At 70.2% G+C, this 57,671-nt stretch carries 46 protein-coding genes (1 of these 46 cut by a window edge); 29 read left to right on the forward strand and 17 right to left on the reverse strand.

All coding sequences use genetic code 11. The annotated features are described in order from the left end of the window. Positions 1-469: 469 nt before the first annotated feature. From ybaK to ACIA8K_RS26895, 3 genes are all read right to left on the reverse strand, one after another. Positions 470-958 (reverse strand): Cys-tRNA(Pro) deacylase, encoded by a 489-nt coding sequence (gene ybaK / locus ACIA8K_RS26885; RefSeq protein WP_396063956.1) that lies wholly within the window; start codon positions 956-958, stop codon positions 470-472. A gap of 23 nt (positions 959-981) precedes the next feature. Then, entirely contained in the window at positions 982-2,058 is a 1,077-nt protein-coding gene (locus tag ACIA8K_RS26890; RefSeq protein ID WP_396063958.1) for a sugar ABC transporter substrate-binding protein, read from the reverse strand. Between the two features lie 68 nt (positions 2,059-2,126). Then, positions 2,127-3,338 (reverse strand): methyltransferase domain-containing protein, encoded by a 1,212-nt coding sequence (locus ACIA8K_RS26895; RefSeq protein WP_396063960.1) that lies wholly within the window; start codon positions 3,336-3,338, stop codon positions 2,127-2,129. A 280-nt stretch (positions 3,339-3,618) separates the two neighbouring features. Between ACIA8K_RS26895 and groES the strand changes: the two genes are divergently transcribed. Both groES and groL read left to right on the forward strand, forming a co-directional pair. After that, positions 3,619-3,933: a co-chaperone GroES gene (gene groES, locus ACIA8K_RS26900; RefSeq protein WP_396063963.1), complete on the forward strand. Its 315-nt coding sequence runs from the start codon at positions 3,619-3,621 to the stop codon at positions 3,931-3,933. Positions 3,934-4,073: 140 nt separating this feature from the next. Then, on the forward strand, positions 4,074-5,717 hold the full coding sequence (gene groL, locus ACIA8K_RS26905) for a chaperonin GroEL (protein WP_396063966.1): 1,644 nt from the start codon (positions 4,074-4,076) through the stop codon (positions 5,715-5,717). Between the two features lie 52 nt (positions 5,718-5,769). Here the strand turns inward: groL and ACIA8K_RS26910 are convergent, their stop codons facing one another. From ACIA8K_RS26910 to ACIA8K_RS26920, 3 genes are read right to left on the reverse strand one after another with little or no spacing between them, the layout of a single operon-like run. Continuing rightward, positions 5,770-7,776 (reverse strand): hypothetical protein, encoded by a 2,007-nt coding sequence (locus tag ACIA8K_RS26910; protein WP_396063968.1) that lies wholly within the window; start codon positions 7,774-7,776, stop codon positions 5,770-5,772. After that, positions 7,773-8,909: a 5'-methylthioadenosine/S-adenosylhomocysteine nucleosidase gene (locus ACIA8K_RS26915; RefSeq protein WP_396063970.1), complete on the reverse strand. Its 1,137-nt coding sequence runs from the start codon at positions 8,907-8,909 to the stop codon at positions 7,773-7,775. The genes ACIA8K_RS26910 and ACIA8K_RS26915 overlap by 4 nt, the downstream gene beginning before the upstream one ends. Beyond that, complete coding sequence (locus ACIA8K_RS26920; protein ID WP_396063973.1) at positions 8,906-9,640, reverse strand: NUDIX hydrolase; 735 nt, start codon at positions 9,638-9,640, stop codon at positions 8,906-8,908. The genes ACIA8K_RS26915 and ACIA8K_RS26920 overlap by 4 nt, the downstream gene beginning before the upstream one ends. A 170-nt stretch (positions 9,641-9,810) precedes the next feature. Between ACIA8K_RS26920 and ACIA8K_RS26925 the strand changes: the two genes are divergently transcribed. Next, positions 9,811-11,517: a molybdopterin-dependent oxidoreductase gene (locus ACIA8K_RS26925; protein ID WP_396064307.1), complete on the forward strand. Its 1,707-nt coding sequence runs from the start codon at positions 9,811-9,813 to the stop codon at positions 11,515-11,517. 90 nt (positions 11,518-11,607) lie between these two features. Here ACIA8K_RS26925 and ACIA8K_RS26930 read toward each other — a convergent pair whose 3' ends face one another. Then, entirely contained in the window at positions 11,608-11,997 is a 390-nt protein-coding gene (locus ACIA8K_RS26930; RefSeq protein WP_396063975.1) for a WhiB family transcriptional regulator, read from the reverse strand. A 272-nt stretch (positions 11,998-12,269) separates the two neighbouring features. On the opposite strand from ACIA8K_RS26930, the gene ACIA8K_RS26935 reads away from it, so the two are divergent. Beyond that, positions 12,270-13,097: a response regulator transcription factor gene (locus tag ACIA8K_RS26935; RefSeq protein WP_396063977.1), complete on the forward strand. Its 828-nt coding sequence runs from the start codon at positions 12,270-12,272 to the stop codon at positions 13,095-13,097. Between the two features lie 42 nt (positions 13,098-13,139). Here the strand turns inward: ACIA8K_RS26935 and ACIA8K_RS26940 are convergent, their stop codons facing one another. Further along, complete coding sequence (locus tag ACIA8K_RS26940) at positions 13,140-13,538, reverse strand: DUF5319 domain-containing protein (RefSeq protein ID WP_396063979.1); 399 nt, start codon at positions 13,536-13,538, stop codon at positions 13,140-13,142. A gap of 186 nt (positions 13,539-13,724) precedes the next feature. On the opposite strand from ACIA8K_RS26940, the gene guaB reads away from it, so the two are divergent. The 11 genes from guaB (at position 13,725) to ACIA8K_RS26995 (ending at position 29,208) form a co-directional block, all read left to right on the forward strand. Beyond that, entirely contained in the window at positions 13,725-15,224 is a 1,500-nt protein-coding gene (guaB, locus tag ACIA8K_RS26945; RefSeq protein WP_396063981.1) for an IMP dehydrogenase, read from the forward strand. 23 nt (positions 15,225-15,247) lie between these two features. Then, entirely contained in the window at positions 15,248-16,363 is a 1,116-nt protein-coding gene (locus ACIA8K_RS26950) for a GuaB3 family IMP dehydrogenase-related protein (RefSeq protein WP_396063983.1), read from the forward strand. A gap of 56 nt (positions 16,364-16,419) precedes the next feature. Then, the gene (locus tag ACIA8K_RS26955; RefSeq protein WP_396063985.1) at positions 16,420-17,826 is read left to right on the forward strand and encodes a M1 family metallopeptidase; all 1,407 of its coding nucleotides are present in this window, start codon (positions 16,420-16,422) and stop codon (positions 17,824-17,826) included. Between the two features lie 107 nt (positions 17,827-17,933). Beyond that, positions 17,934-19,109: a M1 family metallopeptidase gene (locus tag ACIA8K_RS26960; protein WP_396063987.1), complete on the forward strand. Its 1,176-nt coding sequence runs from the start codon at positions 17,934-17,936 to the stop codon at positions 19,107-19,109. Between the two features lie 113 nt (positions 19,110-19,222). Further along, positions 19,223-20,704 carry a PAS domain S-box protein gene (locus ACIA8K_RS26965; RefSeq protein WP_396063989.1) on the forward strand — a complete coding sequence of 494 codons (1,482 nt, stop codon included), beginning with the start codon at positions 19,223-19,225 and terminating at the stop codon, positions 20,702-20,704. A gap of 39 nt (positions 20,705-20,743) precedes the next feature. Continuing rightward, entirely contained in the window at positions 20,744-22,429 is a 1,686-nt protein-coding gene (locus ACIA8K_RS26970) for an FAD-dependent oxidoreductase (protein WP_396063991.1), read from the forward strand. A gap of 64 nt (positions 22,430-22,493) precedes the next feature. Next, entirely contained in the window at positions 22,494-24,194 is a 1,701-nt protein-coding gene (locus ACIA8K_RS26975) for a S8 family serine peptidase (RefSeq protein ID WP_396063994.1), read from the forward strand. Between the two features lie 59 nt (positions 24,195-24,253). Further along, positions 24,254-25,807 carry a glutamine-hydrolyzing GMP synthase gene (gene guaA, locus ACIA8K_RS26980; protein WP_396063996.1) on the forward strand — a complete coding sequence of 518 codons (1,554 nt, stop codon included), beginning with the start codon at positions 24,254-24,256 and terminating at the stop codon, positions 25,805-25,807. 128 nt (positions 25,808-25,935) lie between these two features. Next, a complete protein-coding gene (locus ACIA8K_RS26985; RefSeq protein WP_396063998.1) occupies positions 25,936-26,883 on the forward strand; it encodes an NUDIX domain-containing protein in 948 nt (315 codons plus the stop codon). A gap of 19 nt (positions 26,884-26,902) precedes the next feature. Continuing rightward, positions 26,903-27,862, forward strand: a complete 960-nt coding sequence (locus ACIA8K_RS26990) for an NUDIX domain-containing protein (protein ID WP_396064000.1) — start codon at positions 26,903-26,905, stop codon at positions 27,860-27,862. A 428-nt stretch (positions 27,863-28,290) separates the two neighbouring features. Next, positions 28,291-29,208: a CDP-alcohol phosphatidyltransferase family protein gene (locus tag ACIA8K_RS26995; protein WP_396064309.1), complete on the forward strand. Its 918-nt coding sequence runs from the start codon at positions 28,291-28,293 to the stop codon at positions 29,206-29,208. 68 nt (positions 29,209-29,276) lie between these two features. Here the strand turns inward: ACIA8K_RS26995 and ACIA8K_RS27000 are convergent, their stop codons facing one another. The 3 genes from ACIA8K_RS27000 to ACIA8K_RS27010 form a co-directional block, all read right to left on the reverse strand. Further along, positions 29,277-30,506 (reverse strand): phosphatidylserine decarboxylase, encoded by a 1,230-nt coding sequence (locus ACIA8K_RS27000; protein WP_396064002.1) that lies wholly within the window; start codon positions 30,504-30,506, stop codon positions 29,277-29,279. Positions 30,507-30,594: 88 nt separating this feature from the next. Next, a complete protein-coding gene (locus tag ACIA8K_RS27005) occupies positions 30,595-31,311 on the reverse strand; it encodes a hypothetical protein (RefSeq protein WP_396064004.1) in 717 nt (238 codons plus the stop codon). Further along, a complete protein-coding gene (locus tag ACIA8K_RS27010; RefSeq protein ID WP_396064006.1) occupies positions 31,308-32,633 on the reverse strand; it encodes a PspC domain-containing protein in 1,326 nt (441 codons plus the stop codon). The genes ACIA8K_RS27005 and ACIA8K_RS27010 overlap by 4 nt, the downstream gene beginning before the upstream one ends. Before the next feature lie 130 nt (positions 32,634-32,763). On the opposite strand from ACIA8K_RS27010, the gene ACIA8K_RS27015 reads away from it, so the two are divergent. From ACIA8K_RS27015 to ACIA8K_RS27045, 7 genes are all read left to right on the forward strand, one after another. Beyond that, complete coding sequence (locus ACIA8K_RS27015; protein ID WP_396064008.1) at positions 32,764-34,071, forward strand: PspC domain-containing protein; 1,308 nt, start codon at positions 32,764-32,766, stop codon at positions 34,069-34,071. A 5-nt stretch (positions 34,072-34,076) separates the two neighbouring features. Further along, positions 34,077-34,715 (forward strand): response regulator, encoded by a 639-nt coding sequence (locus ACIA8K_RS27020; protein ID WP_396064010.1) that lies wholly within the window; start codon positions 34,077-34,079, stop codon positions 34,713-34,715. A 310-nt stretch (positions 34,716-35,025) separates the two neighbouring features. Then, positions 35,026-36,657: an ABC transporter substrate-binding protein gene (locus ACIA8K_RS27025; protein ID WP_396064012.1), complete on the forward strand. Its 1,632-nt coding sequence runs from the start codon at positions 35,026-35,028 to the stop codon at positions 36,655-36,657. Between the two features lie 128 nt (positions 36,658-36,785). Then, positions 36,786-37,712 (forward strand): ABC transporter permease, encoded by a 927-nt coding sequence (locus ACIA8K_RS27030; RefSeq protein ID WP_396064014.1) that lies wholly within the window; start codon positions 36,786-36,788, stop codon positions 37,710-37,712. 50 nt (positions 37,713-37,762) lie between these two features. After that, on the forward strand, positions 37,763-38,698 hold the full coding sequence (locus ACIA8K_RS27035) for an ABC transporter permease (protein ID WP_396064016.1): 936 nt from the start codon (positions 37,763-37,765) through the stop codon (positions 38,696-38,698). Between the two features lie 9 nt (positions 38,699-38,707). Then, complete coding sequence (locus ACIA8K_RS27040) at positions 38,708-39,739, forward strand: ABC transporter ATP-binding protein (RefSeq protein ID WP_396064018.1); 1,032 nt, start codon at positions 38,708-38,710, stop codon at positions 39,737-39,739. Next, entirely contained in the window at positions 39,732-40,742 is a 1,011-nt protein-coding gene (locus tag ACIA8K_RS27045; protein ID WP_396064020.1) for an ABC transporter ATP-binding protein, read from the forward strand. Before ACIA8K_RS27040 ends, ACIA8K_RS27045 begins: the two co-directional genes overlap by 8 nt. 510 nt (positions 40,743-41,252) lie before the next feature. On the opposite strand, the gene ACIA8K_RS27050 is transcribed toward ACIA8K_RS27045, so the two are convergent. After that, positions 41,253-41,567, reverse strand: coding sequence for a chorismate mutase (locus ACIA8K_RS27050; protein WP_396064022.1), 315 nt, complete (start codon positions 41,565-41,567; stop codon positions 41,253-41,255). 249 nt (positions 41,568-41,816) lie between these two features. Further along, positions 41,817-43,655: a bifunctional metallophosphatase/5'-nucleotidase gene (locus ACIA8K_RS27055; RefSeq protein ID WP_396064025.1), complete on the reverse strand. Its 1,839-nt coding sequence runs from the start codon at positions 43,653-43,655 to the stop codon at positions 41,817-41,819. 103 nt (positions 43,656-43,758) lie between these two features. Here ACIA8K_RS27055 and pcrA point away from each other — a divergent pair, with 103 nt between their 5' ends. After that, the gene (gene pcrA, locus ACIA8K_RS27060; RefSeq protein WP_396064027.1) at positions 43,759-46,149 is read left to right on the forward strand and encodes a DNA helicase PcrA; all 2,391 of its coding nucleotides are present in this window, start codon (positions 43,759-43,761) and stop codon (positions 46,147-46,149) included. Positions 46,150-46,668: 519 nt separating this feature from the next. Here pcrA and ACIA8K_RS27065 read toward each other — a convergent pair. Next, positions 46,669-47,415, reverse strand: coding sequence for a M23 family metallopeptidase (locus ACIA8K_RS27065; RefSeq protein WP_396064029.1), 747 nt, complete (start codon positions 47,413-47,415; stop codon positions 46,669-46,671). A gap of 411 nt (positions 47,416-47,826) precedes the next feature. Between ACIA8K_RS27065 and ACIA8K_RS27070 the strand changes: the two genes are divergently transcribed. The 6 genes from ACIA8K_RS27070 (at position 47,827) to purH (ending at position 54,622) form a co-directional block, all read left to right on the forward strand. Further along, positions 47,827-48,252 (forward strand): cobalamin B12-binding domain-containing protein, encoded by a 426-nt coding sequence (locus ACIA8K_RS27070; RefSeq protein WP_396064031.1) that lies wholly within the window; start codon positions 47,827-47,829, stop codon positions 48,250-48,252. A 440-nt stretch (positions 48,253-48,692) separates the two neighbouring features. Further along, positions 48,693-49,871, forward strand: a complete 1,179-nt coding sequence (gene sucC / locus ACIA8K_RS27075; protein ID WP_396064033.1) for an ADP-forming succinate--CoA ligase subunit beta — start codon at positions 48,693-48,695, stop codon at positions 49,869-49,871. A gap of 2 nt (positions 49,872-49,873) precedes the next feature. Further along, a complete protein-coding gene (gene sucD / locus ACIA8K_RS27080) occupies positions 49,874-50,755 on the forward strand; it encodes a succinate--CoA ligase subunit alpha (protein WP_396064035.1) in 882 nt (293 codons plus the stop codon). Between the two features lie 91 nt (positions 50,756-50,846). Then, complete coding sequence (locus tag ACIA8K_RS27085; protein WP_396064037.1) at positions 50,847-52,241, forward strand: DUF6350 family protein; 1,395 nt, start codon at positions 50,847-50,849, stop codon at positions 52,239-52,241. A gap of 90 nt (positions 52,242-52,331) precedes the next feature. Next, positions 52,332-52,943 carry a phosphoribosylglycinamide formyltransferase gene (gene purN / locus ACIA8K_RS27090; protein ID WP_396064039.1) on the forward strand — a complete coding sequence of 204 codons (612 nt, stop codon included), beginning with the start codon at positions 52,332-52,334 and terminating at the stop codon, positions 52,941-52,943. After that, positions 52,940-54,622, forward strand: a complete 1,683-nt coding sequence (gene purH, locus ACIA8K_RS27095; protein ID WP_396064041.1) for a bifunctional phosphoribosylaminoimidazolecarboxamide formyltransferase/IMP cyclohydrolase — start codon at positions 52,940-52,942, stop codon at positions 54,620-54,622. The genes purN and purH overlap by 4 nt, the downstream gene beginning before the upstream one ends. 2 nt (positions 54,623-54,624) lie before the next feature. On the opposite strand, the gene ACIA8K_RS27100 is transcribed toward purH, so the two are convergent. From ACIA8K_RS27100 to ACIA8K_RS27110, 3 genes are all read right to left on the reverse strand, one after another. Beyond that, the gene (locus tag ACIA8K_RS27100; protein ID WP_396064044.1) at positions 54,625-55,416 is read right to left on the reverse strand and encodes a DUF559 domain-containing protein; all 792 of its coding nucleotides are present in this window, start codon (positions 55,414-55,416) and stop codon (positions 54,625-54,627) included. 1,100 nt (positions 55,417-56,516) lie between these two features. Next, positions 56,517-57,437, reverse strand: a complete 921-nt coding sequence (locus tag ACIA8K_RS27105; protein ID WP_396064046.1) for a GNAT family N-acetyltransferase — start codon at positions 57,435-57,437, stop codon at positions 56,517-56,519. 18 nt (positions 57,438-57,455) lie between these two features. Next, positions 57,456-57,671, reverse strand: partial view of an ABC transporter ATP-binding protein gene (locus ACIA8K_RS27110; protein ID WP_396064312.1) — the 3' portion only. Its footprint extends 777 nt past the window's final position; 216 of the gene's 993 nt are visible here — the last part of the coding sequence; its start codon lies beyond the right edge, outside the window; it ends in the stop codon at positions 57,456-57,458.

Below are 57,671 nucleotides of genomic sequence, written 5' to 3' on the forward strand. Positions count from 1 at the left end.
AGGGCTGGCGTCGGCCCCCCCCCCGTGGCCTAGGCCGGCAATGCCACACCCTCGGCGATCCCAATCCGACGGACGTCAAGATCGTTGTTGCGCTGACGGTCCTTTTCGCGCGCCCGAAAGAACCGTCAGCGCAACAACGATCTTCAATGCATTCCAAGGACGACTATCGACGCCGGAATTAAGATGAGATATCGGATTCGGCCGTGAGATGGACCGGGCCCGCGGATGGTGGCGCGCAACACCGAACCGAGTGTCGCGCGGTTCGGCAGGTCGGTGACGTGCGACCTCGCCGCGCCTGCGTAAAGATTAACTCAGGCTCGTGCGGGGGAGTGGTTTGCCTTTCCCGGCCGCCCGCGGATCCCGCAGGGAGGAGCCTTGGCGACGACCGGTGCCCGCGGGAGCATGCGGGCGTAACCGCCCACAGAGTGGGAAAATGGGTTGGATCTTGGTTCGGCAGTGCCGCCGCGGTTCAGGAGGTGGCGATGGGGGCGAAGATCGCGTCGGCGGCCTCGGTGAATGCGGCCGGCGCGACCTCGACCTGCATGCCGCGGCGGCCGCCGGACACGAAGACGGTCTCCTGCCCTTCGGCGGACGCGTCGACCACGATTGGGAGGCGGGAGCGCTGGCCGAAGGGGGAGATGCCGCCGGTGACGTAGCCGGTGGCGCGTTCGGCGGCGGCGGGATCGGCCATCGCGGCACGCTTACCGCCGAGCGCGGCGGCGAGCGCCTTCAGGTCGAGTGAGGCGGAGACCGGCACCACGCCCACGGCCAGCTGCCCGTCCACGGTGGCGACAAGCGTCTTGAAGAGCCGGGTCGGTGCCACGCCGAGCGCGGCGGCGGCCGCCTCGCCGTAGGACGTGGCTTTCGGGTCGACCTCGTACGTGTGCGCGGTGAACGCGATCTTCTGCCGGGTGAGCAGCGTCGTCGCGGGTGTGCCGCCGCCAGCCTTCTTCGCCACGGGAGCGAGACTAGCGCCAGGGCTCACTCGATGCCGAACTGTTTGCACGCGTCCGCGTAGACCTCGGTGCACAGCTCGTCGCGGGTGACGAAGCCGTCGTCCACCACGGTCTTCACGTCTGCCTGAAAGATCGCCTGCGGGGGCAGCAGTACGGACGGCACCTTGCGCTGGGTCTGCGGGTCGACGACCGAGCCGGTGACGTCCTTGCGTTCGCCCTTGGCCAGCGAGATCGCCAGCTCGGCGGCCGCGCTCGCCTCCGTCTTGATCGCCTTGTAGACGGTCATGCACTGGTCGCCGGCGAGGATGTTCTGCAGGCCTGTCACGTCCGCGTCCTGGCCGGTGACCGGCACCTTGCCGTTGAGCTTGTTCTTCTTCAGGACCGTGATCACCGCGTTGCCGATGCCGTCGTTCGCCGCGAGCACGCCGCCGATCTTGGGGCTCTGGGTGAGCATCTGCTCGAAGAGCGTTCCCGCCTGCACGCTGTCCCAGTCCGGCACGGCCTGGTCCGGGCCCTTGACGTAGGTGCCGTTCGCGTAGAGCGGGTTCAGCACCGATTCGTAGCCCTCTTTGAACAGCGTGGCGTTGTTGTCGGTGGGGGAGCCGTGCAGCTCCGCGACGATCGGCTTCTGCGCCTTCAGCTTGGTCAGGCAGGTCGCCAGTCCGTCGCCCTGCAGCTTGCCGACCTGGGTGTTGTCGAAGCTGACGTAGTACTCCGCGCTCCCGCCGAGCGTCAGCCGGTCGTAGTCGATCGTGGCCACGCCCTCCGCTTTCGCCTTGTCCAGGACGGCCTTGCCGGTGCCGGAGTCCAGGTTGGCGATCATGAGAACCGTGGCGCCGTTTGTGATCTGCTGATCGGCGATGGCCTGGAACGCGGACTTGTCGCCCTGCGCGTTCTGGATGTCGAACTGGATGCCCGCCTTCTGGAACGCGCTCTCCAGGAACTTCCGGTCCGCGGTCTCCCAGCGGTCGGAGGTGGCGCTGTCCGGCAGGATCACGCCGATCTTCGGCACGGGGGCATCGCCTGCGTCGTCACCTCCGCAGGCCGTGAGCGAACCGGCCGTGAGCACGGCGGCGGTGAGCGTGGCGAGACCGCGGCGCATACGGGGGCCCTTTCCTCTGCGGTGGAACACATCCACTATGCCCGGCCCGAGACCCCTATCGGGGCAGATCAGGACAAGTTCCCCGGGGGTACGGGTCGGCAGAGCAATGTCACGGGCGCGCCGGCCACCCGGGTGAGCACCAGCGACAGGCCCTCCGGCCCGCTCAACCGCAGATCCTTGCGGAGTTGCTGGACGTCGAGCGCGGAGCCCCGCTTGAGGATCTCCACCCGGCCCACCGCACGGCGGCGCATCTCCGCGCGCAGCCGCTTCAGCGAGAACGGCATGGTGTCGAGCACCTCCAGGCACCTGCCGAAACCGGTAGGCGCCGGGGCGTCGGCGTAGACGTAGGCGATCTCGGGGTCGGCGAGCACACCGCCGACCCGGTCCGCGAACGCGGCCACCAGGTGCGCGCGCACCACCGCGCCGTCCGGGTCGTAGACGTACCGCCGGACGCCGCCGACCCGCGCGGGGACGTCCGCGTCGCCGGTCAGTGCGGTGGTGCCCGGCAGCGCGGTGGTTCCGGGGGTGCCCGGCAGCACAGTGGCCCGGCGCGGCACTCCGGCCAGCGGCCCGCACCAGAACGCGGCCTCCACCACGTCGCCGCCCACGCTCACCCACTCCGCCTCCGCGCCGGCCGGGATCAGCGCGTGGTCGATTCCGGGCGCGAGCTTGAGCACGGTACGCGGCACCCGCGTGGCCAGCCCGGCCACGAAGTCCCACGGCGGCGAGAACGACGCCGGGTCGAAGACGCGCCTGCCGGTCTTCGAGGCGCGCCGGGCCGGGTCGCAGAAGACCGCGTCCACGTCGCTCAGGTCCGCCTCGGTGGCGTCCCCGGTGGTCACGGTGATCAGATGGTCGAGCTTCAGTGCCGCCACGTTCGCCCTGGTCAGTGCGGCGGTGTGCGGGTCGGCCTCCACGGCGTGCACCCGGATGCCCTTCCTCGCCGCCGCGATCGCGTCCGCGCCGAGCCCGCAGCCGAGGTCGGCCAGCACGCGCACGCCCGCGTCGTGCAGCCGTGCCGCCCGGCGCGCGGCCACTGTCGCGCGGGTGGCCTGCTCCAGCCCGGCCCGGGTGAAGAACATGACCTCCGCGTCCGCGCCGAACTTCAGGACCGCCTTCCGGCGCAGCTCGACCTGGGTGAGTGCGGCCGAGGCCAGGTCCGGTGGGAATCCGGCGCGGCGCAGCCCGGCGGCCGCGGCCAGCAGGTCACCGCCGTCCGCCGCCGCGGCCGCGGTCAGCGCGGCCTCTCCCTCGGGGGTGCGCAACAGGTCCGGCTCCACGCCCCCATCCTCCGGCCGCCGGAAGGGGCCGCGGCGCGCGGGGTGTTGGCACTCTCCTTGACGGAGTGCTAGCCGCCGGAATAACCTTCCGTTAGCACTCGCCATGGGCGGGTGCCAGCTTCCGGACCTGGTCCGGGGGCAACCCGCCTCTTCTGGAGGCAACGCCTGGCGGTCCGGCACCCGCGACGACGGCCCGCAAGGTGGCATGAGGCAGATTGACTCCGGCCGGTGCGCGCCCGCGTGCGCGCGGCCGGTAACGACACAAGTACCCCAGGAGGGTATGCCCGTGACTACCGCGACCAAGGTTGCGATCAAGCCGCTCGAGGACCGCATCCTCGTCCAGGCCAACGAGGCCGAGACCACCACTGCGTCCGGCATCGTGATCCCCGACACCGCCAAGGAGAAGCCGCAGGAGGGGACCGTCGTCGCCGTCGGCCCCGGCCGCGTCGACGACAGTGGCAACCGCATCCCGGTTGACGTGAGCGTCGGTGACACCGTCATCTACTCGAAGTACGGCGGCACCGAGGTCAAGTACGCCGGCGCCGAGTACCTCGTGCTCTCCGCGCGCGACGTGCTCGCCGTCATCGAGAAGTGATCTAGAAGTACCAGGTTTTTTCGCGGCCAGCCCCGGGTCCCGTTCGCGGGCGCCGGGGCTGACTGCGGTTATAGACGGTTCCACAGCGGCTTCGCGCCCGTCGGCGTGACCGCAGTTTCCACGTCCGTGAAGGGACAACAATGGCGAAGATCCTGAGCTTCTCGGATGACGCCCGCCACCTGCTCGAACACGGTGTCAACGCGCTCGCGGACACCGTGAAGGTCACGCTCGGGCCGCGCGGACGCAACGTCGTGCTGGACAAGAAGTTCGGCGCTCCGACGATCACCAACGACGGCGTCACCATCGCCAAGGAGATCGAGCTCACCAACCCGTACGAGAACCTCGGCGCGCAGCTCGTCAAGGAGGTGGCGACCAAGACCAACGACGTCGCCGGTGACGGGACCACCACCGCGACAGTGCTGGCTCAGGCGCTGGTCCGCGAGGGCATCCGCAACCTGACGGCCGGCGCCAACCCGGCCGGCATCAAGCGCGGTCTGGACGCGGGCGTCAAGGCCGTCTCCGACGCGCTGATCGCGAAGGCCGTCGAGGTCGCGGACCACAAGGCGATCGCGCACGTCGCGACCGTGTCCGCGCAGGACGCCACGATCGGCGAGCTGATCGCCGAGGCGATGGACCGGGTCGGCCGCGACGGTGTCATCACCATCGAGGAAGGCTCCACGCTCGCCACCGAGCTGGACATCACCGAGGGCCTGCAGTTCGACAAGGGCTTCGTCTCGCCGAACTTCGTGACCGACGCCGAGTCGCAGGAAGTGGTGCTCGAGGACCCGTACATCCTCATCACCACCTCGAAGATCTCCACCGTCGAGGAGATCCTGCCGGTCCTGGAGAAGGTCCTGCAGGACAGCAAGCCGCTGCTGATCATCGCGGAGGACGTCGAGGGCCAGGCGCTCGCGACGCTCGTCGTCAACGCGCTCCGGAAGACCTTCAAGGTCGCCGCGGTGAAGGCGCCTGGCTTCGGCGACCGCCGTAAGGCCATGCTGCAGGACATCGCGGTCTCCACAGGTGCGGAGCTGATCGCCCCCGAGCTCGGCTACAAGCTCGACCAGACCACGATCTCCCAGCTCGGCACCGCGCGCCGCGTGGTCGTCGACAAGGAGAACACCACGATCGTCGACGGCGGCGGCAACTCCGCCGAGGTCGCCGACCGGGTCTCCCAGATCAAGAAGGAGATCGAGGCCACCGACTCCGACTGGGACCGCGAGAAGCTCGCCGAGCGCCTCGCGAAGCTGTCCGGCGGCATCGCGGTGATCAAGGCCGGCGGCGCGACCGAGGTCGAGATGAAGGAGCGCAAGCACCGCATCGAGGACGCGATCGCTGCCACCAAGGCCGCGGTCGAGGAGGGCACCGTCCCCGGCGGCGGCGCCGCGCTGGCCCAGATCGCCACCGTGCTCGACGGCGACCTCGGCTTCACCGGCGACGAGGCCACCGGCATCAAGATCCTCCGCAAGGCGCTCGACGAGCCGCTGCGCTGGATCGCGCAGAACGCCGGCCACGACGGCTACGTGGTGGTCAACAAGGTCCGCGCCTCCGAGTGGGGCACCGGCCTGAACGCGGCCACCGACGAGTACGTCGACCTGGCCGCGGCCGGCATCATCGACCCGGTCAAGGTGACCCGCAGCGCGGTCGCCAACGCCGTCTCGATCGCCGGCCTCCTCCTCACGACCGAGACCCTGGTCGTCGAGAAGCCGGTCGAGGCCGAGCCCGCCGCCGCCGGCGGTGGACACGGCCACGGCCACGGCCACCAGCACGGCCCGGGCTTCTGACCCGTCGTTACGAAACGCCCCGGAGTCTCCACGGCTCCGGGGCTTTTTCGTATCACCGCATCAAGGTGTCGATCGTCTTCTTCAATACGGAGATCCGGTTGCCGCGACGCCGCCGGTCGAGATGGACCCACTGCTTGCCCTCCGCGGCGATTCCCTCCAGGACGTGCAGGGTGTTCGTCAGCCCGGTCGAGTCCAGCGACACCATGTCCGCGACGCGCGAGTCGGGGCGGATCTCCGGCGAGAGCAGGTCGGCCTCGGTCACCTCCACGTCGATGGGCTCGCCGTTCAGCAGTGTTAGCCGGAAGGTGGGCCGGGCGCGGTTCGCCTCCGTGACATGTACCGAGGCGACCGCTTCGTAGCGGTAGTTCGTGCGGTTCCGGCTCTCGATGTCGGCCGTGATGAAGTCAAGATCTGCGGCCATCTGCCGAACCCCGTCCTCGGTTAGCAGGAACACCAGGATCCGGTAGCGCGAGTACCGCCATGGGCCGTTCCGGAGCCTCGCGCGCTGGGCGGGCTTGCCTGCGCCGGCGATGAACGCGCTGGCGATGACGTGCCGCGGCGCCAGGTTGTAGTGCTGCATCGCCCGGTTCATAAGGATGCGGCGGTCGCAGTCCAGCCACGTCGCCATCTCCCGGTCGGTGGGCCGTCGCGCGAGTTTGGCGGCCCATCGGGCAAAAGCCTCTTCATCTGTACGAAGGCGTGCCGCGGCCTCGTCCAAGTCTGCCGCGTACCGGCGCTGCTCGATCTTGATCTTCAGCCAGCCGCCGCCGGCGATCCGAGCGGTGATCAGCATGATCAAGACGACGGCGGAGGTCTCTATCGGAGCGTGGCCGAAGGCGGCCGGAACGACCCACACGGTGCTACCGGCGAGGACGGCCGCGCTCACTATCACCAGCGCACGCTTGGCCAGCGGCATCCTGAGCTGCTCGCGATAAGCCAGCAACGTGCCGTGGTGCCACCGGGCACGTGCGTCGGAGATGCGATGACGGATCAGCCAGGCGATCTCCTCCGCCCGCACCGGTGAGTCCCGGAACGACGTGACGATCTGGTCGCGGATGGTGCGGTGCACACCCGACATCTGCGTGATCCACTCGTCCTTGTCGACGTCCCGGGGCCGGTACCGGTGCACGTAACGCCAGAAGAGCCGGTCGACGGCATCGGCAAAACCGCTTTCCGGCGTCGCCTGCGTGGGCTGCATGTATACCTGATGCTCAACATCCTTGGCCCGCAGCCGTTCGGAGCGAAAGCGCCACTCCACGCCGTCGCGGGCCATCAGAACGATGCTCGCCGCGCCCATGAGCGCGGCGAGCATCGCCGTGACGCTGCCGGACAGCACCACGAGCAAGCCGAGACAAGCGGTGGCGGCGAGGAACGCGACGCTAGCGGCCCATGCGATGGCCCAGTCCTGAGCCGTGGTGGATTCGGGCACTGGAGTCGCTGCCCGAGGGCGCCGAGGACGGGGCTGAAAATAGATCCACACGCGGTTGCTGCGGTCGCCTGCGGTCTGATCCTCCCGCGCCTGGGCCAGCGCCCGTTGCCACATCGCGTCCTGGATGTTGTCCTTGAGGAACAGTTCGAGGTGACGCAGGATCGCTTTGCGCTGGGTGTCCGGCAGTTCGTCGAACGCCTTCACGGCGGTCTGCGGATCATCCTTCGGCGTGTCCATCGCGGTAAGGAAACGCTCGATGACCCGGAGTCCCTCGACCCACTCGTCGTCGGCGTGCAGCCGTGGCCAGTCCAGTGCGCGTTGCAGCCGCGTCTCATCCTCGTCCGTGAGCTGGCTCAGGGTCCGGCCGCTCAGCATCGCGAGCACCCAGTAGAACCGGACTCGGCTGGTGCGGTGACCGGCGGCCATCGCCTCCTCGATCACCTCCTGGGCCTTCGACGGCACACCACCCGCGAGATAGCTCAAGCCGATCTCGAATCGTTCCGCGGGCGATGCGCCTGGCGGAACGTTGTAGGTGTTGTTCTCCGTGTGCACGATGTCGCCCAGCACCACGCCGGCCTGCACATCGACGGGCCCGTCAGCGCTGTTGCTGTTGGCGCCGAGGAAGCTCATGACAGCGCCTGCACGAGCGCTATGACCGCTGCCACGCCGGCGGCGAGGTCGGCCAGATCGATGACCAGGCCGCGCAACCGCTTCAGTGCGACCAGCGCAGTGCCACGGTTCTCGGCGGCGATGGTGAGCTCCGCCTCCGCGGCCTTGTAGGTCTCCTCGTCCAGCCGGTCGTCCGCCCGTGCCCGCTGCAACTGGACGCGAAGCGCATCGAGCCGGTCGGGCAGGCTGTCCGGCCCGCTGGCGCCGAACGACTGGTGGACATCGCCGTGGATGATGCCGGCCTGCACGCCGACGTGCGCGTTCCCCCTGGCGATGTTCTGGTTCGATCCCAGCATCGGCGTGCTCCTCGGGCTGTCGGTGCGTGGTTTCCGGCTGTTGCCTCCGGTCAGGCCGAGGCCGAGGCCGTCGGCGAGCGCGATCGCGAACGCCGCAGCGTTCGCCGCCGCGCGTGGCTGCCAGCGCTGCCCGTCCGTGTTCTGCTTGGTACCGTCCGCCCGGTCGCTGATGCCGCGCACCACGATGCCGGGCAGCGCGCTGTTGAGTGCCGCGGCGTGTACGACCCCGGCACCCTCCATCTCGATCGCCAGCGCGTCGTTGTAGTGGTCGCGGACCCAGCGGGCGTGTGCCGAGGTCGCCGAGTCCTGCACGACCTCGCCGGCAGCGATCGGCGCGAAGCGCACGGTGGGCACGTCCGCGCCGCGTGGGAGGTTGCGCGTCCACTCGCCGGTCCGCTCCAGGCGTTGAGCGACCTGCTCGGCCGCGTGCGGGATGTCCCAGGCGCGCGGGCGGGCCTTCATGCCGTCGTCCTCGCTGGTACCGCCGTGGTAGGCGTACACCCGGGTGGCCACCACCACGTCACCGAGTTTGACGCTGGGATAGAGCCCGCCCGCCACGCCGACGAACAGAACGGCGGACGGCGCGAACAGGGAGATCGCCCGCTCGGTGAGTACGGCGGCGGACTGGTTGCCCTTGCCGACGAGACAGAGCACGGCCCGGCCGCCGCTGGGGAGCCGGCCGATCTCGAACAGCGTGCCTGCATCGTGTGCTTGCGTCTCGATGTCGGTCAGGTGATGGCGAACCGCCTGGTACTCGAGGTTCAACGCGGTGAGGATCACGATCGGGGTGGCGCTCATTCGTCATTTCCCTTCGTGAGGGCGGGGTCGGGGGTGCGGACCATCGGTGGGTGGAGAACCTTGCGGGGGCCCGCGCGGAAGAGGCGGGCGGGGCGGCCGGTGTCGGTCTTGCGGGTGGGGCCGTCGGCGATGATGAAGCCGTCGGTGCGCTGGACCTTGCGGTAGAAGTTCCGAGGGTCGAGGCGGGTGCCCCAGACGGCCTCGTAGACCTCCTGCAGCTCGGAGATCGTGAAGGTGTCGGCACAGAAGGCGGTGGCGAGCGCGGAGTGCTCGAGCTTGGTGCGGGCGCGCTCGACGCCGTCCGTGACGATGCGGTGATGGTCGAACGCGAGCGGGAGATCGCCGGTGAGCACCGCGTTTGCGTCGCGCCAGCCGGCGTCGGCGGCGTCGGTGCCGGCGATCGGATCGGGCAGGCGCGGGGCGATCGCCAGATAGGCCACCGAGACCACCCGGCCGCGGGGGTCGCGCCCGGGTTCGCCGTAGACGCCGAGCTGCTCCAGGTGGAGTGCCTCGTCGTCGAGGCCGGCCTCCTCGGACAGCTCGCGGCGGGCGGCGGCCTCGATGTCCTCGCCGAGGTATCGAAGGAAGCCGCCGGGCAGGGCGAGTGCGCCACGGTACGGCTCGACGCCGCGCTCGATCAGCAAGATCTGCAGGCCGGTCCCGCGCAGCGTGAGGATCACCAGGTCGACGGTCAGCATGACCGCCGGTGGCTCCCAATCATCCGTCGTCATGGATGCAGGCTAGCTTATTGTCACTCTGACAGTAAGTTGTTTTCGCAGGATGGGGCCCAACTCTCGACTTTGAGCGCAACAAGGCTGGACGGGCGCCGTTCCGTTCTTGAGCCGTAATGGTTTGCGCCGTGGCCGCCGCCGGGGCGCGAGGGAGACTTGGGGGCGTGGCGATGACGACTGAGGTGCCAGTGCCGGTGACGCGCGCTGCCGGGACCGCACGGTGGGGTGCGCTGGCCGGGGTGGCGGCGGCCGCGGCCGGGCTTGGTGTGGCGGAGTTGGCGGCCGTGTTGATCGGGCCGCGGTCCGCGCCTGTGGTGGCGGTCGGCGGGGTGGTTGTCGACCACGTGCCGGCCGGCGTGAAGGACGCGGCGATCGCGGTGTTCGGCGTGCACGACAAGACCGCGCTGATCGTGGGGACCGTGGTGCTGCTGGCGCTGGCGGCCGCCGGGATCGGGGCGCTTGCGGTGCGGTCGCTCGCCTATGCCGTGGGTGGGGTGGCGCTGTTCGGGGTGATCGGGGTGGCGGCCGCGCTGACCCGCGAGGGGGCAGACGCGTCGTGGGCGCTTCCGTCGCTGGTGGCGGTGGTGGCCGCACTGGCGGCGGGCTGGTTCCTGCTGCGCCTGGTCCCCGGCCCCACGCCGACCGGTTCCGCCCCGGCCCGCTCCCCACGGACCGGTTCCGCGACGACCGACTCCACGCCGCATGACTCCACGCCGACCGACTCCACGCCGACTGACTCCACGCCGACCGCCTCCGCCACGACCGGCGCGGCCACGGCTCGCCGCCCGCGCGTGGAGACCGACCCGGACGCCCGGCGGCGCTTCCTCAAGAACGCGGGTCTGGTCGTGGCCGGGGCCGCCGTGGTCGGCTACGCCGGGCGCTGGATGTCGACGCGTCGGAGTGTGTCAGCGGTCCGGGCCGCCGTGACGCTGCCGCGACCGGCCTCACCGGCTCCCGCGCTGCCCACCGGTATCGACCCGCCGGGCGCGCCGGGTCTGTCCGCCTACACGACCTCCAACACGAACTTCTACCGGATCGACACCGCGCTGAGCGTGCCGCAGGTCGACCCGGAGACGTGGAGTCTGCGGATCCACGGACGGGTGGCGAAGCCGATCACCATCACCTGGGCCGAGTTGCTGCAGCGGCCGATGGTCGAGCGGTACGTCACGCTCGCCTGCGTCTCGAACGAGGTGGGTGCGGACCTGATCGGGAACGCGCGCTGGCTCGGCGTACCCGTGAAGGATCTGCTTGATGAGGCGCAGCCGCTGGACGGCGCGGACCAGGTGGTCAGCCGCTCGGTCGACGGCTGGACCTGTGGGACGCCGACCGGGCTCCTGCGCGACGGCCGGGACGCGCTGCTGGCGGTGGGGATGAACGGCGAGCCGCTGCCGATCGAGCACGGTTTCCCGGTGCGGATGGTGGTGCCGGGGCTGTACGGCTACGTCAGCGCCTGCAAGTGGATCACCGAGATCGAGCTGACAAGCTTCGCCGACTTCGACGCCTACTGGGTGCCGCGCGGCTGGTCGGCGCGGGGACCGATCAAGACGCAGTCCCGGATCGACACGCCGCGCCGGAACAGGGATGTCGCACCCGGCCCGGTCACGGTGGCCGGCGTCGCGTGGGCGCAGCACACAGGCGTGACGAGGGTGGAGGTCAGCGTGGACGACGGCGCCTGGTCGGACGCGACGCTTGCCGCGGGGGTCTCGGCGGACACCTGGCGGCAGTGGACGTTCCCGTGGCAGGCGACGCCGGGCGATCACACGCTGCGGGTGCGGGCCACTGATGCGACGGGCGCGGTGCAGACGGAGGAGGAGACCTCGGTGGCGCCGGACGGCGCGACGGGTTGGCACACCGTGAAGGTGCAGGTCACGGACTGACGGAAACGTGAAGGCGGCGCCCGCTGAACCATTGGGCGCCGCCGCGACGTATCCGGGGGTGTGAAGATTCACTGGGAAGTGACGGGGGGCTCAGGCCGCGGTGGGCCTCCGCTGCGCCGGAACCGTGCTGAGGTGGGGTGTGCCGAGGCGGGCCTCCAGGCGCGCCACGTCGACAGCGCCCTTCCGGCGGTCCGCGAGGTCCTCCCAGCCGACGGCGAGCAGGCGCAGCCGCTCGGACTCGCTGAAGCCGCCCCACACGCCGTAGGGCTCACGGACGGCGAGAGCGTGGGCGGCGCATTCGGCCCGGACCGGGCAGGCCCCGCAGACCTGCTTGGCCTTGGTCTCCCGGCGGTTGCGGGACGAGCCACGCTCACCGTCCGGGTGGAAGAACTGTGCGCTGTCCCGGCCGCGACAGCTGCCGAGGCGCTGCCACTCCCAGAGGTCGGATATGGGGCCGGGCAGTCTGCGTACGTTGGACATCATCAGCACCCTCCCTCGCGGCGCCGCGCGACGGCTCACATGGCTCATCTCGTTGAGCCGGATGATGGCGGCGACCACATCAGGCGCATCCGATCCGACCTGTGGCCGTTCTACCCAGGGGGAGGTGTGCTCACACGTGACAGATCGAATCGTTATTCGCACGCAGCTCCCCGGCGTGGCGAGCTGTCCGGAAGTTTCCTCTTCTATCCGTCGAAAGCGCGTAATACTGCCCCAGGTTCGTGGTCTCCTCCTATGAGGAGAGGAGGATCACTGTGCGTACCGTCCTCGTTTGCGTCCGGACGCCGCTGGCGGCTCAAGCCGTAGCTACCACGGCGGCCCGGCTGGGAGTGGCCGGAGCCGTCCGAACTGCGGTGACCGAGCCGGAGGCGATGCTGCGGCTGGCCGAGAGGCCTGCCGACGTGGTCCTGGCGGACACCGCCGTCACCCGGCCCGACAGTGTCGGATTTACACGGAGAGTATTGGCCAGATCCCCCGGAGCCGTCATTGTGCTCTTCGGCGCCGAAGACCCCCGTGCGGCGGCGGCCACCGTGGCCGCAGGTGCCCGAGGCGTCATCCGCGGCGCCGAGCAGGACATGGTCAGCGTGGTGGCCAAGGCGGTGCTCCTGCTCTGCCTGCCCACCAGACCACCCGCCGGAGCGCGTCCGGCCGGCGCGGGAGCGGCTCAGGCCGCCGTCGCCGGTCAGGTGCGCGCCACCGCCGGAGCGGTAGCCGAACAGGGCGCCGCGTCCGCGCTCGGCATGATGCCGGGCCGGGTACCGACCCAGGTGGTGCCGTCACAACGCGGCGACTTCGGCGACCCGGGCGACGGCCTGGGAGACCTCGGTCGCGGCTGGCGCCCGAACGAGCCCGATCTCGGGCGTGAACCGGAACCTGCCGTGCGGCGGATCGCGCTCACCGAGCGTGAGCTGCAGGTGTTGCGCGGGATGTCGGACGGGAAGAGCAACGCGGAGATCGGCCGCGAGCTGTTCGTCTCGGAGGACACCGTCAAGACCCACGCGCGGCGGCTGTTCCGCAAGTTGGGCGCGCGCGACCGCGCCCACGCGGTGGCCGCCGGCTTCCGTGCGGGTCTTGTCGACTGACATGTGACGAGTGAAGGGGGCCGGCGCGGAAGCCGGCCCCCTTCACTCGTTGTCGTCCGTGCCCTCGGTCAGCGTGTCGTGGACCCCGTCCGCGTAACCACGCGCGTACTCCCACGTGACGTAGTGGTCGGGGTCCGGGTCGTAGGCCGGCTCGTGCACCCGCGGGCGCCCGGAGCTCAGCAGATGGCGCAGATTTCCGCGCAGCAGGTCCCAGTCGAAGTAGTGCGGCTCGTGACAGTCCTCGCACTCGATCACGAGTCCGCGCACCCCGATCGGGCCCAGAAGCGCCTGGTAGATCTCGAGATCAGCCAGATCTTCCAGCACGTCCTGGCGCTCTGCCTCGGTCAGCGGATCCTGGTTGTCCCCGTCGGTGAGGTCGTCCAGGCCCGCAGACGGGTCGACAGGGTCGCCGTTGAAGGGGTCGATCGGCTCGTCGTGCACGCCTCCACCGTAGCGGCAGACACCCCTCCTTCGTCGGCCCGCCGCCCCCTGAAGGTGATCCGGGCGCCATCGACAGGGCTCAGGTGGGTGACCTGCGTCGTTCTCGGCGGCGACCGCAGGGCTCCGATCAGGGGTCTGGGTACGATGAACCATCGCGCCGCCGTCCAAGCTCAGGGGATTTCAATCGTGGACTTTTCGTCGTCCGTAGAGCAGACCGTGCCGTTGGGCCTCACCTTCGACGACGTGCTCTTGCAGCCCGGTGAGTCGGACCTGCTTCCGAGCCAGCTGCGCACCGTCACCCAGCTCACCAGGAACGTGACGCTCAACATCCCGCTGGTCTCCGCCGGGATGGACACCGTCACCGAGGCGCGCATGGCGATCGCCCTGGCCCGGCAGGGCGGCATCGGCGTGCTGCACCGCAACCTCTCCGCCGAGGAGCAGGCCAGCCAGGTCGATCTGGTCAAGCGCTCCGAGTCCGGCATGGTGACCAACCCGGTGACCTGCAGCCCGGAGGACACCTTCGCCGACGTGGACCGGCTCTGCGGCCGGTTCCGCATCTCCGGCCTCCCGGTCGCGGACGCGGACGGCAAGCTGGTCGGCATCGTGACCAACCGTGACATGCGCTTCGTCACCGACCCGGCCACGCCGGTCCGGGACATGATGACCAAGCTGCCGCTTGTCACCGCGCCGGTCGGCGTCACCAAGGAGCAGGCGCTGGAGCTGCTCAGCCGGCACAAGGTGGAGAAGCTGCCGATCGTCGACGACGCCGGCGTGCTGCGCGGCCTGATCACGGTCAAGGACTTCACCAAGTCCGAGAAGTTCCCGCACGCCACGAAGGACGACGCGGGCCGGCTGCGTGTCGCGGCCGCGATCGGCGTCGGCGAGGACGCCTACAAGCGGGCCCGCCTGCTTGTCGACGCGGGCGTCGACGTGCTGATGGTGGACACCGCCCACGGCCACAACCGCGCGGTGGCGGACATGGTCCGGCAGCTCAAGAAGGACACCACGATCGACATCGTGGGCGGTAACATCGCCACCTACGCCGGCGCGAAGTCGCTTGTCGACGCGGGGGCGGACGCGGTGAAGGTCGGCGTCGGGCCGGGCGCCATCTGCACCACCCGGATCGTGGCGGGCGTCGGCGTGCCGCAGATCACCGCCATCATGGAGGCCGCCCGCGCCTGCCGCCCGGCCGGCGTGCCGGTGATCGGCGACGGTGGCATCCAGTACTCGGGTGACATCGCGAAGGCGCTCGTCGCCGGTGCGGACACGGTGATGCTCGGCAGCCTGCTGGCCGGCTGCGAGGAGAGCCCGGGCGACCTGCTCTTCATCAACGGCAAGCAGTTCAAGACGTACCGGGGGATGGGATCGCTCGGCGCTATGAAGGGCCGCGGCCCGGAGGCCAAGTCATACTCCAAGGACCGCTACTTCCAGGCCGACGTGACAAGCGACGACAAGCTGATCCCGGAGGGCGTGGAGGGCCAGGTTCCCTACAAGGGCACTGTGGCCCAGGTGTCGCACCAGCTGGTCGGCGGTCTCCGGCAGGCGATGTTCTACGTCGGTGCGGAGAACGTGGCCGAGCTGCACCGGCGTGGCCAGCTCGTCCGGATCACCTCCGCGGGTCTCAAGGAGAGCCACCCGCACGACATCCAGATGACCGTCGAGGCCCCGAACTACCACAGTCGCTGAAAAATCTGAGCTGGAGCTGACCCGTGCGTGACGTCGTCGAGATCGGGCTGGGCAAGACCGCGCAGCGCGGTTACCACCTGTCCGACATAGCGATCGTGCCGAGCCGCCGCACCCGGGACGTCGATGACGTCTCGACGGTGTGGCAGCTCGACGCGTACCCCTTCAAGATCCCCTGTGTGGCGCACCCGTCGGACGCCACCATGAGCCCCGCCACCGCGATCGAGCTGGGTCGCCTCGGCGGCCTCGGCGTGCTCAACGTGGAGGGACTGTGGACGCGGTACGAGGACCCGACCAAGGTGCTCGCCGAGCTCGCCTCGCTGGCCGAGGACGAGTCCGCCACCCCGCGTCTCCAGGAGATCTACTCCGAGCCGATAAAGCCCGAGCTGATCGGTGAGCGCGTCCGGCAGATGCGCGAGGGCGGCGTGACAGTCGCCGTGCGCGTGTCGCCGCAGCACACGCTGCAGCTGGCGCCGGTGATCCTGGACGCGGGCGTGGACCTGCTCGTCATCCAGGGCACGCTGGTCTCCGCGGAGCACGTGTCCACCACTGACGAGCCGCTGAACCTCAAGGAGTTCATCGCCGACCTGGACCTGCCGGTCATCGTCGGCGGCTGCACTGACTACAAGACCGCGCTGCACCTGATGCGCACCGGCGCGGCCGGCGTGATCGTGGGCATCGGCGCGGACGAGTGGGCCACCACCGACACCGTGCTCGGCATCCGGGTGCCGATGGCCACCGCGATCGCCGACGCGGCCGCGGCCCGCCGCGACTACCTGGACGAGACCGGCGGCCGGTACGTCCACCTGATCGCGGACGGCGGCATCTCCACCTCCGGCGACATCGCCAAGGCGCTCGGCTGCGGTGCGGACGCGGTGATGCTCGGCGAGCCGCTCTCCCTGGCCGAGGGGGCGCCCGCCGAGGGCGCCTGGTGGCACTCCTCCGCCAGCCACCCGAACCTGCCGCGCGGCTCGTTCGGCCCGGCCAACGCGCCGCTCGGCACGCTTGAGACGCTGCTCTACGGCCCCGCCGCGGACCCGAGCGGCCAGCTGAACCTGTTCGGCGGCCTGCGCCGGGCGATGGCGAAGACCGGATACCGGGACCTCAAGGAGTTCCAGAAGGTCTCGCTGGTCCTGGACTGAGCCTCCCGGGGCCGCTTCCGATCGGGAGCGGCCCCCGGTCGGCTACCGTTTCGGCCGTGGGTGTGCGGAAGAGCATTGCGGCGCTGACGGCCGCCGGTCTACTGGTCTCGGCGTGCACGTCGCCGCTGAACCTGCCGGTCCCGGTGGTGCCAGACAGCGCGAAGTACGGCGCGGACGGCATCGGCGACCCCTACTTCCCCCGGTACGGCAACGGCGGGTATGACGTCGCGCACTACGACATCACGATTCGCTACGCGCCGGACACCGACCAGCTCACCGGCCAGGTCGTGATCACCGCGGCGGCCACCACCCCGCTGCGCCGCTTCAACCTCGACTTCACCGGCCTGCCGATCAGCCGCGCGGTCGTCGACGGCAGCCCCGCCGAGACCCGGCAGGACGGTGCGGAGCTGGTCATCACGCCCGCGCGCGAGCTCACCGGCGACTTCACTGTCGAGCTCGACTACGCCGGAGTGCCGAAGCCGATCAGCTCGATCCTCGGCGAGGGCGGCTTCCTGCACACCGACGACGGCGCCATCGCGCTCGGCCAGCCCGAGTCCGCCAGCTCCTGGTTCCCGGTCAACGACCACCCGCTGGACAAGGCCACCTACGACCTGGCGATCACCGTCCCGGAGGGCAAGGCCGCGCTCAGCAACGGCGTACCGGAGGGCTCCACCACGTCCGGCGGCTGGACGACCTGGTCCTGGGCTGAGCGCGCGCCGATGGCGGCCTACCTGACGACGGTGGTCATCGGCGACTACCGGGTCGTGTCCGGCAGCCACAACGACCGCCCGATGCTGACCGCGGTGGCCGCGAGCCTGCCCGAGGGCGGCACCGCCGACACCGCAATGGCCAGCACCGGCGAGGTCGCGGACTTCCTGGAGACGCAGTTCGGCCCGTACCCGTTCGAGTCCTACGGCGGCATCGCGGTCGCGGACAACCGGATCAACTACGCGCTCGAGACCCAGTCGCGCCCGGTCTACGGCCCGTCGTTCTTCCGCGGCGCCGACGCGTCCTGGGTGATCGCGCACGAGCTGGCCCACCAGTGGTTCGGGGACAGCGTCTCGATCGGCGGCTGGCAGCACATCTGGCTCAACGAGGGCTTCGCCACCTACGCCGAGTGGCTCTGGGAGGAGCACACCCGCCGCACGCCGGTCCAGTCCCAGTTCGACGACGTCTACCGCACCATGGACTGGACGATCCCGACCGGCGACCCCGGCCCGGCCAACATCTTCAGCGGCGCGGTCTACCGCCGTGGCTCGCTTGCGGTCCACGCGCTCCGCATGGAGGTCGGCGACGACGCGTTCTTCACGATCCTCAAGACCTGGACCGCGGAGCGCCGCAGCAACACGGCAGTCACCGCGGACTTCATCGCCCTGTCCGAGCGCGTCTCCGGAAAGTCGCTGCGCCAGTTCTTCGACGCCTGGCTCTTCGGCACCAGCCAACCCCCGGTGCCCACACCCTAGAAACCTTTCTTCCCGCTCCCGCGGTGGTCCGGCCCGCACGCTCCCGCGGGCTCCGGTCGTCGCCCGGGGGCTCCTCCCTTCCGGTCTCGTCGTGGTGAAAAGCGCCTGTGGTCCACGGGCGGCAACCGATCACGCCGTCCGGCCGTCTCTGTGTCGGGCGCTCCGCGTCCCCGACCGGCCTTCTGACAGTCGACGCCCGCCTGGCCCGGACCCGCCAGGACGGTGCCGAGCTGATGATCGCCCCGGAGAGCGAGGTAAGCGGCGCGTTCACCGTGGAGATCGACTATGCCGGCGTGCCGGAGATGGTGGCGCGCTCGCTCCTGGACCGCGGCGGCTTCCGCCACACCCGGGACGGCGCTGTGGTGATCGGCCAGCCCGAGTCCGCCGCCTCCTGGTTCCCGGTCAACGACCATCCGCTGGACAAGGCCACGTACCACCTGGAGATCTCGGTTCCGGAAGGGCTAACCGCGCTGAGCAACGGCGTTCCGGACGGCTTCACCACCGCGGGCGGCTGGACCACATGGCGGTGGGACGAGCGGGTGCCGATGGCGAGCTACCTCGCCACCATGGTCGTCGGGGAGTTCCGCGTCACCTCCGGCACCCACCGCGACCTGCCGATCGTCACCGCGGTGTCCGCGTCGATCCCGGAGGGCGGCGTCGCGGACCGTGCGCTGGCCCGCACCGGCGAGATCGCGGACTTCCTTGAGGAGCGCTTCGGGCCGTACCCGATGGCGGCCTACGGGGGTGTGGTGGTCGCGGACGCACGCATCACGTTCGCCGTGGAGAACCAGTCACGCCCGGTCTACGGACCCGACTACTTCAACCGGGGCGACGACGGCACCTGGCTGGTCGCGCACGAGCTGGCCCACCAGTGGTTCGGGAACAGCGTCTCGATCGGCGGCTGGCAGCACATCTGGCTCAACGAGGGCTTCGCCACCTACGCCCAGTGGATGTGGGACGAGCACAACCGGGGCACGCCGGTGCAGGCCGTGTTCGACTCCACCTACCAGGCCACCGACTGGACCGTTGCCACCGGCGACCCCGGCCCGGCGAACCTCTTCCAGAACGCGGTCTACCACCGGGGCGCGCTGACGCTTCATGCGCTGCGCCAGACCCTCGGTGATGAGGTCTTCTTCACAATCCTCCAGACGTGGACCGCCGAGCGCCGCAACAACACGGTCGTCACCGCCGACTTCATCGCGCTCGCCGAGCGTGTCTCCGCCAGGCCGCTCCGCCGGTTCTTCGACGCCTGGCTCTTCGGCACGACAGCCCCCAACTCCTGATCACCCACGCGCGCGTTGCATCGATGTAACGCTGCAATTCGGGATTTCTAGGATTCACGTCACTCCTGCCGATGATGTGGGCGGAAACCCAATCCCGGCGAAGGGGGCAGACGGTGGTCAGACCGTTCGACCGCGCCTGGCTGTTCCTGTCGGTGCTGCTGGCGCTGGTCGTGCTGGCCTCGTTCGACGTGGTGTGGCTGCTCACGGACGGGCCGATGTCACCGCCGGAGTTGATTTTCGCGGGGATCGTGGCCGTCGGCGGCACCTGCATCGGGCTGCTCGCGCTGCACTACTGGCGGCAACGGCGGACCGTCTCGGCGTCCACCCGGCTGGCGGCGATCGTGGAGTGGTGCGACGACGCGGTGATCGGCCTGAGCCTGGACGGCGTGATCGACAGCTGGAACCCGTCCGCCGAGCGCATCTTCGGGTACCGCGCGGAGGAGATCATCGGCCGGCACGGCAGTCTGCTGCTGCCGGAGGACGATCCCGAGCGGTCGATGGGGCTGCTGCCGCGGATCGCGGAGGGCGAGGTCTTCCAGAACCACGAGGCCACCCACGTGCGCAAGGACGGCCGGCTGGTCGAGCTGTCGCTGTCCATCTCGCCGCTGAAGGACCGGATCGGGGAGATCGTCGGCATCGCCGTGGTCGGCCGGGACATCACCGCGCAGGCCGCCGAGCAGCGCATGCTGCTGGAGCAGCGACAGCGGCTGGCCCGGATCATGGAGACCGCCGGTGACGCGCTGGTCAGCATGGACGAGGACGGCGCGATCACCGAGTGGAACGCGGCGGCGGAGCGGACCTTCGGCTGGCCGGCCGCGCAGGTGATCGGCCGCCCGCTGCGCGACGTGCTGATCCAGCCGCAGGACCGGGCCGCGCACGACACCGGGTTCGCGCGGCTGCTGCGCACCCGGGTGCCGACGCTTGCGACGGGGGAGCCGATCCGGGTGGTGGCCCGGCACCGGGACGGGCGGGACGTACCCGTGGAGATGAAGCTCTGGCTGACCGAGCACAACGGGCGGATGGAGGCGAACGCGTTCCTCCGCGACATCACCGCCCAGCAGCAGATGGAGGCGGAGCGCAGCCGGTACGAGGCCCGCCTCGCCCACATGGCCACCCACGACACGCTCACCGACCTGCCGAACCGCGCGCTGCTGATGGACCGGCTGACCATGGCGCTGAACCGCACCCGGCGCACCGGCAAGACCGTCACGCTGCTCTACCTGGACGTGGACCGGTTCAAGGAGGTCAACGACACGTTCGGGCACACGATCGGCGACCAGTTGCTGACCACCGTCGCGAGCCGGCTGCGGCAGAGCGTGCGCCCCTCGGACACGGTCGCGCGGATCGGCGGCGACGAGTTCGTGATCCTCTGTGACGACCAGGCCAAACCGGAGGACGTGTCAGTGATCGTGGCCCGGCTGACAAGCACGGTCAGCCGGCCGATCGTGCTCCCCACGTGCGTGCTGAACCCGGAGATCAGCATCGGGCATGCCAACAGCGGCGACCAGCCGACCGCGGACGAACTCGTCCAGGCCGCAGATGAGGCGATGTATCAGCACAAACGTGGCCGTCGTGCTGCCGTGCCGACGGGCTGATGGGTGACATATCTGTTACCGATCGGTAAAGATGAATGCATGCGGTATGACGTGGTGGTGATCGGCTCCGGTTTCGGCGGCAGCGTCGCGGCGTTGCGCCTGGTCGAGAAGGGTTACCGGGTCGCCGTCCTGGAGGCGGGCCGCCGGTTCGCCGACGACGAGCTCCCGGAGACCTCCTGGCGGCTGCGGCGCTTCCTCTGGGCGCCCGCGCTCGGCTGTTTCGGCCTGCAGCGCATCACGCTGCTGCGCGGCGCGCGCGGCTCCAAGGCCGGCGTGCTGGTGATGTCCGGCGCCGGTGTCGGCGGCGGCAGCCTCGTCTATGCGAACACGCTCTACGAGCCGCTGCCCGCGTTCTACGACGATCCGGCGTGGCGTGCCGTCACCGACTGGCGCGCCGAGCTGGCCCCCCACTACGACCAGGCGAAACGAATGCTCGGCGTGACCGTCTACCCCCGGGTGACCGCGGCGGACGAGGCGATGCACGCGGTCGCGGCGCGGATGGGGGTGGCGCACACAGTGCACGCCACCCCGGTCGGCGTCTTCCTCGGCGAGCCCGGCCGGACCGTGCCCGACCCGTTCTTCGGCGGCGCCGGCCCGGAACGTACCGGCTGCACCCACTGCGGCAGCTGCATGACCGGCTGCCGGGTGGGCGCGAAGAACACGCTTGTCAAGAACTATCTGCACCTGGCCGAGCGGGCGGGCGTGGAGGTGTTCCCGATGACCACGGTGGCGACTCTGCGGCAGAACCACAACCATTTCGAGATCGCCACGGTACGGACCGGAGGACGCGCCCGCCGCACGTTCGAGGCGGACCAGGTGGTGCTCGCGGCCGGCGCGCTCGGCACGCAGCGCCTGCTGCACCGCGCCCGCGCCACCGGCGCGCTCCCACACCTGTCGGCCCGGGTGGGCGCGCTGACCCGCACCAACTCCGAGTCGATCCTCGGCGCGTCAGTGCTTGGCGCGAAGCCGGACCTCGACTACACCGACGGCGTCGCGATCACCAGCTCGTTCCACCCGGACGAGCGCACCCACGTCGAGGGCGTGCGGTACGGCCGTGGCGCCAACCTGATGGGCCTGCTGCAGTCCGCGCTCACCGACGGCGGCCCCCGCCGCCCGTTGCGCTGGCTCGGCACGATGGCCCGGCATCCGCTCACCTACCTGCGCATGCTCTCGGTCCGGCGCTGGTCGCAGCGGACCATCATCACGCTTGTCATGCAGGCGGAGGACAACTCGATCACTACGACGTACCGGCGGCGGCTCGGGCGGTGGACCATGCGCGGGCGGCCGGGACACGGCGCGCCGAACCCGACCTGGCTGCCCGCGGGGAACGAGGCGGCCCGCGCGCTTGCCGACGAGATCGGCGGTGTGCCGGGCGGGGCGGTGACCGAGGCGTTCAACATCCCGATGACCGCGCACATCCTGGGCGGGGCCACGATCGGCGCGACAGCGGAGGAGGGCGTGATCGACGCGTACCACCGGGTCTTCGGGCATCCGGGCCTGCACGTCCTGGACGGCGCCGCGGTCACCGCGAACCTGGGCGTGAACCCGTCGCTGACCATCGCGGCCCAGGCGGAGCGCGCCTGCGCGTTCTGGCCGAACCGGGGCGAGCCCGACCCGCGGCCGGCGCCGGGGATGCCGTACCGCCGGATCGGTGTGGTTGTCCCGGCGCGGCCGGTGGTGCCGGTGGGCGCGTTTGCAGCCCTCCTGCACCCGAAACAGACCTGAACCTCATTGTCCGGATTTCTACCGTTCCCGGAGTCGTGTGTACCCGAGCTGGACGGTGGAATCAGTGCGCAAGCTTTCCAATCAGCGGCGGATGACCGTCGCGCTGGTGATGGCAGTCGCCTCTGGCGTCGGCATATCCGCGCCGGCGTCCGCAGCGTTCGCCGCGTCCGCTGACACCGGCAGCCCGGTCGAGCTGGTGGTCGGCCTCAACCCGGGCGTCTCCGCTGATGACGCGCTGGCCGGGACGAGTGGCGTGCGGGTCGTGGACGCGGACGCGGCCGACGAGGCCGGCGCGGTCGTGGTGGACGTGGCCGCCCGGCGTGCCGGGGCCGCTGCCGAGCTGCTGCGGCGCAACCCGGACGTGGCGTTCGTCGAGGAGAACCACGTCGCCGCGAAGGCGGACGTGACCCCGAACGACCCGTTCTACGCCGAGCAGTGGGGCCTGCGGAAGGTCAACCTGCCGGCCGCCTGGTCGATGACGACCGGCGCGGGAGTGACAGTCGCGGTGCTTGACACCGGCGTCAACGAGGTCAGCGATCTGGCCGGCCGGGTGCTGCCCGGGTACGACTTCATCAACGACGACGCCGACCCGGCCGACGACGAGGGCCACGGCACCGGCGTCGCAAGCGTGATCGCGGGCCGCGGCGACGACGGCAGCGGCATGGCAGGCGTCTGCTGGAACTGCCGGATCCTGCCGGTCAAGGTGCTGGACGCGGAGGGCTCCGGCGACTACCTCTCGATCGCCAAGGGCATCCGGTACGCGGCCGACCAGGGCGCGAAGCTGATCAACATGTCGCTTGCCGGCAGTGAGTCGTCCCCGCTGCTCAACAGCGCCGTGCAGTACGCCACGGACCGGGGTGCGCTGATCCTGGCCGCGGCCGGCAACGAGAACACCTCGGTCCGGCAGTACCCGGCCGCGATCCCGCAGGTCCTCTCGGTCGGCGGCGCGGACGACGCGGACGGCCGCTACGCGTGGTCCAACTACGGCACCAGCTGGGTCGACGTCGCGGCGCCGGGTTGCAACGTGGCGCAGGACTACCGCGGCCGCGGCTACGTCGACTTCTGCGGCACCTCGTCCGCGACCCCGCTGGTCGCCGGTGTGGCCGCGCTGATGCTGTCCCGGGCGCCGGCCGCAAGCGGCGCGTTCATCGGCTCGGTGCTGTCGCTGAGCTCCACCAAGCTCGGCTGGACCACGCACGGCCGGGTCAACGCGGGCCGTGCGGTCTGGGCGGTCGCCGACGCCGCGGCGCCGACTGTGGCGCTCACCGGGCCGCGTGCGGGCACGCTGCTGCACGGCACCGTGACAGTGGGCGCGAACGCATCTGACAACACCGGCGTGAGCCGCGTCGAGCTGGTCGTCAACGGCGCGGTCGTGGGCGTGGACCGGGCGGCGCCGTTCTCGTTCCGGTGGAACTCCGCCGCGTACCACGGCGTGGTGAAGGTGGCGGTTCGCGCGGTGGACTGGTCCGGGCGGGCCCAGACCGCGACCCGCGCCTACGAGGCGGACAACCGCGGGCCGGCACTGCGGGTGACCGCGCCGAAGAGCGGCTCGACTGTGAAGAAGGCGTTCACAGTCAAGGTCGCGGCGACGGACAAGCGCGGTGTGACCTCGGTGCAGTGGCTGGTCAACGGCAAGGTGGCCGGATCCGGCCCGAGCCTCACCATCAAGCCGGCGGCGTACGGGAAGAAGTTCACGGTCCGCGTCCGGGCCTACGACAAGCTCGGCAACGTCTCGCACTCGCCGACGTACACCTACAAGCGGTAGCCGTTCGATCCAGGGCCTCGGGCGCATCGGCGTCCGGGGCCCTCGGTATCTTTGCGGGCATGAGCACTCCGCGCCCGGTCCTTGTCGTCGACTTCGGGGCCCAGTACGCCCAGCTGATCGCCCGCCGGGTGCGCGAGGCGAACGTCTACTCCGAGATCGTCCCGCACTCGATGCCGGTCGCGGAGATGCTTGCGAAGAACCCGGCCGCGATCATCCTCTCCGGCGGCCCGGCCAGCGTCTACGAGCCCGGTGCGCCGCAGCTCGACGCGGGCGTGCTCGCCACTGACCTGCCGGTCTTCGGCATCTGCTACGGCTTCCAGGCGATGGCCCAGTCGCTCGGCGGCACGGTGGCCCACACCGGCTCCCGGGAGTACGGCCGTACCGCTCTGACCCCGGCCGCCGACCCGGGCGTGCTGCTCCGTGAGCTCCCGGCGGACCTCCCGGTCTGGATGAGCCACGGTGACTCGGTCGTCGAGGCCCCGGCCGGTTTCTCGGTCATCGCCTCGTCGCCGGGAGCGCCGGTCGCCGCGTTCGAGAACGTGGCGGCGCGCCGCGCGGGCGTGCAGTTCCACCCCGAGGTGCTGCACACCGAGCAGGGCCAGACCATGCTGACCCGGTTCCTCTACGACATCGCGGGCATCGAGCCGACCTGGACCTCGTCGAACATCATCGAGGAGCAGGTCGCGCTGATCAGGGCGCAGGTCGGCGACAAGCAGGTGATCTGCGGCCTCTCCGGCGGTGTGGACTCCGCGGTTGCGGCCGCGCTCGTGCACAAGGCCGTCGGCGACCAGCTGACCTGCATTTTCGTTGATCACGGGCTGCTGCGCTCCGGCGAGGCCGAGCAGGTGGAGAAGGACTACGTCGCCGCCACCGGCATCCGGCTGAAGGTGGTGGACGCGTCCGAGCGCTTCCTCGGCGCGCTTGACGGGGTCATCGACCCGGAGCAGAAGCGCAAGATCATCGGCCGCGAGTTCATCCGCGTCTTCGAGGCGGCCGCGCGCGAGGTCGACGCGGAGCGGGACGTGGAGTTCCTGGTGCAGGGCACGCTCTACCCGGACGTGGTCGAGTCCGGCGGCGGCAGCGGCACCGCGAACATCAAGTCCCACCACAACGTCGGCGGCCTGCCGGACGATCTGCAGTTCTCGCTGATCGAGCCGCTGCGCACGCTGTTCAAGGACGAGGTGCGTGCGCTCGGCTCGCAGCTCGGCCTGCCGGACGAGATGGTCCAGCGGCACCCGTTCCCGGGCCCGGGCCTGGCGATCCGGATCATCGGCGCCGTCTCCAAGGACCGGCTGGACCTGCTGCGCCAGGCCGATCTGATCGCCCGCGAGGAGCTGACCGCGGCCGGCCTGGACCGCGGCGTGTGGCAGTTCCCGGTGGTCCTGCTGGCGGACGTGCGAAGCGTGGGCGTGCAGGGCGACGGCCGCACCTACGGGCACCCGGTGGTGCTGCGGCCGGTCTCAAGCGAGGACGCGATGACCGCGGACTGGTCCCGCCTGCCGTACGACCTGATCGCCACGATCTCGAATCGGATCACGAACGAGGTCGCTGAGATCAACCGCGTTGTCCTGGACGTGACGAGCAAGCCGCCGGGCACCATCGAGTGGGAATAATTCATCCGCTGTCATTCGCCGGGCAAAATGGGCAATGTCCTCCGTGCGTGTGCTTTTGACCGATTCAACTGTCACCCATCCGACAGTGTTCACGGGCGGGTTACAAAGCGCGAGAACAATGTGACGGCGTGACACCCGCGCTCGAGCCGCTTCGCAGGATCGCGGCATACGCATTTTGCACAGATTCCGACGGCCGCGTGCTGCTGGTCCGGGCTAGCCCCCGGTCCGGCACGCCCGGCGCCTGGTCCCTACCCGGCGGCGCCGTCGACCACGGTGAGAACCCGAACGACACGGTGGTCCGCGAGACCGCCGCCGAGACCGGGCTCTCCGTCGCCGTCTCCGGACTGCACGACGTGGTCGCCGACATGCGCGCGCTGCCGCACAAGGGCATCACGCTCCACACGGACCGGCTGATCTACACCGTCACCATCCGGGGCGGCTCGCTTATCGACCGGGTCGGCCAGCCCACCGACCTGGCCCGCTGGTTCACCCGCGAGGAGGCGGCGGCGCTGCCACTTCGGCCGTTCGCCGCGACCGCGCTCGGGCTGACGTCCGCCTCCGTGGACCTGCGGCCGGACGAGGCGCCGGACTTCCCGTCGTTCTACGCCTACCCCGGGCCGGACGGGCTGCACCGCGCGCAGCGTTTCGCGGCGTACGCGGTCGCCACCGACCCGTCCGGCCGGGTCCTGCTCACCCGGATCTCGGCCAACTACCCCGGCGGTGGCTGCTGGCACCTGCCCGGCGGCGGCACCGACTACGGCGAGCAACCCGGCGCCGCGCTGCTCCGCGAGCTGGTCGAGGAGACCGGCCAGCCCGGCGAGATCGTCGAGCTGCTCGGCGTGGGCAGCCACCGGGACGCGGCCTCGCTGGGCCCGGAGGGCTACCCGATCGACTGGCACGGCGTGCGCGCGTTCTACCGCGTGCTTGTGGACCGGCCGAGCATGCCGACAATCCACGACGTCGGCGGCTCCACGGACGAGGTTCGCTGGTTCACGCTGTCCGAGATCGCGGCGCTCCCGGACTCGGAGCTGACCGAGGTCACCATCGAGGCCATGCGGGCAGCCAAACTCGGCTGATCCACATAACCTAGGTGGGGTGGAACAGCAGAGGCGGATCGCCGCATACGGCATATGTCGCGACGGGGACGGCCGGGTGCTGCTGGTCCGGTCGTCCGCCTTCTCCGACATGCCCGGCGTCTGGCAGCTACCGGGCGGCGGTCTCAAGCACGGTGAGCACCCGGAGTGGGCGGTGGTCCGCGAGTTCGCGGAGGCGACCGGGCTGTCCGTGCGTGTCACGGGCGTGGCCGCGATCCTCGCGGACATCGGCCCGCTTCCCTTCCGCGACGTCGAGCTGCACCACGATCGGGTGATCTTCGACGTGGTGATGGAGGGCGGCGATCTCCGGCACGAGGCCGGCGGTTCGACGGACCTGGTCCGCTGGGTCGATTCGGCCGAGCTGGCCACGTTGCCGCTGATGCCGTTCACCGCGCGGCTGCTTGGCGTGCCGCCGCGTCCTGAGCTGATCGAGGAGACGTTGCTGACCGTGCCGCGGGTGACGCTTCCGGAAACGGTCGCGGCGCCCCCCACCGGGCCCAGGGGGCAGCGGTTCGCGGCCTACGGTCTGGTGACGGATCCGGCCGGGCGGGTGCTGCTGACCCAGATCGCCGGGGCGTACCCGGGGGCCGGCCGCTGGCATCTGCCCGGCGGCGGCACCGACTTCGGTGAGCAGCCGGACGTCGGCTTCCTCCGCGAGCTGGTCGAAGAGGCAGGCCAGGAGGGCCGGATCACCGGTCTGTTGCGCGTCTCCCACCGGCGCAACCCGGCCGCGCGCGGCCCGGAGGGCGTTCCGATCGACTGGCACTCGGTGCGGGTCACCTATCTCGCCACCGTGGACCACCCGACGCCCGCGGTGGTGACCGAGGCGGCCGGCGGGTCAACGGCCGAGGCGCGCTGGTTCGATCTCGCGGAGGCGCGCATGCTGGCGCTCACCGACGTCGCGCTGGCCGCGCTGGACTGGCTCGCAGGTCAGAGCCGCACTCCACTCCCACGCTCTTAACGGCCGCGGGCCGTCCGGTAAACTGCGGGTCAGCGGGAGCGAGCTGGAAAACGGCAGATATACCCAAATTGGACATCGCTTCAATTCGGCTATTTCAGGCGTTAAGGGTCTCAAAGTTTAACTCCCGGCTATCGCCAGACGGCCGTGTCGTGTGCAATGGTGTAGGCCGCGTAACGGTCGATCCCCGCGGGATCACGGCCGTGCCTGCTTTACCGGCCACGACCCGAGGCCGGCGACCCCTTTTCGCTGGCCGCAGACGGCGTCCGGCGACAACACACGTCGGCCCGGGTGCACCTGGGCTGACCCTATCGACAAGCCGGCACGAACTGCACGAAGTGCCGGCGATGGAGGGACTTGTGCCGAGAGCCCCCTGGCGTCGGCGTCGTACTGCAGACAGCCCCCGCCCGGCCGGGCGCCGGTGGGCCGGGCTGCGCCGTAGCGGAACGTTCGCGCGGCAGGTGCTGCAGGTGCGTGCGGGCCTACGACGACCGAACCAGCGAGGAACCAGCCCGTTGGTCGTCTCCGACAGCCACCCGGTCTACCCGCTCCCCGAGGCGCTTCCCGCCTCGTCGGACGTACCGACCCTCGCCGAGCTCCGCTCGATCGCCGAGGCCACCCCGATCGCCGAGCCGGCCCCCGCCGACTCGTCCCTGCTCCCCGGCGCGCACACGCTGCGCCGCCGGATCTCCTTCGCGCTCGTCAACGCCTGCACGCTGAGCAGCATCTTCCTCGGCCTCAGCGCGATCTTCCTGGCCATGCGCGACGACGTGCGGGTCGCGGCGATCTGCCTGATCGCCTGCGTGATCTTCGACGGTCTCGACGGCGCGCTGGCCCGGAAGCTCGGCGTCTCCAGCCCGTTCGGCGCGCAGATGGACTCGCTTGCGGACATGTGCTCGTTCGGCCTGGCCGCGCCGATCGTGGTCTACGCCAGCCTGGCCGGCAGCGTCTCCACGCCGGCCGCGGGCGTCGCCTGTGCGCTCGTCGCGGGCTGCGCCGCCATCCGCCTGGCCCGCTTCAACGTCTCACCCAAGGACGGCCGCTTCTTCTGCGGCGTCCCGACCACCATGGCCGCGGCCGTCCTCGCCATCGCCGTGCTGATCGGCCTGCCGATCCCCGGCGAGTTCCAGGTGGCCGGGGTGGCGCTTCTCGCGATCGCGATGGTCTCCAGCTTCCCCTACGCCAAGCTCGCCCGACTGATCAAGCTCCCGCCGTGGCTTGTCGTGCTCCCGGTCCTCGGCCTGGTGGTCAACGCGCGCCTGACGTTCACCCTGATCGTGGTCGCCTACCTGCTCAGCGGCCCACTGCTCTGGCTCCGCCAGCGTCGCGCCCCCCAGCGCGCCGCCTGACCCACACCCGCGGACAACAAACCGGGCGCCCCCGTGAGGGAGCGCCCGGTTTCTGTTTTCGGCCGGGATCAGAGCCAGCGGGCGATGACGCTGGCGCCGCCGGAGACGCGGTCACCGACGCCGACCTGCGGCTCGACCTCGGAGGCCGGCAGGTAGACATCGGTGCGGGAGCCGAAGCGGATCAGGCCGAAACGCTCGCCGCGGGCCAGCACGGCGCCCACCGGCGCGCGCTGCACGATGCGGCGGGCGATGAGACCGGTGCGCTGGGCGACCACGACCGTGCCGCGCTCGGTGTCGAGCACCGTGTAGGCCGCGACGTTGTGCTCCGCCTCCGGCTTCATGGCGGCGGCGAAACCACCGTCCGTGACGAAGTAGTCGGCGACGCGCCCGGCAACAGGCGTGCGGTTGATGTGCACGTCAAGGATCGACAGGAAGACCGCGATGCGCAGGAACTCGGTGTCGCCGAACCGGTCGTCGCGGATCCGCTCGACGGAGAGAACCTTGCCGTCGGCCGCGGCGACGATCGCGGACGCGTCCTCCGGGACGTCCCGCTCGGGGTCACGGAAGAACGCGGCGGCCGGGGCGGCGGCCAGCGCGGGCAGCCACCACAGCTTCGACTTCGGCCGGGTGACGCGGGCGAGCGCGGCCAGCCCGAGCGCGATGCCGCCGGCCGCGACGCCGTTCGAGTCGAGGTGCATGGTCCGGGTCACCGGCACGCTTGACGGGCGGTAGGCCGGTGCCAGCCGGGCCGCGAGCGCCGGGGACGCGGGCGTGAACCGGAGCCGGTGCACGCGCAGCGGCGGGCGGTTGCGCAGCACCAGGTCGGTGCCGGCACCGAAGAGCGCGGACTGGCGGTCCAGCTCCGCACCCGCCTCGCCGGCCAGGCCGGGGAGCGCGACGGCCGCGACGCTGAGCACGCCGCCGTCCGCGAGCAGCTTGGTGAGCCCGTCGATGACCGCACGGGTCGCGACCGCGCCGCCGGTGAGCGGCTCAGCGACGATCACGATGTCGGCCGGGTCGGCCTCCTCGGGCGAGCCGGCGATCGTCACGCGGTCGGCGATCCAGGCGCCCTGCGCCTCGACGTGGTCGCGCAGATCAAGAACGGAAGAGCTCTCCGCGGGTACGAGCGTGAGCCGATCGCCCGGGAGGAGCGCGTCGAACGCGGCGGGCAGCACGGCCGAGCCGGCGTCCGCTCCGACCACCAACGCGGTCTTCGGCCCGGAGTGACGGGCCAGTTCGGCGGTGAGGGTGCGGGCGGCACGCTCTCCGACCTCGACGGACGCTGGGGACTGGGTCATGCGCGTGTGCTCCTAGCAGTGGACGACGCCGGCGGCCGGAGGGAAACCCTCCGGCCGCCAAGCATATTGCGCGGGTACGCCGTACGCGCTATCGCCGTTCGCCGTCACCCTCGGTGCGGATCTCCTTCGTCTGCGTCCCGTCGATGACCTCGGTCCGGTCCGGATCCGGGCGCCGATCGTCGCCGTCCGCCGGGGTGAGGTTCTTGGTGGCGTCCGCCTGGTCGAGGTGCCCGGTCGCGTCCGCCGGGGTGAGGTTCTCGGTGGCGTCCGCCTGGTCGAGGTGCCTGGTGGGGTCCGCCGGGGCCGGATGCTCCGCGTCGTCCGCGGGATGCGGGTGATCCGCGGCGTCCGCCGGGTCCGGGTCCGATACGGTCAGGTAGTCGGTCGCGTAGGGCGAGGCCGGCTCCGCCGACCGGATCGGCGTGAATGCCGCGGTCGGCGCCGGCGGCTCCTCCAGCCGGGTCTGGTCGATCCCCACCGGCGTCCCGGCCCGGGCCGAGCTCTCGGTCCCGCCCGAGGTGCGCTGGTTCTCCATCAGCTCCCGCACGATGTCCGCGTGCAGCCCGGCCGGCACTCCGCCGGCCGCGATCGGTGCGCCGCTGGTCGGGGCCGGCACCGCGCCCCGGCCGGAGCGGAACGCGCCGATCAGGCCGAATACGCCGAAGACGATCAGCGCGATCGCGACCATCCAGCCGACCGCGGGCAGCGCGAGCGTGACGAACTGGGCGAGCACCCACCAGACCACGATGAACAGGAAGACGGTGCCGAAGCTGAGCGAGACGCCGTCCGTGCGGTGTGTCTTCATCGGGTGACCTCCACGTCGCCGGCGCCGTTCGTGATCGTCAGCGCGAGTTTCCCGCCGCCCGGGCCGTCGGTGCCGAAGTCCTCGACCCGGTTGGTCCGGCCGACGCCGTCCGTCTCGTTGCCGAGCAGGTCGGCGGAGCCGGCGCCCAGTTCGAGGTCGATGACGACGTCCACGGTCGGGGGCAGCACGATCGAGAGCTCGCCGGCGCCCTGCTCGATGTGCAGCGCCCGGTCCTGGCCGGTGAAGTCGAGCGTGCTCAGGTCGAACGTGGTGTCGCCGAACCCGGCGCTGTAGCGCGTGGGCAGCTCACCGAGCGTTCTCGGCGCCACGACGGACGGCAGCGGGTGGTTGTCGTCGAAGCCGTCGGACGTGGCGGCCACGGAGACGCCGAGCCCGAGCGCCACGGCCAGGCCGGGCGCGATCAGGCCGCGGCCGCGGCCCCACCGGGTGCCGATCAGCATCGCGAGGCCGATGATTGTCAGCGCGACCGCGAAGTACATGGATGCGGCCGGGTTGGCGATGTTGCTCAGGTCGATGATCGCCAGCACGCCGATCGCCATCAGGATCACCGAGAACGTGGCGCCGAACAGTGGCGAGCGCTCCTTCGGCGGCTTCGGCGGCCGCTGGCGGGCCGGCGGCGGGGGCGGCGGGTTCATCGCGGTGTAAGGGCTCCGGTACGGCCCGTGCGGCGCGAACGGCGGCCGGTACCCACCGGTGGGCGGAGCCTGCCAGGGCGGCGGCGCAGCGGGCGCGTAGCCGGGCTGCTGGGGCGGGTGCTGATCGTTCGGTGGCACGGGTGGCACTCCTGGAGCTGGTTCGGGTGCGGCGGGCGGCGGCGTGGGTTGCGGAGGCGGCGGGGCCGCGGAGCCCGGCGTGGGGATCCGGCCCCGGTTGACGATCAGCGCGCCCACCACCGCGGCGCAGGAGACCAGCAGCATCGCCCGCCACGTGTCGGACATGATGTAGGCGAACGTCACGAGCGCGAGGATCGTCAGGCCGGCGACAGTGATCGGTGAGGTGCTCGACTGGCCCTTGCCGAGCACGTTCTCAAGCGGGGAGCCGGTCTCGCCCTCGGCCGGGATGATCAGCCAGGCGGCCAGGTAGATGAGCAGGCCGGTGCCGCCAAAGACCGCGAGGACGGCGAGCAGCACCCGCCAGAGCACGGGGTCGGTGTTGGTGGCCCGGCCGATGCCGGCGCAGACCCCGGCGACGTACCGGCCGGTCTGGGGCCGGACGAGCCCGAACAGTCGCGGCCCGGCGCCGGCGGTGAAGCCCTCGGAGCCCGGCGGCGGGGCGGCGGCCGGGTCGTGCTGCGTGTTCATGCTTTCGATACTCGCCCCTGGGGCGGCCCGGCTGCCTCAGGCACGAACCCTGACGGCACCCTGAGTTTGGCGCACCCTGTTTGTCCGGGTGGTAACCCGTGGCCGGCGCGCCGCACGCATGTGACGATCGATGCGGAGAGAAGCACGCGCGTACGAAGCCTGGGAGCCGACGATCGATACCGCCAGAGAGTACCGCCGCCTGTACCGGGCACGCGATCACCGCGTGGTCGCCGGTGTGGCGTCCGGCCTGGCCCGGCACCTGCGGGTGTCGCCGCTTGCCGTGCGGGCGACCTTCGTGATCCTGCTCGGCTTCAACGGCCTGGGCCTGATGCTCTACGCCGGCTTCTGGGCGGTGCTGCCCTACGAGCCGAACGGTGAGCCGAAGCGGCGGGACGTGTCGCAGCTGGTCCCGTTCATCGCGATCGGGCTCGGCCTGATCCTGCTGCAGGTGCTTGTGCTCGGCCGGAACGCGAGCGTGACAAGCACGGCCGGCTGGCTGGTCGCGATCGTGGCGGTCGGCGCCGGCATCATCTGGCACGAGTCGACGCCGGAGCGGCGCCGTCAGTGGACCGAGGCGCTGCCGAGTTTCCCCTGGCTGGGCACGTTCCTTGAGGAGAGCGACAGGCGGCTGTTCCTGTTCCGGTTCATCGGCGGCGGCCTGCTGGTCGCGGTCGGCGTGATCGGCATGGTCGCGGTCTACGCCCCGGCGGAGAACAGCGAAGCGGTGATCAACGGCGTGATGTTCGCCGGGCTCGGTCTGGCCGGCGTCGCGGTGGTCGCGGCGCCGGTGCTGTGGCGGACCGTAAGTCAGCTGCGCGCGGAGCGGGAGGGCCGGATCCGGGAGACGGAGCGGGCCGAGCTGGCCGCCATGGTGCACGACCAGGTGCTTCACACGCTGGCGCTGATCCAGCGCAACGCGGACGACGTGAAGGCGGTGCAGCGGCTGGCCCGGGGCCAGGAGCGCAGCCTGCGGAACTGGCTCTACAAGCCGACGGCGTCGCCGACCGAGCGTTTCGCGGCCGCGCTTGAGGAGGCGGCGGCCGAGGTCGAGGACACGTACGCGATAGCGGTCGAGGTCGTGGTTGTCGGCGACCGGGAGACGGACGAGCGCGTCGGCGCGCTGGTGATGGCCACCCGCGAGGCGCTTGTGAACGCGGCCCGGCACGCCGGGGTGGCGAGCGTGTCGCTCTACGCGGAGGTCGAGCCGGAGCAGCTGAGCGTCTTCGTCCGGGACCGGGGCGCGGGCTTCGACATCGACACGGTCGAGGACCTGCGGCACGGCGTGCGCGGCTCGATCCTGGGCCGGATGAGCAGGCACGGCGGCCGCGCGGAGATCCGCAGCGAGATCGGTGACGGCACCGAGGTCAGACTGTTCCTGCCGATGGAGCGGGACGCGGTGACCTCCGGTAAGGCAGCGCCAGCGGGTAAGGAAAGGTGACAGGCATGAGTCTCAGAGTCTTCCTCGTCGACGACCACGCGATGTTCCGGGCCGGTGTCCGTGCCGAGTTGGGCGCCCACGTGGACGTGGTGGGCGAGGCAAGCACAGTGGCGGAGGCGGTGAGCCGGATCGCGGCGACCGACCCGGACGTGGTGCTGCTCGACGTGCACATGCCGGACGGCGGCGGCCGCGCGGTGCTTGAGGCGATGCGCAAGTCGCATCCGCAGGTCCGGTTCCTGGCACTCTCCGTGTCGGATGCGGCGGAGGACGTGATCGGCCTGATCCGGGCCGGCGCGCGCGGCTACGTCACGAAGACGATCTCGCCGGACGAGTTGGCCGCCGCGATCAAGCGGGTGGCCGAGGGTGACGCGGTGTTCAGCCCGCGGCTGGCCGGCTTCGTGCTCGACGCGTTCGCGGCCCGCCCGGACGCGCCGGTGGCCGATCCGGAGCTCGACCAGCTCACCAACCGTGAGCGCGAGGTGCTGCGGCTGCTGGCCCGGGGGTACGCGTACAAGGAGATCGCCAAGGAGCTGTTCATCTCGATCAAGACAGTCGAGACCCATGTGTCGAACGTGCTGCGCAAGCTCCAGATGAGCAACAGGTACGAGCTGTCCCGCTGGGCTGCCGACCGACGCCTCGTCTAGCGCTCCGAATCCGGTTCGTCCGGAAAAATCCCTTGCATGTCTACATTGGATTTTGTTAATCAGGGAGTTACACCGGGCGCGGGGAACATCACAGCCGCAACCTGCGGAAACGGCGACGGTGTGCAGGCGATGCGATGAAAGACCTGATCAGATGGGACGGCTTACGGCACGAAACATGCAGGTAACAGGCCATTCCGTCCCACCTGGCAAGTATCGGCTTGATAACAGCATCTTCATTGCGCAGCCATGCGGTGTCACAGTGTTCCTCACCTCACATACCCCTCGTGAGTGCCCTGAGGAGGCTCTTCCCATGCGCGGGAAAACCGCAATAAAGATCTCGGCCGGCTTGGCCGCGACCGCCCTGCTCGTCACCGCTTGTGGTGGCGGCGGCGACGATGAGCCGACGAGCTCCAGCGCTGTTGTTTCGGTCGAGGTCGCGGAGCCGCAGTACCTGCTCCCCTCCAACACGAACGAGACCAGTGGCTCGCAGGTGCTCGCCGCCCTGTTCTCCCCGCTCGTGGACTACGACGCCGACAACAAGCCGGTCGAGGTGGCCGCGGAGTCCATCTCGACGACGGACAACATCACCTGGACCATCAAGCTGAAGAACGGCTACACCTTCCACAACGGTGAGAAGGTCACGTCGGACAGCTACATCAACGCGTGGAACTACGGCTCGTACGGCCCGAACGCGCAGAACAACTCCTACTTCTGGGAGAAGGTCGAGGGCTGGTCCGACCTGCAGTCTGAGGACCCGGACGGCAAGGACGGCCCGCAGAAGGCCCCCGACCCCAAGGCCAAGACGCTGACCGGCCTGGCGAAGGTGGACGACCTGACCTTCACGGTCAAGCTGTCCGCGGCGTTCTCCGAGTTCAAGACGATGCTCGGCTACACCGCGTTCTACCCGCTGCCGGCCGCCGCGTTCGCCTCCGAGGGTGTCATCAAGGAGGGCTTCGAAGACGCGATCATCGGCAACGGCCCCTTCAAGATGAAGGGCACGTGGCAGCACGACGCGCAGATCGAGGTCGAGGCCTACCCGGACTTCCCGGGCACCAAGCCCAAGGTCGGCGGCGTTCTCTTCCGCGTGTACCAGGCGCTGCCGGCGGCCTACGCCGACCTGCAGTCCGACAACCTGGACGTGCTCAAGACCATCCCGACGGAGAGCATCACCTCCGCCGAGTCGGACCTGGGCGACCGGTTCAAGAAGAGCCCGGCCTCCACGTTCCAGTTCGTCGCGTTCCCGACGTACCAGGCCGAGTTCAGCAAGCCTGAGGTCCGGCGCGCCATCTCGCAGGCGATCAACCGCGACGAGATCATCACCAGCGTCTTCAAGGGTTCGCAGTCCGCTGCCCGCTCGTTCGTCTCCCCGGTCGTGGCCGGCTTCCGTGACGACACCTGCGGTGAGTACTGCACGTTCGACGCCGCCAAGGCGAAGACCGAGTACGCCGCGGCCGGTGGCCCGGCGAAGATCACCATCACCTACAACGGTGACGGTGGCCACAAGGACTGGGTCGACGCGACCTGCAACCAGCTCAAGACGAACCTGGGCATCGAGTGCACCGGCGTCGCCGAGCCGAAGTTCGCCGACCTGCTGACCAAGCTGGACCAGAAGCAGCCGATCGGCATGTTCCGCATGGGCTGGGTCATGGACTACCCGTCCATGGAGAACTACCTGGGCCCGATCTACACGACTGACGGCTCGTCGAACTACTACGGCTACTCGAACCCGCAGTTCGACCAGCTGGTGAAGGACGGCGTCTCGGCCGCCACGCCGGAGGCCGCGATCGCGAAGTACCAGGCCGCCGAGGACCTGCTGGTGAAGGACATGCCGGTTGTTCCGCTCCGGTTCGGCCAGAACGTCTTCGGTCACTCCACCAAGGTGAAGAACGTCGAGATGGACCTCTTCAACCGCGTGGACCTCACCAAGATCGAAGCTGCCTGAGTCAACACCGCGTCATGACGGGGGTGGCGTCATGGGTCCAATCGGATCCGTGGCGCCACCGCCGTGTCACGCAGTCGCTGCTCACGAGGCAGTTTGCACCGCGATGAATCGCGGAGAAGGCCTGAGACATGCTTCGTTATATTCTCCGGCGCCTACTTCAGGGCGTGCTCACGTTCTTCGGAGCCACGTTCGTCGTCTACGCGCTCATGTTCGCCAACCAAGACAACCCGTTGCAGGCGCTCGCGGGTGAGCGGCCCATCTCGGAGAACGTCCGACAGGCCCTGACCGAGCGGTACCACCTCGACGAGCCGTTCATCGTGCAGTACGGCTACTACATGCGTGGCCTGTTCCAGGGCGACTTCGGCACCTCGCTGACCGGCCGCCCGATCTCCGAGATGCTTGAGCGCGCCTGGCCCGTCACGGCGCAGCTCGCGCTCATGGCCGTCGTGTTCGCCGCCCTGATCGGCGTCGTCGCCGGCGTCGTGGCCGGCATCCGCCGTGGCAGCATCTTCGACAGCACCACGCTTGTGATCACGCTGGTGCTGATCTCGATTCCGATCGTGGTCCTCGCGCCGGTCCTGCAGCTGTTCCTCGGCGTGGAGTTCAGCCTGTTCCCGCCGACCGCGGGCGCTGATCCGTCGTTCTACGCGCTGATGCTGCCCGCGATCGTGCTTGGTGCCGGCTCGCTTGCCACCTACTCCCGGCTGACGCGGACGTCGGTGGTGGAGAACCTTCGGGCGGACTACGTGCGTACCGCGAAGGCCAAGGGTTTGACCCGGAACCGGGTGATCGGTGTGCACGTGCTGCGCAACTCGCTGATCCCGGTGGTTACCTACATCGGTGTCGACCTGGGTGGCCTGATGGCCGGCGCGATCGTGACCGAGGGCGTCTTCAACGTCCCGGGCGTGGGTTCGTCCCTGTTCCGGGGGATCACCACCGAGGACGGGCCGCTTGTCGTCGGCTTCGTGAGCGTGCTGGTGATCATCTTCATCCTGGCCAACCTGATCGTCGACCTGCTCTACGCGGTCCTCGACCCGAGGATCCGGTATGAGTAGGCAGACCGCAGGACACGGACGGGGAGAAGACCGGAGCGAGGCGAAGTGTCATGAGTGATCTGCAGTCGATTGCCGCGACGGAGGTGCCGAGCGGCACTCCCGTCAAGGGCGCCGGAGGCGAGAAGGCCCGCAGCCTGGGCCAGGACGCCTGGCGGGATCTGCGGCGCAACTGGGTGTTCTGGTTCGCGTCCGCGATCGCGCTGATCGTCATCCTGATGGCGGCGTTCCCGTCGCTGTTCACCCCGAATGATCCTGCGGACTGTTCGCTGTCGCGTCAGCACGCCGGTGGCACCGGCTGGGCGCTGTTCGGGTTCGACTTCCAGGGCTGTGACATCTACGCCCGGACGGTCTACGGTGCGCGTGCCTCGATCTGGGTGGGTGTGCTGTCCACGGCGCTGGCGTCCTCGATCGGGTTGATCTTCGGCCTGACGTCGGGGTTCTTCGGCGGCTGGCTGGACGCGGTCCTGTCCCGGATCACCGACATCGTGCTCGGCATCCCGCTGCTGCTCGCCGCGATCGTGCTCGGCAAGCGTCTGGCCTCGGGGAACACCGGCGGCTCGTCCGGCCTGATGGCCGTGGTCGTGGTGCTCGGCATTCTGGGCTGGACGACCGCGGCGCGCGTGATGCGCTCGTCGGTCATCTCGGCGAAGAGTCAGGACTACGTGGCCGCCGCGCGGATGCTGGGCGCGAACAACGTGCGGATCATGTTCCGGCACATTCTGCCGAACGCGATCGCGCCGTTCATCGTCGTGTTGACGATCGCGCTTGGGCAGTTCATCGCGACCGAGGCGACGCTGTCGTTCCTGGGCATCGGCCTGAAGGGGAACGCGGTCTCGTGGGGCATCGACATCTCCACCGCGTCGAAGCATTATCGCGAGTCCGCTCCGCCGCTGGTCGCGCCGTCGATGTTTTTGGCGATGACCGTGCTGGCGTTCATCATGCTCGGCGACGCCATCCGCGACGCCTTCGACCCGAAGCTGCGGTGAGCGACGACAATGACTGACATCAAGGTTAAGAACGAGTTCCTGCCGATCGACCCCGCGGCCCCGCTCCTCGAGGTGAAAGACCTCAAGGTCGAGTTCCGTACCGCGAACGGCGTCGCCAAGGCGGTCAACGGCGCGAACTTCCGGCTGGCCGAGGGCGAGACGCTCGCCATCCTTGGCGAGTCCGGCTGCGGCAAGTCCGTCACCGCGCAGGCGATCATGGGCATCCTTGACACGCCGCCCGGGTACGTCACCGGCGGCGAGGTCCGCTACCGCGGCGTCGACCTGCTCACGCTCAAGGAGGAGCAGCGCCGCCAGGTCCGGGCCAACCGGATCGCGATGGTCTTCCAGGACGCGCTTTCCGCGCTGAACCCGGTCTTCACAGTCGGTTTCCAGCTCAGCGAGCTGTTCCGCAAGCACCGGGGCATGTCCCGCGCGGACTCGAAGAAGCGCGCGATCGAGCTGCTGGACCAGGTGAAGATCCCGGCGGCGCGGCAGCGCGTCAACGAGTACCCGCACCAGTTCTCCGGCGGCATGCGGCAGCGCGTCATGATCGCCATGGCGCTGGCGCTCGACCCCGAGGTCCTGATCGCGGACGAGCCCACCACCGCGCTCGACGTGACGGTGCAGGCGCAGATCATGAACCTGCTCGCCGAGGTCCAGCGCGAGCGGAACATGGGCCTGATCCTGATCACGCACGACATGGGCGTGGTCGCGGACGTGGCGGACCGGATCTCGGTCATGTACGCGGGCCGGGTCGTCGAGGAGGCGCCGGTCTACGACATCTACGCCCGGCCGGCGCACCCGTACACGAAGGCGCTGCTCGAATCGATCCCCCGGGTCGACCTCAAGGGCCAGCAGCTCAGCGTGATCAAGGGCCTTCCGCCCACGCTGACGAACATCCCGCCGGGCTGCCCGTTCGCCCCCCGCTGCAGGTACGCGCGGGACGTCTGCCGGCAGGACCCGGTGCCCCCGGCGTACCAGGTCACCCACAACCGCACCGCCCGGTGCCACTTCTGGAAGGAGGTCGTCGGCGTTGAGTGACATCGTGCTGCAGACGCAGGGCCTGAAGAAGCACTTCCCGATCACCCGGGGCATCGTCTTCCAGTCGAAGGTCGGCGCGGTGCAGGCGGTCGACGGCGTCGACCTGGAGCTCAAGCGCGGCGAGACGCTCGGCATCGTTGGCGAGTCAGGTTGTGGCAAGTCCACGCTTGCCCGCCTGCTGGTCGGGCTGGAGACGCCGACGGCCGGCTCGATCAACGTGCGCGGTCAGGACATGACCAAGCTCAAGGGCGGCGAGCTGCGCCGGGCCCGCCGCAACATCCAGATGGTGCTGCAGGACCCGTACACGTCGCTGAACCCGCGCATGACCGTCGGCGACATCATCGGCGAGCCGTTCGAGATCCACACGGACGTGGTGCCGAAGGGCGACCGCAAGGCCCGGGTGCGTGACCTGCTCGACCTGGTCGGCCTCAACCCCGACCACATCAACAGGTACCCGCACCAATTCTCCGGCGGCCAGCGTCAGCGCATCGGCATCGCCCGCGCGCTCGCGCTCAAGCCGGAGATCATCGTCTGCGACGAGCCGGTGTCGGCGCTCGACGTGTCCATCCAGGCCCAGGTGATCAACCTGCTGGAAGGGCTGCAGTCGGAGCTCGGACTGTCCTACATCTTCATCGCGCACGACCTGTCAGTGGTCCGGCACATCGCCGACCGCGTCTCGGTCATGTACCTCGGCCGGGTCGTCGAGACCGGCCGTGACCTGGAGATCTACGAGCAGCCGACGCACCCGTACACCCAGGCGCTGCTCTCGGCAGTGCCGGTGCCGGACCCGACGCTGCGCGGTCACCGCGACCAGATCGTGCTCGAGGGCGACGTCCCCTCACCGGCCAACCCGCCGTCGGGCTGCCGCTTCCGCACCCGCTGCTGGAAGGCACAGCAGAAGTGCGCGGATGAGGACCCGATGCTGACGCTCCGCCCGAAGTCGGGCCACCCGAGCGCCTGCCACTTCGCCGAGGTCCGCGACGTGGTCCACGCGGTGGATTGAGTTTTTGGTTGTCGCTTCCGCTCCTAAGGGCTCGACGCCACAGCCGAGGAAAGCCGGCGTCAGGCAGACGAAAGCGTGTCTGTCTGACGCCGGCTTTTCGGTCGTCCGCGCCTCACGACGTGGTCAAGTGTCGCCGGGCTCGGGGAGACTGCCACGAGCATCAGGCCTTCGGGATGTAGAGACAGATCACTTCCGCTGCGCGGTTTTTAGAAGCAGATCTTTTCCCGCTCACGGGGTGGTCCGGCCCGCACGCTCCCGCGGGCACCGGGCGGCCGCGGGCGGCCTTCCTTCCGGTTGCGCCGTGGCCGGGAGAAGGACCAGCCGTAGTTTTCGTCCTTGCCACGGCGGAACCGGCTCCGAGCGACGTGCGGAGCGCCAGCGGAGCCCGACGCGAGGTTGGCCCGCGGGAGCATGCGGGCCGCACCACGGCGTGAGCGGGAAAAGGAAGACCCGGGACTCTCCGCAGCCCTCTGCGGGATCCGGAACCGACGGGTGGGCCTGCGGAGGGACTTACAGCGGGCCGCGGCCGGCTCGGAGGATGAGCAGGGCGAGCTGGTTGCCGTCCGGGCCGAGCGCGTCGCGGAACTTCTCCATGATCTCGCGTTCGCGGCTGAGGACCAGGCGGGTGCCGCCGGAGGCCATCCGGGTCACGCCGACCTGCTGGGAGAGCGCCGCCCGCTCCTTCCAGAGCGCGATGAACGCTTCGTCGATCTCGTTGATCCGCGTTCGGATCGCCAGGATCTCGGCCGATGCCGTCGCCTCCGCGGTGCCGGTGTCCTGCGCGGGACCGCTCGCGTCCTGAGGCTGCTCCACTACCGTGGCCATCTCTCTGTCTCCTGATCGTGCGTGGTCGGTCCCCGGGACACGAAAAAGCCCCGGGCTGCCGAGCCCGGGGCTTCTCGTAGGTCTGCGTTCAGGCGTGACCCACGGCTGCCGGACTGGCGGAGCCGTAGCCATAAAATCGCGCCTGTGGGAACACGTCGTCGAGTATGCCCACGCACGGCGAGCCCGCGCAAGCATTTGCCCATCTACCGGACATGACCCGACAGTGTGTCCCGCTCAGACCGGTCATGATCAGCCCAGCCGGGTGATCCGGCCGGCGGTCCCGGGCGCCACCGGGCTGTTCGCCCCGAGGTACGTCACAAGCGCGTCGACGTCGAAGCCGGGCGCGGTGGTGCGGTCCGCGCCGAGCGTCAGGTTGGTGAAGCCGTCGCCGCCGTTGGCCAGGAAGTCGTTCGTCGTCACCCGGTAGGTGGCGGCCGGGTCGATCGGCACGCCGTTGAGCGCGAGCGCGCTCACCCGGCTGCCGGCCGCGGCCGTCGAGGTGAAGCTGTAGGTCAGGCCGGCCGACACCTGCAGCACGCGCTGCGAGGTCTGCCCGCCGAACCCGACGAACTGCTGCTCCAGCACGTCCTTCAGCTGCGCGCCGGTGAACGTCTGGGTCACCACCAGGTTGTTGAACGGCTGCACGGTGAACGCCTCGCCGTAGGTGATCTGGCCGGGCGCCTCACCACCGGTCTGCGAGTCGTAGGGGAGTGCGGCGCGGATACCACCCGGGTTCATCAGCGCGATCTGCGCCCCGTTGGCCTGGGTGTACGCCAACTGCGCGTCAGCGATCACGTCGCCGAGCGGGCTCTCCTGGTTCGCACCCACGTCACGGCTGATCGTGGCGGTGATCGAGCCGACCACCCGGTTCGCGATCGGGGCGACCGCGGCGCGGTACTTGTCCGCGATCCGCTTGGCGGCCGGGTCGACAAGCGCGGGGTTGCGCACCGGCGCGCCGGCCGGGTCGGTCTGCCAGGTGCCGTCCGCGTTCTTGATGCCGTTCTCCACGATCACGTTGCGCGCGACGATCTCGGCGAACCGGCCGGTCCGCTTGTCCAGCGAGTAGTCGATGTCCGTGATCAGCGTGCCGTTGCTGCCGGCGCTTGTCACCACGGTCTGGGCGCCGCCCGAGTTCGGCAGCGCGCAGGTGTAGTAGCGGTGGGTGTGACCGGAGACGACGAGACCGAACTCCGGGCGCAGGCCCTTGACGATGTCGACGACCGGGCCGGAGAAGTTCGCACAGTCGGAGAGCACGGGCGTGGCCGGCGGCGAGTTCTGCTGACCACCCTCGTGCAGCAGCAGGACCAGCGACTTCACGCCGAACGCGCGGAGCAGGCCACCCCACTTGTTAGCCGTCTCGACCTCGTCGAGGAAGGAGACGTCCTTGATGCCGGCCGGGTTGACGATGCCGGGCGTGCCCTCAAGCGTCATGCCGACGAAGCCGACCGGTACGCCGTCGACCAGCCGCACCTCGACCGGCGGCAGGATCGGCAGGCCGGACTTCTTGTAGACAGTGTTCGCGGCCAGGTATGTGAAGCGCGCGCCGGCGAACCCGTCGCCGTCCTGGCAGCCGTCGACCGGGTGGCAGCCACCGCGGTTGAGGCGGATCAGCTCACTGACCCCCTCGTCGAACTCGTGGTTGCCGACCGAGCTGATGTCAAGCCCGACCTCATCCATCAGCTCGATCGTCGGCTCGTCGTGGAACGCGGCGCTGACCAGCGGCGACGCACCGATTAGGTCACCCGCGCCGACAGTGATGCTGCGGCCGCGACCCTCCGCCTTCGCCTCGGCGCGGAGCTTCTTGAGCGAGGTCGCCAGGTATTCGACGCCGCCGGCCGGGACGCCGGTGATCAGCCCGCTGCTGCCGGTCGGCGGGTCGATGGCGCCGTGGAAGTCGTTGTAGCTGAGGAAGCTGCCCTTGACGGTCTTACCGCCGCCGTTGTTGTAGGTCACACTCACCGGGGTCAGCGCGCCGGGACTGCCGGCGGGTGCGCTCGAGGGAACCAGAGCTATGGCAACGGCCAGCGCCGCAGCCGGCGTGGCCAGCGTGCGCAGCACCGGCCAGAGGCGCTTGCGAGATCCATCCATGCAGACATGCTTGAGCATCTACATTCACCCCGCCAGTGGTTCAACGTGTCGTCTTGGCATCGGCGAGGTTGCCTGTCATACACAGGGCCTAGACTTGCCCGCGATGCAATCGCTCTTTGACATCCCACCGGTCCAGCCCACGCCGCCGACCCGGCCCGCGCCGCCACGGCGTGACCCGGAGGCGCTGCTCAACGGGCTCAACGGCCCCCAGCGCGATGCGGTCACGCACGCCGGCGGGCCGCTCCTCATCGTGGCCGGCGCCGGGTCGGGCAAGACCCGGGTGCTGACCAACCGCATCGCATATCTGCTGGGCATGCGCGACGTGCATCCCGGCGAGATCATGGCGATCACGTTCACCAACAAGGCCGCCGGCGAGATGAAGGAACGCGTCGCCGCGCTTGTCGGCAACCGCGCGCGGATGATGTGGGTCTCGACGTTCCACTCCGCGTGCGTGCGCATCCTGCGCGCCGAGCACGAGCACGCGGGGCTGAAGTCGACGTTCTCCATCTACGACGCTGACGACTCGCGCCGCCTGATGGCAATGGTCGCCCGCGAGCTCGATCTCGATCCGAAGCGCTACCCGCCGCGCGGCCTCGCCACCCAGGTGTCGAACCTGAAGAACGAGCTGACCGACCCGGAGGACTTCGCCGCCAAGGCCTCCGGGCCGAACGAGCGGGCGCTCGCCGAGGCGTACCAGCTGTATCAGCGCCGGCTGAAGGAGGCGCACGCGCTCGACTTCGACGACCTGATCATGGCGACCGTGCACCTGTTCCAGTCGCATCCGCTTGTCGCGGAGTCGTACCGGCGTCGCTTCCGGCATGTGCTCGTCGACGAGTACCAGGACACCAACCACGCGCAGTACACGCTGATCCGGGAGCTGGTCGGCAACGGCGTGCCCGAGGCCGGGCTGCCGCCGGCCGAGTTGTGCGTGGTCGGCGACGCGGACCAGTCGATCTACGCGTTCCGTGGCGCGACCATCCGCAACATCCTGGAGTTCGAGCGCGACTATCCGGACGCGCGGACCATCCTGCTCGAGCAGAACTACAGGTCCACCCAGACCATCCTCAACGCGGCGAACGCGGTGATCGACCGCAACACGTCCCGCAAGCCCAAGCGCCTCTGGAGCGACCAGGGCGACGGCGAGCAGATCGTCGGCTACGTCGCTGACACCGAGCACGCCGAGGCCGACTTCGTGGCCCGGGAGATAGACCGGCTCGGCGACAACGGCCTCGCCAGGCCGGGCGAGGTGGCGGTCTTCTACCGCACCAACGCGCAGTCCCGGGTGTTCGAGGAGGTGTTCATCCGCGTCGGCCTGCCCTACAAGGTCGTCGGCGGGGTGCGCTTCTACGAGCGCAAGGAGGTGCGCGACGCGCTGGGCTACCTGCGCGCCGTGGCCAACGACGACGACACCGTAAGCATCCGCCGCGTGCTTAACACGCCGAAACGCGGCATCGGCGAGCGTGCCGAGGCGTGCGTGGAGGCGCTTGCCAACCGCGAGCGCATCTCATTCGGCGCCGCGCTGCGCCGCGCGTCCGAGGCGCCGGGCATCTCCGCCCGCGCGGTGAACAGCATCAACGAGTTCGTGACGCTCCTCGCTGACGCACGCGAGCTGGCCGCCACCGCACCCCCGGAAGACGTACTGGAACTGCTGATCTCCCGCAGCGGCTACCTGCACGGCCTGGAGGAAAGCATCGACCCGCAGGACGCGGGCCGGGTGGAGAACCTTCAAGAACTGGTAAGCGTCGCCCGGGAGTACACCGAGAAGGCCGAGGTGCTGGCCGAGGACGGCGGGCCGGGCGCGTCAGTGGCCGGCTTCCTGGAGCAGGTCGCGCTGGTCGCCGACGCGGACCAGATCCCCGAGGGCGCTGACGAGGACCACCAGGGCGTGGTCACGCTGATGACACTTCACACGGCGAAGGGGCTGGAGTTCCCGGTCGTCTTCCTCACCGGCATGGAGGAGGGTGTGTTCCCGCACATGCGGGCCATGTCCGACACCAAGGAGCTGGAAGAAGAGCGCCGGCTCGCCTACGTCGGCATCACCCGGGCCCGCCAGCGGCTCTACCTGTCCCGCGCGGTCACCCGCTCGGCTTGGGGCTCGCCGCAGTACAACCCGGCCTCGCGGTTCACCGACGAGCTGCCGCCCGAGCTGGTCCGCTGGGAACGCACCGAAGGCTCCTACACGACGTGGTCCGGCTCGGCCGGCGGCGTCGGCGGACGAGCCGCCTCCAGGAACTCAAACTTCGTCGGGGGTACGACGAAGGCGCAGCAGATCGCCGGCCGGCTCGGCATCGACGCCAGCAAGCTCGCGACCGCCAGCGACCTGCGCGCTCAGGCGCCGTCCGTGTCGGCAGGCGACCGGGTCAACCACCAGCGCTACGGGCTGGGCCGGGTGCTGGCCGTGGAGGGGCAGGGCGCGGGGGCACGGGCACAGATCGACTTCGGCGACCAGAAGGTGTGGCTGGTACTCCGCCACGCCCCCCTGGAAAAGATGTAGTTGTGCTTCTGGGTTGTGCTTCTGGTCGTCGCTTCGCTCCTCCGGGCTCGACGCCACGGCCTGCGGACGGCGGTGTCAGGCAGACGAAGAGCGTGTCTGACTGACACCGACGTTCCTCGGTCGTCCGCGCTCTGCTTCTGGTCGTCGCTTCGCTCCTCCGGGCTCGACGCCACGGCCTGCGGACGGCGGTGTCAGGCAGACGAAGAGCGTGTCTGACTGACACCGACGTTCCTCGGTCGTCCGCGCCTCACGTGGGCGGTACAGAAACGCGACGGTCCGGAGAAACTGCAGACTAAAAGCAGGCGGGTCGAGTAAGCGGGTGTGTCTGACTGACACCGATGTTCCGCGGGCGTCCGCACCTCACACGACGTGCTGGCGTAGCGGGGGGCGAGGAGCTGCCAGAAGCGCGCTCGGGGTGGGGCCGCCGGTGTGTGCCTGAGGGTGTTGTTTGAGGCGGGAATATCAGGGGTGCGGAAAACGCCCTCCCCGAGGTGGTGGGGGAGGGCGTTTTTGGGTGGGTCAGTTGGTGACGGCGCCGTAGACGGCCTGCTGCTCTATCTCGAGCTGGATGTCGACGCCGCGGTCACGCAGGAAGGTGATCGGGTCGAGCGGCTCGCCGTCGATGTGGATCTCCAGGTGCAGGTGCGAGCCGTACGAGTGGCCGGTGTCGCCGACCAGCCCGAGCGTCTGGCCGGCCTCGATCTGCTGGCCGACCTTCACCATGAGCTGCGAGGAGTGGCCGTATATCGTCTCGGTGCCGTCGCCGTGGTCGACGATGACCGCGTAGCCGTAGCCGCCGTACCACCCGGCGAGCGTGACAGTGCCGCCGTGCACCGCCTTGTACTCGGTGCCCTCCTTGGCGGCGAGGTCGATGCCCGCATGGACCTTGCCCCAGCGGACGCCGTACGGCGCGCTGAACTCGTATCCGTGCAGCGGGAGCCGCCAGGCGTCCGGGGACGAGCTGAGCGAGGTGGCCAGGCCCTCCTCGGCGGACTCGGTGCGCTCGCTGTCACGCGTGGAGCGCTCGGCGCTCTCTTCGCGCTCGGCGAGGTCCTCCGCGGCGGCGGACGCGGTGTCGAGCGAGTTCTTCAGGGCGGAGGGGTCGACGCCTTTGGCGTCATCCATCGCGGCACCCGCGCCCAGGGCCACGACACCGGCGCCGACGAGCGCGGTGGTGATGACCGCTGCATAGCGGCTGCCCGGAACCGTGGGTACGCGGCGTCGACCGCGATAACGGTCAGGCTCGGATGAAAGCCGTTGACGCACGTACACCCTCCGATATCTGTTCCCCCGCGGCCGGTTCGCGCTACTGAATGTGGCGTGATGACCATCGGTGAACACTGGCTGGTTTAGGTGGCCGGTCCGGGGTATCCCGGTTGACAACCGTTGGACACGGTAGCCAAGCACCGGGCCGGTCACAAGTTCTGCGGCCGATTTGCTGACAGGGTGTGCGATGTCATGGCGAGAAATGCCGGATTTCGTCACCATTTGCACCCCCATTCGTTAGTAGCGCAGCGTAATTTTAGGTAATACTTTGCGTGATGTGAGCGACGCTACTCAGGTCGTCCTTGCGGTTGTTCTCAGACCGGCTATTGTTCCTCACCCCTTTGGGGCTGCACGATCGTTAAGGTAGCTCTGAGAGCATGTCCCGTCGCTGAAGATAGAGGTGCGGCAGCTGTGGAACCGCGAATTCGGGTCGTCGTCGCCAAGCCCGGCCTGGACGGGCATGACCGCGGGGCGAAGGTGGTGGCCAGGGCGCTGCGCGACGCGGGCATGGAGGTCGTCTACACCGGCCTGCACCAGACCCCGGAGCAGATCGTCGAGACCGCCATTCAGGAGGACGCTGACGCGGTCGGCCTGTCAGTGCTTTCCGGCGCCCACATGACGCTCTTCAAGCGCGTGGTCGAGCTGCTGGCCGAGCGCGGCGTGGACGATCTCGTGGTGTTCGGCGGCGGCATCATCCCGGAGGCTGACATTCCGGAGCTGAGCCGACTCGGGGTGGCGAAGATTTTCGGCCCCGGCGCCACCATGCAGTCCATCGTCGAGTGGGTACGGGAGAACGTCGGCGCCACTGCTACGGGATTCCCGGCGGGCAATAAATAAAAGAAATAGGGAGAGGCCGGACGCACCCCTCACACGTCCGGCCCCTCTATGCGCGATGCCCCGCCGCCACCCCTCGACCGACAGGGCATCGGCCGCTTTCTCGTCCCGCGCGCCGCGTGGTGCGCTGACATCTGACTCAACGACACCTCTGAACAGGGGTTACGGAAGCTGTCATGCGATTTTCGACGGCTTTGTCCGACCAGCACCTTTACTGCTTTCTTTTCCCGGCGGTCACGGTGTCACCGCCCGCCCCAGGAACATCCGCCGCGTCCCCCGGGACCGGAATGTGCAGTACCGCACACCATGTACCCGCATGGCGGCACGGAGTGTCCAGGTCGCTAGGGTGACGGGAAAGGCACCATTTCTCATCACCGGATGAGCGGTGCACATCCACGCTGGCAGCGGCGCCGGGGTGCCGCGGAGTGAATCGGGACGCGCAAGTGGACCTGTACGAGTACCAGGGGCGCGAGCTATTCGAGCGGCACGGTCTGCCCGTGCTGAGCGGTGGCGTCGCCACAACCCCCGAGGAGGCCCGCGCGATCGCCGACCGTCTCGGCGGCCGGGTCGTCGTCAAGGCGCAGGTGAAGGTCGGTGGCCGCGGTAAGGCCGGTGGCGTCAAGCTGGCCGAGGGCACCGAAGAGGCCGTCGCGCGCGCCACGGACATCCTCGGGATGGACATCAAGGGTCACACGGTGCACAAGGTCATGCTGACCGTCACCGCTGACATCGCCGACGAGTACTACCTCTCCTACCTGCTCGACCGGGCGAACCGCACGTTCCTGTGCATCGCCAGCGTCGCCGGCGGCGTGGAGATCGAGACGGTCGCCGACACCGACCCGGACAAGGTCGCCAAGATCGCGATCGACGCGATCCAGGGCGTGGACGAGGCGAAGGCGCGCGAGATCGCCGCCGCCGCCAAGTTCCCGGCCGAGGTCGCCGAGCAGATCGTCGACATCGCGCAGAAGCTGTGGGTGGCCTTCATCAAGGAGGACGCCACGCTTGTCGAGGTCAACCCGCTGGCCAAGACGCCGGAGGGCAAGGTCCTCTGCCTCGACGCCAAGGTGACGCTCGACGAGAACGCGCACTTCCGCCACCAGGACCAGGAGGGTTTCGTCGACGCCGCGTCGATCGACCCGCTTGAGCAGGCGGCGAAGGAGAAGAACCTCAACTACGTCAAGCTCGACGGTTCCGTCGGCATCATCGGCAACGGCGCGGGCCTGGTCATGTCCACGCTCGACGTCGTCGCGTACGCCGGTGAGAACCACGGCGGCGTGAAGCCTGCCAACTTCCTCGACATCGGCGGCGGCGCGAGCGCCCAGGTGATGGCGAACGGTCTGGAGATCGTCCTCTCCGACCCGGCCGTCAAGTCGGTGTTCGTGAACGTCTTCGGCGGCATCACCGCCTGCGACGCGGTCGCCAACGGCATCCTCCAGGCGCTGCAGCTGCTCGCCGACAAGGGTGAGCAGGTCACCAAGCCGCTCGTCGTCCGCCTGGACGGCAACAACGCGGAGGCCGGCCGCGAGATCCTCGACTCGGCCGCGAACCCGCTCGTCGAGCGGGTCGACACCATGGACGGTGCGGCCGCGCGCGCCGCCGAGCTCGCTGCTGTGGGGAACTGACAATGGCTATCTGGCTGACCAAGGACTCCAAGGTCATCGTTCAGGGCATCACCGGCTCTGAGGGCACCAAGCACACCAAGCGCATGCTTGCCGCGGGTACGAACGTGGTCGGCGGCACCAACCCGAAGAAGGCCGGCCAGAAGCTGGACTTCAACGGGACCGAGCTGCCCGTGTTCGGCACGGTCAAGGACGCGATCGCGGAGACCGGCGCGGACGTCACGGTCATCTTCGTGCCGCCGGCGTTCTCCAAGGCCGCTGTCGTCGAGGCCATCGACGCCGCCATCGGCCTGGCCATCGTGATCACCGAGGGCATCCCAGTGCACGACAGCGCCGCGTTCTGGGCGCACAACCTGGCGTCCGGCAACAAGACCCGGATCGTCGGGCCGAACTGCCCCGGCATCGCGTCGCCCGGCCAGTCGAACGCCGGCATCATCCCCGGCGACATCACCGGCGCCGGCCGGATCGGCCTGGTCTCCAAGAGCGGCACGCTTACCTACCAGCTCATGTACGAGCTGCGGGACATCGGCTTCTCGACCGCTGTCGGCATCGGCGGTGACCCGATCATCGGCACCACGCACATCGACGCGCTCGCCGCGTTCCAGGACGACCCGGACACCGACGCGATCGTCATGATCGGTGAGATCGGTGGCGACGCCGAGGAGCGTGCCGCCGACTTCATCAAGGCGAACGTGACCAAGCCGGTCGTCGGCTACATCGCGGGCTTCACCGCCCCGGTCGGCAAGACCATGGGTCACGCCGGCGCGATCATCTCCGGCTCGGCCGGCACCGCGGACGCGAAGAAGGTCGCGCTCGAAGCGGCCGGCGTCAAGGTCGGCAAGACGCCGAGCGAGACCGCGCGCCTGATGCGCGAGATCATGAGCTGACAGCGTTCTGATCACATCCCCCGTCGAGTGAGGACACTCGGCGGGGGTTTTCCTTAGCCAGACCGTGGCTGACGTGGAAAAGTAGGCACCGATGCCGAGCACCCCGGACCGTCCGGCCGCAGGCGCCCGGTCAGACGACGCGCTGACCGACGCCGAGGCCGCCTATCTGGCTGCCCGCGACACGGTCCAGATCGACGCGTCCGAGGGGCGGGACCTGCGCACCCGCGACACCGTCCGGCTCCCGCTGCAACGCGCCCGCGCCCAGGCCAGGGCCGGCCGGGCGCCGCTCGCGGTCGCGGCCACGGTCGCGGTCGGCTGGGCGTTCCTGGTGTCCTACCTGCCGGTCACGCTGGTCATGTGGCTCGCGCAGGTCGTCGAGGGCTCCGGCTCGATCGGCGGCGCCGCGATCATCGGGCTCGGCGCCTGGCTGCTCGGGCACGGCGTACACCTGGAGACCTCGATCGGCCCGGTCGGCCTCGCGCCGCTCGGCCTCGCGGTGCTTGTCGCCTGGCGGCTGGCCCGGGCCGGTGTGCACGTCTCCCGTGCGATCGGCGCCCGCGACGACGGCACGCTCACGCAGGCGTTCTCCGTCGCCGGCGGAATCGGGCTCGGCTGGGGCGGGCTCGGTCTGCTCGCCGCGCTGCTTGTCGGCGCGGGCGGCGGACCCGAGGTCAATGCGCTGGGCGCGCTCGGCACGCTCTTCGCCTTCGGCACTGTCACGTCGCTGACCGGCGCGCTGCGCACCACAGGGGCCCTCGGTGAGCTGGCGTCCCGCATGCCCCGGTTCCTGCGCGACGGGATCCGTACCGGCGTGGTCGGTGGCCTGTTGATCCTGGCCGCCGGCGCGGGGAGCACCGGGCTCGCGGTAGCACTCAACGGCGGCGACGCCAGCGAGCTGATCGGCGCCTACCGCACCGGCGTGGGCGGCCAGGCCGGGATCACGCTTGTCAGCCTCGCCTACGCGCCGAACGCGGCGATCTGGGCGGTCGGCTACCTGCTCGGGCCCGGGTTCTCGCTCGGCACCCACACCACAGTGCAGATAACGCAGGTGAGCGTGGGGGCGCTCCCGGCCGTACCGCTGCTGGCCGCTCTTCCGTCCGGGCCCCTCGGTGGCGTCGGCGCGCTGCTCCCGTCGGTCCCGCTGGTGGCCGCGATGCTTGCCGGCTGGCTACTGCACAGGCGTCTGCGCCGGGCCGGCCGTGACCCGTCCCGGCCCCCGCGCGTCGTGCCGTGGCGCCGTCTCACCGCGGCCGCCGCCACCTCTGGCCCGGTCGCCGGCCTGGTGCTGTTCGCGGCCGCGTTCGCCTCCGGCGGCTCGCTCGGCGGCGGGCGCCTCTCCGAACTCGGCACGTCAGCGTGGCAGGTCGGCCTGATCGGCGCCGGCGTGGTCAGCGTGGGCGCGCTTGCCGGAGCGGCCGCAGCCCGCATGTTCGTCGCCGGAACAAAAACCCACAAACCCCGCGTGGGTACGCCGCCGGCGAGCTGATTCTCTCGTTGTCCCGCCCATGAGACTGTTTGGTCTCACCTGTGAGACCCGACGTCCGGGCCGCTCCGGCGCCCTCGGTAGGGTGCTGGGGTGAATCTCCCCGCGCGACTGGTGGTGTTGATCTCCGGTTCGGGCAGCAACCTCAAGGCGCTGCTCGACGCGACCGCCGACCCCGCCTACGGCGCGACAGTGGTGGCCGTCGGCGCGGACCGGGACGGCATCGCCGGCCTGGACATCGCGGCCGACGCCGGCGTGCCCACGTTCGTCGACCGGGTGAAGGACTTCGGCACCCGCGCCGAGTGGGACGCGTCGCTTACCGCGCACGTCGCCGAGCACAAGCCCGACCTGATCATCTCCGCCGGTTTCCTCAAACTTGTCAACACGGAGTTCCTGACCGCGTTCGGCGATCGCTACCTCAACACCCACAACGCGCTGCTGCCCGCGTTCCCCGGCATCCACGGGCCGCGCGACGCGCTGGAATACGGCGTGAAGGTCTCCGGCGCCACGCTGTTCTTCGTGGACGCGGGCGTGGACACCGGGCCGATCGTGGCGCAGACAGTCGTACCGGTGCTCGACGGCGACACCGAGGACGACCTCACCGAGCGCATCAAGGAAGCCGAACGCCGCCAGCTCGTCGAGCAGGTCGGGCGCCTGGTCCGCGAAGGCTGGACCATCACGGGAAGAAAGGTCACCATCCCATGACACTCACCCCTGGCGAGGCCGCCGTCGTGACGGCCGCGGTGTCCGCCACCGGTGCCGAAGGCGCCGTCACCTCGGGCGATGCCGTGGTCGCGGGCGACGCGCTGGCCACCGCGGACGCGGACCACCGCCGGCCGCTGCGCCGCGCGCTGGTAAGCGTCTACGACAAGACCGGCCTGGCCGAGCTGGCCGCCGCACTTCACGCGGCCGGCGTCGAGATCGTCTCCACCGGTTCGACCGCGTCGACGATCGCCGCCACCGGCGTGCCGGTCACCCGGGTCGAAGAGCTGACCGGCTTCCCCGAGTGCCTGGACGGGCGGGTCAAGACGCTGCACCCCAAGGTGCACGCGGGCCTGCTCGCCGACACCCGGCTCGAGTCGCACCGCACGCAGCTGGCCGACCTCGGCATCGCCGGGTTCGACCTGCTCGTCTCCAACCTGTACCCGTTCCAGGAGACTGTCGCGTCCGGGGCCGGGGTCGAGGAGACCATCGAGCAGATCGACATCGGCGGGCCGGCAATGGTCCGCGCTGCGGCGAAGAACCACGCGTCGCTGGCCGTGGTGACCGACCCCCGGGCGTACCCCCTGGTGGAGACGGCCCTGACCGAGGGCGGCTTCACGCTTCAGCAGCGCCGGGCGCTCGCGGCCCGCGCGTTCGCGGACATCGCCGAGTACGACACGGCCGTCGCCGAGTGGGTCGCGCAGGAGCTGAACCCGTCCGAGGCGTGGTGGCCGGAGTTCGCCGGGCTCGCGCTGCGCCGCACCGCAGTGCTCCGCTACGGCGAGAACCCGCACCAGCGCGCCGCGCTGTTCGCGGACCCGGCCGCACCCGCAGGCCTCGCGCAGGCCGAGCAGCTGCACGGCAAGGAGATGTCCTACAACAACTACGTCGACGCGGACGCGGCCTGGCGCTCCGCAAACGACATGGCCGACGCCGCCGTCTCGATCATCAAGCACGCGAACCCGTGCGGCATCGCGGTCTCGTTCGCGGGCGACGTCGCGGAGGCGCACCGCAAGGCGCACGCCTGCGACCCGGTCTCCGCCTACGGCGGCGTCATCGCGGTCAACCGGCCGGTCACGGTCGAGCTGGCCCGGCAGGTGGCGGAGATCTTCACCGAGGTGATCGTCGCCCCCGGCTACGAGGACGGCGCCGTCGAGGTGCTGCAGGCCAAGAAGAACCTGCGCATCCTGGTCGCACCGGCCTGGGCGCCGGCAACTGTCGAGTTCCGCCAGGTCAGCGGCGGCATCCTGGCCCAGACCCGGGACGGCATCGACGCGGCCGGCGACGCCCCGTCCGCGTGGCGCCTGGTCGCCGGCGAGGCCGCGTCCGCTGAGCTGCTTGAAGAGCTCGCGTTCGCCTGGCGCGCGGTCCGCGCCGTCAAGAGCAACGCGATCCTGCTCGCCGCGGACGGTGCCACCGTCGGCGTCGGCATGGGCCAGGTCAACCGCGTCGACTCGGCCCGCCTCGCGGTGTCCCGCGCGGGCGACGCCCGGGCCCGGGGCGCGGTTGCCGCGTCCGACGCGTTCTTCCCGTTCGCGGACGGCCTGGAGGTGCTTACCGAGGCGGGCATCCGCGCGGTGGTCCAGCCCGGCGGCTCGGTCCGCGACGAAGAGGTCATCGCGGCCGCGCAGAAGGCCGGCATCACGATGTACTTCACCGGCGCCCGGCACTTCTTCCACTGATCTCACCCGCTCGGTGACAGGCGTTGCCGCCGTTCCAGAGGCGGTGTCGCGTGCGCCCGGTCGTTACGGGCCGTGGCTTCGGCCACGGCCCGTCTCACATCGTCGACGATCTTCCGCGGCCGTATGAACACGTCATCCGCCGTGAACCGCAACGCGGCCCATCCCGCCGCTTGCAGCCGGTTGAACCGCACCACGTCCTTCCGGAACGTGGCCCGCTCCCGGTGGTGATCCCCCTCGTACTCCAGTGCGACCCTGGACTCCGGATACGCCAGATCAACCCAGCCGACGAACGTCCCGTCGGCGGCTCTGACCTCGTACTGCGCGATCGGCCGAGGCAGCCCGCCCGCCACGATCACCAGCCGCAGCCTCGTCTCCATCGGCGACGCCGCCCCCGGCTCCGCGCCACGCAGCACCTCCCCCAACCGGGCCACCCCCGGCCAGCCCGGCCGGCCGTTCGCCACACCGGCGATCTCCGCGACCGTCACCAGACGCCGGTTCAACATCGCATCGACCGCGATGCTCGCCTCGATGCGGTCCGCCCCACGCCCCAGGTCGAAGGCGGTGCGTGCCGGCGTCGTCAGCCGCAACTCCGCGAACCGCTCCACGTCGTGCCGGTTCAGGTCCGCCCGAACCACGGTCAGCCGGGTTTGAGCGCGGACGCGATGTCCGGCCGGCACGACGACTGTCACCGGGCTGTCCGGCGCCAGGAGGTCGACGCCCCAGAGGTACGCCGCGCTGAGCCCGCCGATCGCGGAGCCCGGCGGGGCCGCGAGCAACGCCGCGCGACACCACATGCGGTGATCAGCCGGTCGGTACGACGCGGCATCTATGTAGACCCCCTGGTAGAGGCGCTGCCAGGCGGGACCGTTGAGCTGCGCCGACGTGACGAGACCCGCTCCGACCGCGTCCCGCCGACGAAACGGCACACCCCTGAAGCCGCAGGGGCACGAAAAATCGGGACACGCCGCCCAGCCTCCCGCACAATCCCCCTCCCCACCGCCCCCCTCAGCCCAAACGGTCCCTGCACAGCCCGCCCGCCATCCCCCGCCACCCCGCCGCCCGCCCGCGCTGCCCTTCCCGGCTGCGCTGCCCTTCCCGGCTGCGCTGCCCTTCCCGGCTGCGCTGCCCTTCCCGGCTGCGCTGCCCTTCCCGGCTGCGCTGCCCTTCCCGGCTGCGCGCCCGCGTGGCCCTTCCCGGCTGCTTGGCCGCGTTGCCCAGCCTGGCTGCCCACCCGCGTTGCCTGGCCCGGCTGCCCACCCGCGTTGCGACCCAGATGCCTGGTCGCGTTGTCGGCGCTGGCTGCGGGCCTGCGTTGCCGTCCTAGCTGCCTGGTCGCGTTGTCGGTTCTGGCTGCCGCCCGCGTTGCCGTCCCGGCTGCCCGGCCTGCGTTTTGGCCAGGTGCACGCCGTCGCCGTCCAGGCGCCGCGCCCGTTCCGGGTGCCCGGCCGCGTTACCCGCCCCGTTGCCCAGCCCAGCCCGCCCCGCCGGCCTCGGTGTCTCGCCCCGTCACGCCCGCCTGCTGCTGCTGAGTGATCAATCAGTGGAGCGAAATGTAGATCAATAATCGGAGTTGACCTATATTTCGCTCCACTGATTGATCACTCAGCGAGGAAGCGTCCCGCAGCGCTGGTCATAAGACGAAATTTCGGGCGAGAGCGCCCGGCTGAATTCCGGCGGCGGTCGGTATGCGGGGTGGCGCCAGCATTCCGGCGGTGGCCGGCAGCATTCCGCCGGTGGCTAGCGACCGGTGGCAGGGGCGGCGGCAGCATTCCGCCGGTGATCGGTGGCCGGTGGCCGGTGGCCGGTGGCCGGTGGCTGGTGGCTGGTGGTGGGTCGGGGTGGGCGGCGGGTGGGGTGGGGTGGCGAGTGGCGGGGGTGGCGAGTGGCGGGGTGGTTATGGGGGGGGGTGGGGGGGGAGGGTGGTGAGGGTGGAGAAGGCGGTGCCGGTCGGGCGGTAGCCGAGGTGGGTGTTGACGGCCAGCATCGCGGCGTTCGCGGCATCGTTGGAGGTGTAGGCGATGGTGATGCCGGAGGCGGCGGCGCGGGCCAGCGCCTCGGACTTCGCCAGCCGGGCCAGGCCCAGGCCGCGGTGGGCCGGGAGCGTGGCGGTCATGTCGGACCAGGCGCGGTCGCCGTCACGGAGTAGTAGCGAGAAGGACACCACCTCGCCGGACGGCCCCAGCACCGCCATGCTGATCGCGCGGTCGAGGCCCGGGTCGTCCCACACGTCGTAGCGCCACGTCTCGTAGGAGACCGCGTCCGGTGCGACGTCGCCGGGTTCGTCGGCCGCGCCGGCCGCCTCGGCCGCGTAGAGCGCGGTGGCTGGCAGCGCGGAGATCGGCGTGAGCGTGTATCCCGCGGGCACCGGTGGCGGGTCAACCTGGAGGCCGGTCAGGTCGAGTTCCGAGTATCGGGCCTCGCGGCTGGGGGTGTATCCGCGCGCGGTGGCGAACGACAGCCCGTCCGGCAGTACGAATGCCCGGACCCGCCGTACGCCGATCGCGCGCAGGTGGTTCTCGGCCGCGCGGAGCAGCCCGGCGCCGTGGCCCCGGCGCCGATGGGCGGGGTCGACGTGGAGCAGTGAGATCTCGCCGGCCGCCGGGTCGGAGGTGGCGGTGTTGCGCCGGGCAGTCACGAAGCCCACCACGTCCGAGGTAGGGGACAGCGCCGTGAAGGCCGCGAGGTCGGCGCCGGGAGGCGGCGACTCCAGCTGACGCCGGGTCGCCGCCTCTCCTCGTACCAGATGGGGGTAGGTCTTCAGTCGTAATGCGACCAGGGCGGCCGCGTCATCGGGGTGGGCCGGGCGGATGGTCATGGACGATGACTGTAGACGTCACCGCACCGGGTGCCGCAGCTCCGCGAAGTGGCAGGCGGCCGGGTGTGGGTCGGCCTGGCGCAGGGTGAGCGGCGGTTCCTGGGTGGCGCAGATGTCCTGGGCCTTCCAGCAGCGGGTACGGAAGTGGCAGCCGGACGGCGGGTTGGCCGGGGAGGGTACGTCGCCGTCCAGCCGGATGATCTCGCGGTTGTCCCGGGCCCGGGGGTCGGGGAC

The sequence above is a fragment of the Catenuloplanes sp. NPDC051500 genome (assembly GCF_044454585.1).
Lineage (GTDB): Bacteria > Actinomycetota > Actinomycetes > Mycobacteriales > Micromonosporaceae > Catenuloplanes.

Excerpts from the sequence above, each read along its gene's own strand:
- ACIA8K_RS27025 (WP_396064012.1), top strand. The coding sequence starts at position 35,026 with ATGCGCGGGAAAACCGCAATAAAGATCTCGGCCGGCTTGGCCGCGACC.
- ACIA8K_RS26910 (WP_396063968.1), bottom strand. The coding sequence starts at position 7,776 with ATGAGCTTCCTCGGCGCCAACAGCAACAGCGCTGACGGGCCCGTCGAT.
- ACIA8K_RS27085 (WP_396064037.1), top strand. The coding sequence starts at position 50,847 with ATGCCGAGCACCCCGGACCGTCCGGCCGCAGGCGCCCGGTCAGACGAC.
- ACIA8K_RS26890 (WP_396063958.1), bottom strand. The coding sequence starts at position 2,058 with ATGCGCCGCGGTCTCGCCACGCTCACCGCCGCCGTGCTCACGGCCGGT.
- purH (WP_396064041.1), top strand. The coding sequence starts at position 52,940 with ATGACACTCACCCCTGGCGAGGCCGCCGTCGTGACGGCCGCGGTGTCC.
- ACIA8K_RS27050 (WP_396064022.1), bottom strand. The coding sequence starts at position 41,567 with ATGGCCACGGTAGTGGAGCAGCCTCAGGACGCGAGCGGTCCCGCGCAG.
- ACIA8K_RS26930 (WP_396063975.1), bottom strand. The coding sequence starts at position 11,997 with ATGTCCAACGTACGCAGACTGCCCGGCCCCATATCCGACCTCTGGGAG.
- groES (WP_396063963.1), top strand. The coding sequence starts at position 3,619 with ATGCCCGTGACTACCGCGACCAAGGTTGCGATCAAGCCGCTCGAGGAC.
- ACIA8K_RS27035 (WP_396064016.1), top strand. The coding sequence starts at position 37,763 with ATGAGTGATCTGCAGTCGATTGCCGCGACGGAGGTGCCGAGCGGCACT.
- sucD (WP_396064035.1), top strand. The coding sequence starts at position 49,874 with ATGGCTATCTGGCTGACCAAGGACTCCAAGGTCATCGTTCAGGGCATC.
- pcrA (WP_396064027.1), top strand. The coding sequence starts at position 43,759 with ATGCAATCGCTCTTTGACATCCCACCGGTCCAGCCCACGCCGCCGACC.
- guaA (WP_396063996.1), top strand. The coding sequence starts at position 24,254 with ATGAGCACTCCGCGCCCGGTCCTTGTCGTCGACTTCGGGGCCCAGTAC.
- ACIA8K_RS27105 (WP_396064046.1), bottom strand. The coding sequence starts at position 57,437 with ATGACCATCCGCCCGGCCCACCCCGATGACGCGGCCGCCCTGGTCGCA.
- ACIA8K_RS27040 (WP_396064018.1), top strand. The coding sequence starts at position 38,708 with ATGACTGACATCAAGGTTAAGAACGAGTTCCTGCCGATCGACCCCGCG.
- ACIA8K_RS27030 (WP_396064014.1), top strand. The coding sequence starts at position 36,786 with ATGCTTCGTTATATTCTCCGGCGCCTACTTCAGGGCGTGCTCACGTTC.
- ACIA8K_RS26970 (WP_396063991.1), top strand. The coding sequence starts at position 20,744 with ATGCGGTATGACGTGGTGGTGATCGGCTCCGGTTTCGGCGGCAGCGTC.
- ACIA8K_RS27015 (WP_396064008.1), top strand. The coding sequence starts at position 32,764 with ATGCGGAGAGAAGCACGCGCGTACGAAGCCTGGGAGCCGACGATCGAT.
- ACIA8K_RS26920 (WP_396063973.1), bottom strand. The coding sequence starts at position 9,640 with ATGACGACGGATGATTGGGAGCCACCGGCGGTCATGCTGACCGTCGAC.
- ACIA8K_RS27100 (WP_396064044.1), bottom strand. The coding sequence starts at position 55,416 with ATGTGGTGTCGCGCGGCGTTGCTCGCGGCCCCGCCGGGCTCCGCGATC.
- ACIA8K_RS27000 (WP_396064002.1), bottom strand. The coding sequence starts at position 30,506 with ATGACCCAGTCCCCAGCGTCCGTCGAGGTCGGAGAGCGTGCCGCCCGC.
- ACIA8K_RS27055 (WP_396064025.1), bottom strand. The coding sequence starts at position 43,655 with ATGGATGGATCTCGCAAGCGCCTCTGGCCGGTGCTGCGCACGCTGGCC.
- ACIA8K_RS27020 (WP_396064010.1), top strand. The coding sequence starts at position 34,077 with ATGAGTCTCAGAGTCTTCCTCGTCGACGACCACGCGATGTTCCGGGCC.
- ACIA8K_RS26915 (WP_396063970.1), bottom strand. The coding sequence starts at position 8,909 with ATGAGCGCCACCCCGATCGTGATCCTCACCGCGTTGAACCTCGAGTAC.
- groL (WP_396063966.1), top strand. The coding sequence starts at position 4,074 with ATGGCGAAGATCCTGAGCTTCTCGGATGACGCCCGCCACCTGCTCGAA.
- ACIA8K_RS27005 (WP_396064004.1), bottom strand. The coding sequence starts at position 31,311 with ATGAAGACACACCGCACGGACGGCGTCTCGCTCAGCTTCGGCACCGTC.
- ACIA8K_RS26925 (WP_396064307.1), top strand. The coding sequence starts at position 9,811 with ATGACGACTGAGGTGCCAGTGCCGGTGACGCGCGCTGCCGGGACCGCA.
- ACIA8K_RS27010 (WP_396064006.1), bottom strand. The coding sequence starts at position 32,633 with ATGAACACGCAGCACGACCCGGCCGCCGCCCCGCCGCCGGGCTCCGAG.